Annotated in this window: 54 protein-coding genes (2 of these 54 running past the window's edge); 24 read left to right on the top strand and 30 right to left on the bottom strand. The window is 62.3% G+C overall.

All coding sequences use genetic code 11. The features are described 5' to 3' along the window. Positions 1-749, bottom strand: partial view of a class 1 fructose-bisphosphatase gene (gene fbp, locus LGH70_RS04055; protein ID WP_226182966.1) — the 5' portion only. Its footprint begins 274 nt before the window's first position; the window shows 749 of its 1,023 coding nt (coding positions 1-749); the start codon lies at positions 747-749; its stop codon lies beyond the left edge, outside the window. Positions 750-832: 83 nt separating this feature from the next. Here fbp and LGH70_RS04050 point away from each other — a divergent pair, with 83 nt between their 5' ends. From LGH70_RS04050 to rsgA, 5 genes are all read left to right on the top strand, one after another. Further along, positions 833-2,143, top strand: coding sequence for an aspartate kinase (locus LGH70_RS04050; protein WP_226182964.1), 1,311 nt, complete (start codon positions 833-835; stop codon positions 2,141-2,143). Between the two features lie 107 nt (positions 2,144-2,250). Further along, on the top strand, positions 2,251-2,712 hold the full coding sequence (locus tag LGH70_RS04045; RefSeq protein ID WP_226182962.1) for a Fur family transcriptional regulator: 462 nt from the start codon (positions 2,251-2,253) through the stop codon (positions 2,710-2,712). A 134-nt stretch (positions 2,713-2,846) separates the two neighbouring features. Next, a complete protein-coding gene (locus tag LGH70_RS04040; protein ID WP_226182960.1) occupies positions 2,847-3,485 on the top strand; it encodes a peroxiredoxin in 639 nt (212 codons plus the stop codon). Between the two features lie 147 nt (positions 3,486-3,632). Beyond that, positions 3,633-4,886, top strand: coding sequence for a 3-deoxy-D-manno-octulosonic acid transferase (locus LGH70_RS04035; RefSeq protein ID WP_226182958.1), 1,254 nt, complete (start codon positions 3,633-3,635; stop codon positions 4,884-4,886). A 65-nt stretch (positions 4,887-4,951) separates the two neighbouring features. Continuing rightward, positions 4,952-5,878: a ribosome small subunit-dependent GTPase A gene (gene rsgA / locus LGH70_RS04030; RefSeq protein ID WP_226182956.1), complete on the top strand. Its 927-nt coding sequence runs from the start codon at positions 4,952-4,954 to the stop codon at positions 5,876-5,878. Between the two features lie 197 nt (positions 5,879-6,075). Here the strand turns inward: rsgA and LGH70_RS04025 are convergent, their stop codons facing one another. Further along, positions 6,076-6,711, bottom strand: a complete 636-nt coding sequence (locus LGH70_RS04025; protein ID WP_226182954.1) for a fasciclin domain-containing protein — start codon at positions 6,709-6,711, stop codon at positions 6,076-6,078. Positions 6,712-6,915: 204 nt separating this feature from the next. Here LGH70_RS04025 and LGH70_RS04020 point away from each other — a divergent pair, with 204 nt between their 5' ends. Further along, the gene (locus tag LGH70_RS04020) at positions 6,916-7,377 is read left to right on the top strand and encodes a peptidylprolyl isomerase (protein ID WP_226182952.1); all 462 of its coding nucleotides are present in this window, start codon (positions 6,916-6,918) and stop codon (positions 7,375-7,377) included. 123 nt (positions 7,378-7,500) lie between these two features. Here LGH70_RS04020 and LGH70_RS04015 read toward each other — a convergent pair whose 3' ends face one another. From LGH70_RS04015 to LGH70_RS04000, 4 genes are all read right to left on the bottom strand, one after another. Then, the gene (locus tag LGH70_RS04015; RefSeq protein ID WP_226182950.1) at positions 7,501-7,695 is read right to left on the bottom strand and encodes a hypothetical protein; all 195 of its coding nucleotides are present in this window, start codon (positions 7,693-7,695) and stop codon (positions 7,501-7,503) included. A gap of 293 nt (positions 7,696-7,988) precedes the next feature. Then, positions 7,989-8,459: a radical SAM protein gene (locus LGH70_RS04010; protein ID WP_262905225.1), complete on the bottom strand. Its 471-nt coding sequence runs from the start codon at positions 8,457-8,459 to the stop codon at positions 7,989-7,991. 392 nt (positions 8,460-8,851) lie between these two features. After that, complete coding sequence (locus LGH70_RS04005) at positions 8,852-10,372, bottom strand: sigma 54-interacting transcriptional regulator (protein ID WP_226182948.1); 1,521 nt, start codon at positions 10,370-10,372, stop codon at positions 8,852-8,854. A gap of 261 nt (positions 10,373-10,633) precedes the next feature. Continuing rightward, positions 10,634-11,737, bottom strand: a complete 1,104-nt coding sequence (locus tag LGH70_RS04000; RefSeq protein WP_226182945.1) for a vWA domain-containing protein — start codon at positions 11,735-11,737, stop codon at positions 10,634-10,636. A gap of 95 nt (positions 11,738-11,832) precedes the next feature. Here LGH70_RS04000 and LGH70_RS03995 point away from each other — a divergent pair, with 95 nt between their 5' ends. The 3 genes from LGH70_RS03995 to LGH70_RS03985 all read left to right on the top strand — a co-directional run bounded on the left by LGH70_RS03995 (position 11,833) and on the right by LGH70_RS03985 (position 13,810). After that, positions 11,833-12,114 carry a DUF427 domain-containing protein gene (locus LGH70_RS03995; RefSeq protein WP_226182943.1) on the top strand — a complete coding sequence of 94 codons (282 nt, stop codon included), beginning with the start codon at positions 11,833-11,835 and terminating at the stop codon, positions 12,112-12,114. A gap of 67 nt (positions 12,115-12,181) precedes the next feature. After that, on the top strand, positions 12,182-12,820 hold the full coding sequence (locus LGH70_RS03990; RefSeq protein ID WP_226182941.1) for a hypothetical protein: 639 nt from the start codon (positions 12,182-12,184) through the stop codon (positions 12,818-12,820). Between the two features lie 138 nt (positions 12,821-12,958). Next, a complete protein-coding gene (locus tag LGH70_RS03985) occupies positions 12,959-13,810 on the top strand; it encodes a bifunctional transcriptional activator/DNA repair enzyme AdaA (RefSeq protein ID WP_226182939.1) in 852 nt (283 codons plus the stop codon). A 223-nt stretch (positions 13,811-14,033) separates the two neighbouring features. Here LGH70_RS03985 and LGH70_RS03980 read toward each other — a convergent pair whose 3' ends face one another. Next, positions 14,034-15,011 carry an acyl-ACP desaturase gene (locus LGH70_RS03980; protein WP_226182937.1) on the bottom strand — a complete coding sequence of 326 codons (978 nt, stop codon included), beginning with the start codon at positions 15,009-15,011 and terminating at the stop codon, positions 14,034-14,036. A gap of 106 nt (positions 15,012-15,117) precedes the next feature. Continuing rightward, on the bottom strand, positions 15,118-16,740 hold the full coding sequence (locus LGH70_RS03975; RefSeq protein WP_226182935.1) for a hypothetical protein: 1,623 nt from the start codon (positions 16,738-16,740) through the stop codon (positions 15,118-15,120). 138 nt (positions 16,741-16,878) lie between these two features. On the opposite strand from LGH70_RS03975, the gene LGH70_RS03970 reads away from it, so the two are divergent. Beyond that, complete coding sequence (locus LGH70_RS03970) at positions 16,879-18,516, top strand: ArnT family glycosyltransferase (RefSeq protein WP_226182933.1); 1,638 nt, start codon at positions 16,879-16,881, stop codon at positions 18,514-18,516. Between the two features lie 21 nt (positions 18,517-18,537). Here the strand turns inward: LGH70_RS03970 and LGH70_RS03965 are convergent, their stop codons facing one another. The 3 genes from LGH70_RS03965 to LGH70_RS03955 form a co-directional block, all read right to left on the bottom strand. Then, positions 18,538-19,494, bottom strand: coding sequence for a glycosyltransferase family 2 protein (locus LGH70_RS03965; protein ID WP_226182931.1), 957 nt, complete (start codon positions 19,492-19,494; stop codon positions 18,538-18,540). Positions 19,495-19,499: 5 nt separating this feature from the next. Next, complete coding sequence (locus tag LGH70_RS03960; RefSeq protein ID WP_226182929.1) at positions 19,500-20,801, bottom strand: MATE family efflux transporter; 1,302 nt, start codon at positions 20,799-20,801, stop codon at positions 19,500-19,502. Between the two features lie 106 nt (positions 20,802-20,907). Further along, on the bottom strand, positions 20,908-21,912 hold the full coding sequence (locus LGH70_RS03955) for a hypothetical protein (protein ID WP_226182927.1): 1,005 nt from the start codon (positions 21,910-21,912) through the stop codon (positions 20,908-20,910). A 143-nt stretch (positions 21,913-22,055) separates the two neighbouring features. Here LGH70_RS03955 and LGH70_RS03950 point away from each other — a divergent pair, with 143 nt between their 5' ends. Further along, positions 22,056-22,967 carry a hypothetical protein gene (locus LGH70_RS03950; RefSeq protein ID WP_226182925.1) on the top strand — a complete coding sequence of 304 codons (912 nt, stop codon included), beginning with the start codon at positions 22,056-22,058 and terminating at the stop codon, positions 22,965-22,967. A gap of 344 nt (positions 22,968-23,311) precedes the next feature. Continuing rightward, positions 23,312-24,517: a magnesium/cobalt transporter CorA gene (gene corA, locus LGH70_RS03945; protein ID WP_226182923.1), complete on the top strand. Its 1,206-nt coding sequence runs from the start codon at positions 23,312-23,314 to the stop codon at positions 24,515-24,517. A 92-nt stretch (positions 24,518-24,609) separates the two neighbouring features. On the opposite strand, the gene LGH70_RS03940 is transcribed toward corA, so the two are convergent. Both LGH70_RS03940 and LGH70_RS03935 read right to left on the bottom strand, forming a co-directional pair. Continuing rightward, positions 24,610-24,927, bottom strand: coding sequence for a hypothetical protein (locus tag LGH70_RS03940; protein ID WP_226182921.1), 318 nt, complete (start codon positions 24,925-24,927; stop codon positions 24,610-24,612). A 32-nt stretch (positions 24,928-24,959) separates the two neighbouring features. Further along, on the bottom strand, positions 24,960-27,695 hold the full coding sequence (locus tag LGH70_RS03935; protein WP_226182919.1) for a hypothetical protein: 2,736 nt from the start codon (positions 27,693-27,695) through the stop codon (positions 24,960-24,962). A 241-nt stretch (positions 27,696-27,936) separates the two neighbouring features. On the opposite strand from LGH70_RS03935, the gene LGH70_RS03930 reads away from it, so the two are divergent. Next, positions 27,937-28,512 carry a hypothetical protein gene (locus LGH70_RS03930; protein WP_226182917.1) on the top strand — a complete coding sequence of 192 codons (576 nt, stop codon included), beginning with the start codon at positions 27,937-27,939 and terminating at the stop codon, positions 28,510-28,512. A 54-nt stretch (positions 28,513-28,566) separates the two neighbouring features. Beyond that, entirely contained in the window at positions 28,567-29,121 is a 555-nt protein-coding gene (locus LGH70_RS03925) for a hypothetical protein (protein WP_226182914.1), read from the top strand. Positions 29,122-29,227: 106 nt separating this feature from the next. Here LGH70_RS03925 and LGH70_RS03920 read toward each other — a convergent pair whose 3' ends face one another. Beyond that, the gene (locus LGH70_RS03920; protein WP_226182912.1) at positions 29,228-30,082 is read right to left on the bottom strand and encodes a hypothetical protein; all 855 of its coding nucleotides are present in this window, start codon (positions 30,080-30,082) and stop codon (positions 29,228-29,230) included. A 367-nt stretch (positions 30,083-30,449) separates the two neighbouring features. Here LGH70_RS03920 and LGH70_RS03915 point away from each other — a divergent pair, with 367 nt between their 5' ends. Next, positions 30,450-31,937: an APC family permease gene (locus LGH70_RS03915; protein WP_226182910.1), complete on the top strand. Its 1,488-nt coding sequence runs from the start codon at positions 30,450-30,452 to the stop codon at positions 31,935-31,937. A gap of 73 nt (positions 31,938-32,010) precedes the next feature. Here LGH70_RS03915 and LGH70_RS03910 read toward each other — a convergent pair whose 3' ends face one another. Both LGH70_RS03910 and LGH70_RS03905 read right to left on the bottom strand, forming a co-directional pair. After that, a complete protein-coding gene (locus LGH70_RS03910; protein WP_226182908.1) occupies positions 32,011-32,703 on the bottom strand; it encodes a carboxypeptidase-like regulatory domain-containing protein in 693 nt (230 codons plus the stop codon). Between the two features lie 326 nt (positions 32,704-33,029). Further along, the gene (locus tag LGH70_RS03905) at positions 33,030-33,407 is read right to left on the bottom strand and encodes a hypothetical protein (RefSeq protein ID WP_226182906.1); all 378 of its coding nucleotides are present in this window, start codon (positions 33,405-33,407) and stop codon (positions 33,030-33,032) included. Positions 33,408-33,603: 196 nt separating this feature from the next. Here LGH70_RS03905 and LGH70_RS03900 point away from each other — a divergent pair, with 196 nt between their 5' ends. From LGH70_RS03900 to LGH70_RS03885, 4 genes are all read left to right on the top strand, one after another. Then, positions 33,604-34,932, top strand: coding sequence for an NAD(P)/FAD-dependent oxidoreductase (locus LGH70_RS03900; protein WP_226182905.1), 1,329 nt, complete (start codon positions 33,604-33,606; stop codon positions 34,930-34,932). Positions 34,933-35,042: 110 nt separating this feature from the next. Beyond that, entirely contained in the window at positions 35,043-35,270 is a 228-nt protein-coding gene (locus LGH70_RS03895; protein ID WP_226182904.1) for a hypothetical protein, read from the top strand. 115 nt (positions 35,271-35,385) lie between these two features. Continuing rightward, positions 35,386-36,774 carry a 4Fe-4S binding protein gene (locus LGH70_RS03890; protein ID WP_226182902.1) on the top strand — a complete coding sequence of 463 codons (1,389 nt, stop codon included), beginning with the start codon at positions 35,386-35,388 and terminating at the stop codon, positions 36,772-36,774. 5 nt (positions 36,775-36,779) lie between these two features. Then, positions 36,780-37,982, top strand: coding sequence for a formylglycine-generating enzyme family protein (locus LGH70_RS03885; RefSeq protein WP_226182900.1), 1,203 nt, complete (start codon positions 36,780-36,782; stop codon positions 37,980-37,982). Between the two features lie 14 nt (positions 37,983-37,996). Here LGH70_RS03885 and LGH70_RS03880 read toward each other — a convergent pair whose 3' ends face one another. Then, complete coding sequence (locus LGH70_RS03880; protein WP_226182898.1) at positions 37,997-38,986, bottom strand: alpha/beta fold hydrolase; 990 nt, start codon at positions 38,984-38,986, stop codon at positions 37,997-37,999. Between the two features lie 296 nt (positions 38,987-39,282). Here LGH70_RS03880 and LGH70_RS03875 point away from each other — a divergent pair, with 296 nt between their 5' ends. Continuing rightward, complete coding sequence (locus LGH70_RS03875) at positions 39,283-39,606, top strand: TfoX/Sxy family protein (protein ID WP_226182896.1); 324 nt, start codon at positions 39,283-39,285, stop codon at positions 39,604-39,606. 71 nt (positions 39,607-39,677) lie between these two features. Here LGH70_RS03875 and LGH70_RS03870 read toward each other — a convergent pair whose 3' ends face one another. Continuing rightward, complete coding sequence (locus LGH70_RS03870; RefSeq protein WP_226182894.1) at positions 39,678-40,247, bottom strand: hypothetical protein; 570 nt, start codon at positions 40,245-40,247, stop codon at positions 39,678-39,680. A 36-nt stretch (positions 40,248-40,283) separates the two neighbouring features. Beyond that, entirely contained in the window at positions 40,284-40,751 is a 468-nt protein-coding gene (locus LGH70_RS03865; protein ID WP_226182892.1) for a peroxiredoxin, read from the bottom strand. 196 nt (positions 40,752-40,947) lie between these two features. Here LGH70_RS03865 and LGH70_RS03860 point away from each other — a divergent pair, with 196 nt between their 5' ends. Genes LGH70_RS03860 through LGH70_RS03850 form a run of 3 tightly spaced genes read left to right on the top strand, consistent with a single transcriptional unit; the run spans position 40,948 to position 44,512 of the window. Further along, positions 40,948-41,658, top strand: coding sequence for a glycosyltransferase family 2 protein (locus LGH70_RS03860; protein WP_226182890.1), 711 nt, complete (start codon positions 40,948-40,950; stop codon positions 41,656-41,658). Positions 41,659-41,708: 50 nt separating this feature from the next. Next, the gene (locus LGH70_RS03855) at positions 41,709-43,178 is read left to right on the top strand and encodes a cellulose synthase family protein (RefSeq protein WP_226182888.1); all 1,470 of its coding nucleotides are present in this window, start codon (positions 41,709-41,711) and stop codon (positions 43,176-43,178) included. Further along, positions 43,175-44,512, top strand: a complete 1,338-nt coding sequence (locus tag LGH70_RS03850) for an MptA/MptB family glycosyltransferase (protein WP_226182886.1) — start codon at positions 43,175-43,177, stop codon at positions 44,510-44,512. Before LGH70_RS03855 ends, LGH70_RS03850 begins: the two co-directional genes overlap by 4 nt. Here the strand turns inward: LGH70_RS03850 and LGH70_RS03845 are convergent. The 7 genes from LGH70_RS03845 to LGH70_RS03815 form a co-directional block, all read right to left on the bottom strand. Further along, entirely contained in the window at positions 44,509-45,414 is a 906-nt protein-coding gene (locus LGH70_RS03845) for a hypothetical protein (RefSeq protein WP_226182884.1), read from the bottom strand. The two genes, LGH70_RS03850 and LGH70_RS03845, sit on opposite strands and share 4 nt — an antisense overlap. Before the next feature lie 67 nt (positions 45,415-45,481). Further along, positions 45,482-46,075, bottom strand: coding sequence for a TIGR04282 family arsenosugar biosynthesis glycosyltransferase (locus LGH70_RS03840; RefSeq protein ID WP_226182882.1), 594 nt, complete (start codon positions 46,073-46,075; stop codon positions 45,482-45,484). A 39-nt stretch (positions 46,076-46,114) separates the two neighbouring features. Further along, positions 46,115-46,642: a rhodanese-like domain-containing protein gene (locus LGH70_RS03835; RefSeq protein ID WP_226182880.1), complete on the bottom strand. Its 528-nt coding sequence runs from the start codon at positions 46,640-46,642 to the stop codon at positions 46,115-46,117. A 102-nt stretch (positions 46,643-46,744) separates the two neighbouring features. Further along, positions 46,745-47,083 carry an arsenosugar biosynthesis-associated peroxidase-like protein gene (locus LGH70_RS03830; RefSeq protein WP_226182878.1) on the bottom strand — a complete coding sequence of 113 codons (339 nt, stop codon included), beginning with the start codon at positions 47,081-47,083 and terminating at the stop codon, positions 46,745-46,747. Between the two features lie 86 nt (positions 47,084-47,169). After that, positions 47,170-47,709 (bottom strand): heme NO-binding domain-containing protein, encoded by a 540-nt coding sequence (locus tag LGH70_RS03825; RefSeq protein WP_226182876.1) that lies wholly within the window; start codon positions 47,707-47,709, stop codon positions 47,170-47,172. Positions 47,710-47,857: 148 nt separating this feature from the next. Further along, positions 47,858-48,724 carry an anti-sigma factor gene (locus tag LGH70_RS03820; RefSeq protein ID WP_226182874.1) on the bottom strand — a complete coding sequence of 289 codons (867 nt, stop codon included), beginning with the start codon at positions 48,722-48,724 and terminating at the stop codon, positions 47,858-47,860. Positions 48,725-48,726: 2 nt separating this feature from the next. After that, on the bottom strand, positions 48,727-49,284 hold the full coding sequence (locus tag LGH70_RS03815) for an RNA polymerase sigma factor (protein WP_226182872.1): 558 nt from the start codon (positions 49,282-49,284) through the stop codon (positions 48,727-48,729). Between the two features lie 236 nt (positions 49,285-49,520). Here LGH70_RS03815 and LGH70_RS03810 point away from each other — a divergent pair, with 236 nt between their 5' ends. Continuing rightward, entirely contained in the window at positions 49,521-50,918 is a 1,398-nt protein-coding gene (locus LGH70_RS03810) for an NAD-dependent succinate-semialdehyde dehydrogenase (protein WP_226182869.1), read from the top strand. 263 nt (positions 50,919-51,181) lie between these two features. On the opposite strand, the gene LGH70_RS03805 is transcribed toward LGH70_RS03810, so the two are convergent. The 4 genes from LGH70_RS03805 to LGH70_RS03790 form a co-directional block, all read right to left on the bottom strand. Then, positions 51,182-51,946, bottom strand: coding sequence for a YdcF family protein (locus LGH70_RS03805; protein WP_226182868.1), 765 nt, complete (start codon positions 51,944-51,946; stop codon positions 51,182-51,184). Between the two features lie 110 nt (positions 51,947-52,056). Then, positions 52,057-52,413, bottom strand: coding sequence for a thioredoxin domain-containing protein (locus tag LGH70_RS03800; RefSeq protein ID WP_226182866.1), 357 nt, complete (start codon positions 52,411-52,413; stop codon positions 52,057-52,059). A 118-nt stretch (positions 52,414-52,531) separates the two neighbouring features. After that, entirely contained in the window at positions 52,532-54,316 is a 1,785-nt protein-coding gene (locus LGH70_RS03795; protein WP_226182863.1) for a DUF885 domain-containing protein, read from the bottom strand. 107 nt (positions 54,317-54,423) lie between these two features. Continuing rightward, a protein-coding gene (locus LGH70_RS03790) for a 3-oxoacyl-ACP synthase III family protein (RefSeq protein ID WP_226182861.1) crosses the window boundary here: on the bottom strand, positions 54,424-55,464 show its 3' portion. The gene runs 30 nt beyond the window's last position; the window shows 1,041 of its 1,071 coding nt (coding positions 31-1,071); its start codon lies beyond the right edge, outside the window; its stop codon occupies positions 54,424-54,426.

Raw genomic sequence — 55,464 nt, 5'->3', positions numbered from 1 at the left:
AAATCGGCCACCAGGGAGCCGATGTAGCGGGCCGAGAAGTTCTGCTGCTTGCAATACGCCACATACGCGGCCATGGCCTCGGAGAAATACTCCGAGCTGCCTTCGTTCACGGAATAGATGGCCCCGGTTTTGGGCGTGCTGATGTTGGGGTGCGAGAGGAAAAACTCGCCCAGGGAATGCTCGTAGGTGAAGCCGTTCACGCCGTTGCCGGTGGTATACACCAGCATGGTGCTGGAGCCGTAAATCACGTAGCCGGCCGCTACCTGGTGGGTGCCGGTTTGCAGGCAGTCCTGCTCGGTGCCCTCGGTGCCGGTCGGCGACACGCGGCGGTAGATGCTGAAGATGGTGCCGATGCTTACGTTCACATCGATGTTGCTGGAGCCGTCGAGCGGGTCGATGGCCACCACGTACTTGCCCTGGTTGTTGCCGGTCTGAATCATGTCCTCGTCTTCCTCGGAAATGATGGTGCAGACCTCGCCCCCATTGCGCAGGGCCCGGATAAAGCGAATGTTAGCAATAACGTCGAGCTTCTGCTGGTCTTCACCCTGCACGTTCTGGCTGCCGTAGGCGCCGGCAATGTCGATCAGGCCGGAGCGGTTGATTTCGCGGTTGACAATCTTGGCGGCCAGGGCAATATCGCGCAGCAGCTGCGACAGTTCCCCGGTGGCATAGGGGAAGTCTTCCTGCTTGCGCATGATAAATCGGTCGAGGGTGGTACCGACGGGGAGAGCCAGTTTATTATGGTCCATAGGGTGGGTGGGTGAGCTGTTGGTCTGGCTTACAAAACTAAGGTTTTTCGCCATATATGCGGCTGGCTGCCTACTTTTGGCCCATGCAGAAGCCCTATTCCTTACAGGTTTATAAGTTCGGCGGCGCCTCCGTGAAAGACGCGGCCGGTATTACCAACGTTGTCCGAATCGTGCGGGAGCATGGCGCCCCCGGCCAGGTGTTGATAGTGGTGTCGGCCATGGGCAAGACCACCAATGCCCTGGAGGAAATCTATCATCTGGCCTTCAACGGGCAGGAATACGCCCCCAAGCTGGCGCCCCTACGCGAGTATCACGCCCGGGTTATCACTGAATTATTTGCCGATGACAGTGCTGAGCAGCAAGAGGTACAGGCCGAAGTAGACCAGCTTTTCAGCCAGCTGGACCAGCAGCTAGCGAGCCTGCGGCAGCAGCAGCTGCACACCGACCACTACGACCAGTACTACGACCAGACGGTGAGCGTCGGGGAGTTGCTGTCCACGCGCATCGTGGCCCGGGCCCTGGGCGCGCATTGGCTCGACTGCCGGCCCCTGCTGCGCACCGACCACACCTGGCGCGAGGGGCGCATCGACTGGCCAACCACCGAGCACAACGTGCGCGAGCATGTGCCGGCCCTGCTCCAGCGCGGCCCGGTCGTGACGCAGGGCTTTCTGGGTGCCACGCCAAACGGGCAGACCACCACGCTGGGCCGGGAAGGGTCCGACTACACGGCCGCCATTTTTGCCTACTGCCTGCAGGCCCAGGCCGTGACGATCTGGAAAGACGTGGCGGGCCTGCTCAATGCCGACCCCAAGTTCTTCGCCGACACGGTGCGCTACCCGGAAATCAGCTACCAGGAAACCATCGAAATGGCGTACTACGGCGCCTCCGTTATTCACCCCAAAACCATCAAGCCGCTGGCCTTGCGCGGTATTCCGCTCTTTGTTAAGTCGTTTCTGAACCCCACGGCCGAGGGCACCCGCATTGGCGACTGTCGGCACGGGCTGCTGGCCCCGGCCTTTATCCGCAAGGACGGACAGTGCCTGATTTCTTTCGAGTCGAAGGACCTGACTTTCATTTCGGAGGAAAACCTGGAGGTGATTTTCGGGGCGTTGTCGCAGGCCCGCCTGAAAATCAACATGATGCAGAACTCGGCCATTTCCTTTTCCGTCTGTACCGACTTCTCGCCCTACCGCCTGGAAAAGCTGCTGGATTTGCTGCGCAGCCAGTTTACGATTCGCTACAACGCCAATCTGGAGCTGTATAACATCAAAAATTACGACGGCAACAGCATCCGGCAGCTCACCGACGGGCGGGAGCTGCTGCTGGAGCAGCGCACCCGCCAGACGTTCCAGTTTGTGTGCCGGGCCACGCCTGCTCCGGCGCCGGTGGCATAGCAAAAGGGCCCCAGCAGAGGGGCCGGAACCAATTTCTGACCTGTTTTTAAACCTTTTTGCCTGGCAACGGCTTCTCTAACTACCTTTGTGGAGAATCATTCTTACCTGTGACGCTTTTATCTGACCATTCTCATTCCTTGCCCTGCCAGCCCGACCAGGCTGCGCTCCGGCAGCGTTTGGCTACGGCCGGCCTGCGGGCTACCACGCAGCGCATCCTGATTCTGGAAAGCCTGCTGCTGCTGCCGGGCCACCCCACCGCCGAGCAGGTGCACCGCCAGGTGGTGCTGACCGAGCCCACGGTATCGTTGGGGACGGTGTACAAAACCCTGGACAGCTTCGTGGCCGCGGGCCTGACCAAGCGCGTGGCCTCGACCGAGGGTGCCTGCCGCCGCTACGACTCCGACTGCACGGCCCACCACCACCTGTACTGCACGGATACCAAGGAAATCATCGACTACAGCAACCCCGAGCTGGATGCGCTGATCCGGACGTTTTTCGCTACCCACGGGCTCGAAAACTTCCAGCCCCACTCCTTTTCCCTGCACATTGCCGGGTCCCGGATTTCCTGATTCGTTTTTGGTAATTGGTTTTTGGTTGTTCGTTTTTGAAGGCATGCCCTTAAGAACCCAACAACCAAAAAACCACTAACTAAAAACCACCTCTCCCTTTTCATTTCTCATTTTCACTTTTCATTACAATCACAATGGCAGTTCTCGTTGGCAAGCGTGCTCCTTCTTTCAAGGCTACGGCCGTAATCGACAGCGAATTCGAAGAGGATTTCTCTTTGGACCGCTACCTGGGCAAGAAGCACGTTATCTTCTATTTTTACCCCGCCGACTTCACGTTCGTTTGTCCTACCGAAATCATTGCATTCCAGGACCGTCTGGCCGATTTCGAAGCTAAGGGGGTAGCCATTGTCGGCTGCTCGACCGATACGCACTTCTCGCACTTTGCCTGGCTGCAGACGCCCCGTGACAACGGCGGCATTGAGGGCGTAACCTACCCGCTGGTGGCTGACGCGACCAAAACCATTGCCTCGAACTACGACGTACTGGGCGGCCACTACGATTACAACGAAGCCGGCGAAATGACCTTCGTTGGTTCGCCCCTCGCCTACCGCGGCCTGTTCCTGATCGACAAAGACGGCATCGTGCGCCACCAGGTAGTAAACGACGGTCCGCTGGGCCGCAGCATCGACGAAGCCATGCGCATGGTAGATGCCTTGCAGTACTTCGAAGCCAAAGGCGAGGTGTGCCCCGCCAACTGGGAAGAAGGCAAAGAAGGTATGGAAGCTACCCGCGAAGGTGTGGCCAGCTACCTGGGCAAGCAGACCTCCCACTAGTCCCTGTTTGGGAACCGTAGTTTCCCAATTTGAAAAGCCCCAGCCCACCGGTTGGGGCTTTTTTCGTTTAACGGCTGGTAAAAACCTATTTTTGCCGAATAATCAGGCTTTTCCAGGTCTGCTTTCTCCGCCTCACGCCTTCCTGCCTTGCTTTTTTTCTATACCCTTGGCCTTCACCTCTACGCGCTGCTGCTGCGGCTGGTAGCGCCCTTCGTGCCCAAAGCCGAGCAGTGGGTGAACGGGCGCCGGGGCCTGCTGGAGCACATCCGCCAGACGCTGCACGGCGACACGGCGCCCCGGGTGTGGTTTCACTGCGCCTCATTGGGCGAGTTTGAGCAGGGCCGCCCTCTGATGGAAGCCTACGCCCAGCGCCACCCCGACCACAAAATCGTGCTGACGTTCTTCTCGCCCTCGGGCTACGCCGTGCGCCACAACTGGCCCGGGGCGGCCTATGTCTTCTACCTGCCCCTCGATACGCACGCCAACGCCCAGGCCTTTCTGGACGCGGTGCAGCCCCGACTGGCGGTGTTCGTGAAATACGAATTCTGGCATTACCTGCTTCGGGGCCTGCACCAGCGGAATATTCCGGCCATCTGCGTGTCGGCTATCTTCCGGCCGGGCCAGGTGTTTTTCAAGCCCTGGGGCGGCTTTTACCGCCGCATGCTGCAGTGCTTCACCCACATTTTCACCCAGAATGAGGCCTCCGTGCAGCTGCTACGGCAGGCGGGCATCACGCAGGCCAGCGTGGCCGGCGACACGCGCTTCGATACGGTGGTGCGCACGGCCCTGGCCCAGCCCCGGGAGCTGCCGCTGGTCGATGCCTTCACCGACGACTGGCTGCCGGTCTGCATTGTGGGCAGCAGCTGGCCCGAGGATATGCCCGTGCTGACGCCCCTGATGCAGCAGTACCAGCAGGAGCTGCGCTTTATCGTGGCCCCCCACGAAATCAGTGAGGCCAACCTGCGCATCGTGGAGGAAGCCCTGCCGGGCAAGGTGGTGCGCTACTCCCAGGCCCAGCCCGCCACCGTGGGCCAGGCCACCGTGCTGCTCATCGACAACGTGGGCCTGCTCAGTCAGCTCTACCGGTTCGGGCATTTTGCCTACGTGGGCGGGGCTTTCGGCAAGGGTCTGCACAACACGCTGGAGGCGGCCGCCTTTGGCCTGCCCCTGTTCTTTGGCCCCACCTACACCAAGTTTCAGGAAGCTATTGACCTGGTCGAGCTGGGCTGCGCCTTTCCGGTGCGCACGGCTCAGGAGCTGAAAGAGGCCTTCGCCCCGCTCTTCCACCATGAAGCCAACCGCCTCGTGGTGCAGGACCTCAGCCTGGAATACGTTCACCAGAAAGCCGGCGCCACCGCCCGCATCATGCAGTGGCTCGATGGTGAGTTAGTGAATCAGTAAGTTCTTCATTCTGAAAACTTCCTCCCGCTTCTATTTATAAACTCACTGATTCACTAACTCACCTTATGACCGGTATTGTAGTTAAATCGACGGGCTCGTGGTATCTGGTGCGCGAAACCGCCACGGGTAAGCTGCACCGGTGCCGGCTGCGGGGCAAGTTCAAGAACAAGAACCTGAAGGTGAGCAACCCGCTGGCCGTGGGCGACCAGGTGGATTTTACCGTGGAGGAACAAACCGAGGGCGCGGGCGTGATTCACCACATCGAGCCGCGGCGCAACTACATCATCCGCCGCTCGGTGCACAAGGCCGAGCACGCGCACATCGTGGGCGCCAACCTCGACCAGGCCCTGCTGGTCGTTACGCTCGTGTCGCCGGCCACTTCGTTTGGCTTCATCGACCGGTTTCTGGTGACGGCTGAGGCCTACGGCATTCCGGTCACGCTCATTTTCAACAAGACCGACCTCTACGACGCCGATCTGGCCGATTACCAGGACCAGATTCTGAAGATGTATAAGCGCACCGGCTACCCCGGCCTGCGCTGCTCGGCCCACTCGGGCGAGGGTCTGGCCGAAGTCGATGCCTTACTCGATGGTAAGGTGACGCTGCTCTCGGGCCACTCGGGGGTGGGCAAAAGCACGCTTATCAACGCCCTAGTGCCCGATCTGGACATCAAGACGGCCGAAATCAGCGAGTTCTCCGACAAGGGCGTGCACACCACTACCTTCGCCGAAATGCTGGAAGTGCGGCCCGGCACCTATCTCATTGACACGCCCGGCATCAAGGAGCTGGGGCTGGTGGATATTCCGCCCGGGCAGCTGGCCCACTTTTTCCCCGAGATGCGCGCCCTGCTCAACCAGTGCCGCTACCACAACTGCCAGCACGTGCACGAGCCGGGCTGCGCCGTGCGCGAAGCCGTGGAAAAAGGCAAAATTGCCCTGCCTCGGTACGACAGCTACGTGAGCATGCTCACCAACGAGGACAACCGCCACTAGGCTCACGGCCTCACCCCAACCCTCTCCCGAGGAGAGGGAGCCAGCCGCGAGGTTCCGCGCAGCCACGTTGGCTCACGCCTCCGCAACTGCTATCATTAACATCGAACTCCGTAGAAGCACGCAAGCCGCAGCTTCTCAGCTGCGGCTTGCGTGCTTCTACGGTAGGCTCCCTCTTCTCAGGAGGGCCGGGGTGAGGCTTAGATGTTCGGGGCGGGGGGCAGCAGCACCTGGTCGATGACGTGGGTGACGCCGTTGCTGGAAACCACGTCGGGAATCTGGATGGTGGCGTTATTGATCATGATTTTACCGCCTTTCACGGACACTTTCACTTTCTCGCCATTCACGGTGGTCAGTTCCTGCCCGTCTTTCAGGTCTGAGGCCACGAGGCGGCCGGCAATGACGTGGTAGGTGAGCACGCCTTTGAGCTTTTCCTTGCTTTCGGGTTTCATCAGGCCGGCCATAGCGCCCTGGGGCAGCTGAATAAAGGCCGAGTTGGTGGGCGCGAATACCGTGAACGGACCGGGGCCGCTGAGCGTGCCACCCAAATCGGCGGCCGACACGGCCCGTACCAGCGTGCTGACGCTGGTGGCCTGCACCGCATTCTGGATGATGTTCTTGTCGGGGGTCATGGCCACGCCGTCCACCATCACGCCCTCGGGCTTGCCCATGCGGGCCGAGTCGGTCAGCATGGCGGCCGAGTCGACGGTGGCAATGGCTTCGGTTTCGGTGGTGGCTTTTTCGGTGGTCTTGTTGTCGGAGCAGCTGCTCAGGCTAGTGGTAGCCAGCAGGGCCGCACTAAGGGCAAATGAGGCGTTTTTCAGGGTCTTTTTCATCGGTGGTCGAACAGGGTTAGGGTTGGCGAAAGAAAGCACGGCGGCAATATCGAAATATTCATCTTCCGGCATAGTTGCAGTGTGTACGAAACTCGGCGCTGGCCAGGATGTTTTGCCCCGGCCCGATTTGGCTACCTTTGCCCGGCGCGAAACCTTTTTCCGGTCCTAGCGCTTGTACGCATCCACCTATTTCCTTTTCCACGCATGAAAACTGCCGAAATCCACACCACGCACGGCGTGATGAAAGTCGAGTTCTTTGAGCAGGACGCTCCCAACACGGTGAAGAACTTCACCGACCTGGCCCAGAAAGGCTTCTACGACGGCCTGAAATTCCACCGCGTTATCCCCAACTTCGTGGTGCAGGGCGGCTGCCCCAACTCCCGCGACGGCGCCAAGGGCGCTCCCGGCACCGGCGGCCCCGGCTACAAAATCGACTGCGAGCTGAAAGGCGGCAACCAGTATCACGACCGCGGCGTGCTGAGCATGGCCCATGCCGGCCGCAACACCGGTGGCAGCCAGTTCTTTATCGTGCACAGCCGCGACAACACGGCCCACCTCGACCGCAACCACACCGTATTCGGCAAAGTGGTGGAGGGCCTGGACATCATCGACCAGATCAAAGCCAACGACGAGATTAAGAAGATTGTCGTGAGCGAGCAGGCCTAAGCCGCCGGCCAGAACGTCCTTTTTAACAACAAGAAAGCCGCCTGAGTACTCAGGCGGCTTTCTTGTTGTTGTGCAGATCGGGTGTGTAAAAAAACCAGTCGGTATTCTTTTGAACGCAGCGGCCTACCAGCGCTGGAAAAACCAACGCGTGCTGTTGGCATTGTATTGCTTATAGTTGGGGCGATGCACCGCGGGCCGGCCCTTGCTCACGCTGCGGGTGTACGGCGTCCGGCCAGCAGCCTGGGCCGGGGCACCGGGCACCAGCAGGGCCAGAACGAAGAGCAGCGAGGCGAGGCGGACAAGCAGGGAAGCGGACATGGCAAAAAAGCTGGGAGGTGGAGTTGTCGTTGTGGGGGCTCCAGCAGCCCGTTTGGCCGTTGGAATGATACAAAGCAACGCTACGGGTTCCCGCCTTTGGGAAAGTTTCGCCCAAGGACTGGCTTTCTTGGCTGAACAAACGAATTTCCTCTCCGGGCGGATTTAAGTCAGCTGATATTCAAGCACAAAAGACCCGCGGCACCCTATGCCACGAGGTAGTCCACGATGGCGGCGAAGTGAATGGGAGTCGTATCGAACATGGGCACCGCGAAATTGGCCGGGCGGATGAGCCGCTACGGTTTCAGTCTTACGTAGCGCTCGATATTCACCCTGTCTACGCCGGCACTTGCTACCTTCTCCACGCCACTTTGCGTGAGGGTATCGTTTTGTAGCGTGAGGGTGAATACAAAATCATTATCCTCCCAGTTTCGGGCGCTGCAATACTCCAAGTGCTCACTGTAGAGGCTGTCTTTGAGTGAATACCGGCCGCCTCCGGCCACGAACACCGCAGCTGAATCTTTGCCTTTTTTCAAGTCGTGCTGTAAAAAGGCGAAGTGGCTGTCATTAATGACTTTGATAAAAGATTCGTTTTTGTCGCTGGCAATGGTCACTGTGTCTCCCTTCTCAATAACCGTTCGGTTGACAAGCTGCCAAGTACCTGTTATAGGCATTTTACTGGCGTTGGGGAGGGTCTCCGTTCCGGATGTGCAGGACAGAAAGCTGCTAACTACAGCGGTGAGGGCGACTACAGTTGCTATTCTCATTGTATTGATTTTTCACAAACCCAGAAACGTTACTATTGCATTAGCTATGGGCACCGGGCTTTTCTACCACCAGCGCAACCAGCCGCGACTAAAGTAGCAGTATCGTATATATAGTGTTTTGCATAAGTACTTATGGCACATAAAACATTGTTTCGCTTTTCCGCATTTGGGCGTACGCATGGCACAAGGCTCTCTGACTGACTCTTAATTTTCTCCTGCAAGACTTTCTCAGCAAGTAGAAAACCGTCGAAACCAAAACGCCCTGCGCATCTTTCGGTGCACAGGGCGTTTTTTGCAGGTAGAGACGTATACTTGCGTCTCAATCGTTGAACGATAGCCACCTGGGCGGTGCGGACGACGAGACAGACGCAAATATGCGTCTCTACATTGTGCTACCGGCGGCGGCGGGGCTTTTCTTCCTCGTCCTCGTCATCCTCGCCGCCGAAGCTGGGCATGGTGAACATGGACGACAAGAGGTCCTTGAACTGGGTACCGGCCTGCACGCGGTTGCGCGAAATCAGGCTGTGCTCGGCCAAGCCGTGCAGACAGAACTCCATCAGAAACCAGGTCGTGTCAGCATCCTCGTTGGGGTGCAGGAAGGTCACGATACCGCGCAGGCCGGGCACCTGCTCCAGGGCCTTGTGGTAATCCTTGTCGGATGAGTCGTTGAGTACGTCCACGGTGTTGCCGGCCCCGAACCAGTCCTGCACCTCCTTGTAGGGGTTGGGGCGGGACTTCACCTTTTTCTGCTTGTCGGGGTCGGGGAAGTACTGCAGGAAGAGCGTACGGATGGCTTTGCCCATCAGCTTCTCGGCCACGATGCCGGCTCCCTCCTGCTCACCCTCATACACCAGCTCCACCTTGCCGGTAAGGGCGGGCACGGCGGCCAGGAAGTCGGCGATGCGCACGTAGGTTTTCTTCTCCCCATTGATCAGGGCGCGCCGCTCGGCGGCACTGATCAGGCTCTCGTAGGCGGCAATGGTCAGGCGGGCCGACACGCCGCTCTTGGCATCCACGAACTCCGAGGCGCGGGCCTCTACGGCCACCTGCTCCACCAGGTCGTGAATGATTTCGTTGCTGACCACCATGCCCTTCTGTTCGGGCTTGATGCGGGCCTCCTGCTTGGTGATGCGCTTCCCGATTTCGATGCTCTTGGGGTAGTGCGTGATGATCTGGGAGTCAATCCGGTCCTTGAGCGGCGTTACGATAGAGCCGCGGTTGGTGTAGTCCTCGGGGTTAGCCGTAAACACGAACTGGATATCCAGCGGCAGGCGCACCTTGAAGCCCCGGATCTGAATGTCGCCTTCCTGCAGGATGTTGAACAGCGACACCTGGATGCGGGCCTGCAGGTCGGGCAGCTCGTTAATCACGAAAATGCCGCGGTGCGAGCGGGGAATCAAACCGAAGTGAATCACCCGCTCGTCAGAGTAAGGCAGCTTCAGCGTGGCGGCCTTGATGGGGTCGGCGTCGCCGATGAGGTCGGCCACCGATACGTCGGGCGTCGCCAGCTTCTCGGTGTAGCGGTCCGAGCGGTGCAGCCACGCAACGGGCGTGGCGTCGCCTTTCTCGGCAATGAGGTTTTTGGCGTAGATGCTCAGGGGCTCCAGCGGGTCGTCGTTGAGCTCGGAGCCTTCCACCACGGGAATGTACTCGTCGAGCAACTCCACCATGAGGCGGGCAATGCGGGTTTTGGCCTGCCCACGAAGCCCAAGCAGGTTGATGTGGTGCATGCTCAGAATAGCGCGCTGCAAGTCGGGAATTACGGTTTCCTCGTAGCCGTAGATGCCGGGAAACACGTCTTCTTTGGCTTGCAGCTTGGCAATCAGATTGTCGCGCAGCTCCTGCTTCACGGAACGGGGCTGGTAGCCAGACTTCTTCAAGTCACCGAGGGTACGGATGTCAGTTGATTTCATATCGGAGGTAGGGAGTGTGCCCGGACGTACGCAAAACCGGAGCGGTTGGCGCGGGGTCGGGCAGTCAAATAGTACAACTAGCCAAAGGGGCCGTTGGTTCGGAGGGAGTGTGGCCTAGTTAAAATGTGTCATCCTTCATCTGGCGTACGCCCCGCCAAGGACCTTATAGGATACGAACGATTATCGTTGTTACGACTATGTTCTATCGTGATAAGGTCCTTCGCGGGGCGTACGCCAGATGAAGGATGGCAGACAAAATACCTACAGCGTTTTGCGGCGGTTTTTCTTGTAGTCCTCGAAGATGAGGTGGCCCAGGCCCTTCAGGCCGCTGTAGTAAGCCTTGCCCTGATTTACCTGGGTGAATTCCTCCACGAACTGCTGCAGGTACGGGTCGGAGGCAATCATGAAGGTGGTAATCGGGATTTTGAGGCGGCGGGCAGCGGCGGCCAGGTTCAGCGTCTTGTTCACGACTTTGCGGTCAAGCCCAAAGCTGTTTTTGTAGTAGCCGTTGCCTTCCTTCAGGCAGGTGGGCTTGCCGTCGGTTATCATGAAAATCTGCTTGTTGGCGGTTTTGCGCTTGCGCAATAAGTCCATAGCCAGCTCCAGGCCCGCCACCGTGTTGGTGTGGTAGGGCCCGACTTCCAGATACGGCAGGTCCTTCACCTTGATTTCCCAGGCGTCGTTGCCGAACACAATAACGTCGAGGAAATCTTTGGGGTACTTCTGCTTCACCAGCTCGGCCAGGGCCATAGCCACCTTTTTGGCGGGCGTGATACGGTCCTCGCCGTAGAGAATCATCGAGTGCGAGATGTCAATCATCAAGACCGTGCTGGTCTGGGTTTTGTGCTCGGTTTCGCGCACTTCCAGGTCGCCCTCGGCCAGCATAAACTCGTCGGAGAGGCCGTGGTTGAGCTGGGCGTTGCGGATGCTTTCGGTCATCGAAATCTGCTCCAGGGAGTCGCCGAAGCGGAAGTCGCGGATGTCGGTGCTTAGCTCGTCGCCCTGCCCGGTCTGGGGCGTGCGGTGGTTGCCGCTGTTGCCCTTCTTGAGCTTGCCGAAGATTTCCTCCAGGGCGCTTTTACGAATACCCTGCTCGGTTTTGGGCGTAATCTTGAAGGCGCCCCGCTCCTGCTCGTTCTCATCGATGTAGCCCTTTTTCTTCAGGTCCTCGATGAAGTTGCCCATCCCGTAGTCGTTGTCGGTCAGGCCGTACTGCTTGTCCAGCTCGTTGAGCCACGACAAAGCCTCCCCCACGTCGCCGGAGGTGATGGTAACCAGTTGCATAAATAGCTTAAACAGTGTCTCGAAGCCTTTCTCGGACGACTCTTCGGGCACGAAATCCCGGAAACGAAAACCTGCGGACATATTCTAAGGGATTAAGGTCTGATAACAAACCGGCGGGTGGCAATGTTCAGTAGGGAGGTTTTAGTGCCATTTGTCATCACACCACCACACTTACCATGAAAGCCATCTGGAACGACACCGTTATTGCCGAAAGCAACGACACGGTGGTAGTCGAAAATAACCATTATTTCCCCGCCGATGCCATCAAGCGCGAGTATTTCGAGGATAGCATTGCTCAAACCACCTGCCCCTGGAAAGGCCGGGCCAGCTACTATTCTCTGCGCGTAAACGGGGAGCTGAACAAGGATGCCGCCTGGTACTACCCCACGCCCAAGGACGCGGCCAAGGAAATCCAGGGCCGGGTAGCCTTCTGGAAGGGCGTAAAAGTGGTAGACTAGCATCCTGGGCCTATCTTTGAGGCCACTCCTGCCGTACGAGTAGGCAAATTTCATTTCTGCTTTTTTCATGCCTACCTCTTCCCGCCTGCTGCTGGCGGCCCTGCTGCTGGCTGGTGTTGCCAGCTGCGACAGTGCCCGCGAAACCACTACCGGCCAGCCCAACCCGACGGCCTCATCAGCCCCCGAAGTCACTCCGCCCCCACCACCGGGCTTCACTAAAACCCTCACGGCTGCGCCCTACACCTTCGTGGTCAGCTCGGCCGGGCGGCTGGGGCAGCGGCAGCTGCGGGTGAGTGCCCTGCAGGATGGGCAGGAGCTTACCACGGCCCAGGACTCCATTCTGGGAGAAGTAACCGACGCGCGGCTGGTGAAGCTCACCGCGGGCCCTGGCTCCGAGCTGCTGGTATTTGTGGAAGGCGCGGGCAGCGGCTCCTACGGCGAGGTGCGTGGCTACTGGTTTGGCGGCAAAGACTGGGAGCGGATGAGCATGCCCAAGCTGACCGGCACGGCCGCCCGCGGCTACCAGGGCCAGGACAAGTTTCGGGTGCAGGGCAAAGAGGTAGTGCGCTCCTTCCCGATTTATCAGGAAACCGACCCCAACTGCTGCCCCAGCGGCGGCACCCGCACCATCCGCTACGTACTGCCTGACAAGAGCCTCACGTTCCGGCAGGCCAGCGTGGTGAACGAGCCGCCCGCCGTGCAGTAAGCAGTAGCCGTTTCGATTCTTAGCAAAGCCGTTGCCCACATGGGCAGCGGCTGTTTGCCTTTCTGCGGCAACTGCGCAAGAATCGGGTGGCGGCGGGGCGGCCCGGGTCGTAGTTTTGGGTACTAATCCGCCTGTGCCATGACCGACTACCAACGCATTGCCGCCGCTATTGGCTACATCCGGGAGCATTTTCGGGAGCAGCCCACCCTGGAGCAAATTGCCGCCCAGGCCCATTGGAGCCCGTTTCACTTCCAGCGCAAGTTTCAGGAGTGGGCCGGGGTCAGCCCTAAGAAGTTTTTGCAGTACCTGAGCGTGGAGCACGCCAAAAGCCTGCTGCAGCAGCAGCTTTCCGTGGCTGATGCCAGCTACGAAACCGGCCTCTCCGGCCCGGGCCGCCTCCACGACCTTTTCGTGACCCTGGAAGCCATGACGCCGGGCGAGTACCGTCAGGGCGGCGCGGCATTGCGCATCAGCTACAGCTTCGCCGAAAGCCGGTTCGGGCCGTATCTGGTGGCCTCCACGGCTAAGGGCATCTGCCGCCTGCACTTCGCCGACGATGCCGCTCTGGCCCTGGCGGAGCTGCGGCAGGAATGGCCCCAGGCTACGCTAGTGGAACAGCTCACTGCCGAGCACGCCCAGGTAGGCCGCTTCTTTGCCCGCGAATTCGGGCCCGCCGACCGGCTTCACCTGCACTTGAAAGGCACCGACTTCCAGCTCAAAGTGTGGGAGTCGCTGCTGCGGATTCCGGAAGGGCAACTCACTACCTACGCGGGCCTGGCCACCCAGGCGGGCCACGCGCCGGCTGTGCGGGCCGCAGGTACGGCCATCGGGGCCAACCCGGTAGGTTACCTGATTCCCTGCCACCGCGTCATTCGTCAGGGCGGCGAGCTGGGCCAGTACCGCTGGGGCACGACGCGCAAAGCCGCGCTGCTGGGGTGGGAAGCGGCCCGGTCGGAAGTCCCGGCCGCGAGCATGGCCGAAGCCGGGTGAGAAGGCGGCGCTAGCCAGGCCGCTCAGGTACTAACACTGAGAATTCACCCGACCGTCATGCCGACCAGCGGCATACATTTCGCCTGCTGATGGCCGATTAGTAATCAAACGAAACCACGCGAGATGCTTCGCTCCCGCTCGGCATAACGCTCACTGTATCAAACAAAAAGACCCTTACTCATTACGAGCAAGGGCCTTTTGTTTATTCGGCCGTCCGGACTAACTACTCAATCCACTTGAACTTGTATTCCAGCTTGGGTACCGGCATACGGTCGGCCACGCGGCGCAGGCGGTTGGGCAGGGCCATGACGTAGTCGCGGGCTTTTTCGGCGGCGCCGTTCAGACCCGTAATCTGATCTACCTTCCAGGTCGTGATGAGGCCTTCCAGAATGTCGGTGTAGTCCTGGCTGGTATACACGCCCAGGCGCTGGGCGGCGTCGGTGAAGTGGCCAAAGGTTTTACCCATCTCCACGCCCAGTTCGCGCATGTAGTGGGCCGGCATCACGATTTTCTTGCGCATCATGTCCTCAAAAGCCAGCATCATTTCGGATGGGTCAACCTCGAAGATCTTGTCGACAAAGGTCTGGTAGACGCGGGCATGGCGGGTTTCGTCGCCGGCAATCATACCGCAGATTTTGGACAGCTGCGCGTCGCCGGCCTTGCGGGCCAGGGTGCCCACGCGGCGGTGCGAGAGGTTGGTAGCCGCTTCCTGGTAGCTGGTGTAGATGAAAGCGCGGTACGGGTCGTGGGCGGTTCCCAGGTCGAAGCCGTCGGCAATGAGGTACTGCGTGCTGGTTTCGAACTCGCGCATGTTCACGCGGCCCGAGAGGTAGAGGTAGCGGTTGAGCAGGTCGCCGTGGCGGTTTTCCTCGGCCGTCCAGCCCCGAATCCACTGGGCCCAACCGTTGTTAGGGTCGCGGTTCAGGTCGTCGAGCTGGTGAAACCAGGCTTCGTAGTTAGGCAGGGCTTCTTCCGTGATAGTGTCGCCGATGAGCACTGCTAACAGGTCGTAGCTCAGCCCTTTGGCACGTTCGCGCAACTCACGCACTTCGTCGAAGAACGTTTCCGAGCGGGAATCGGGCAGAAAATCGGCGGGTTGCCAGCTGTCCTCGACCTTTCTAAGAAAGCCGTCAAGATTTTCTTTTAAAAAGGATTCGAGATGCTGAAGCACCTCCCCGCGGGAGGCCACAGTTGCAATCATAGGAAGAAGAAAAGATGGTATTTCGGGGTCAAATGTAGGCATTCACCTCTCAGGGATACGTAAGAACGAGCTGCGCGGCTGCCTATAAAATTTTGGCATTTTACCTTTATTTCCGCCGCTCTATCCGCACTCGGTACGGATGAGGTAAATGATAGTCAGCGGCGGAGCCAGGATTGACGGGCAGAATCGTGGCCCGCCACTGGCGCGAGTTCAGATAGGCCGTCAGCCAGGGCACTATTTCCGGCGTCAGCCACCACTGGGTGCGCGGCCGGGCCGCCAGCCGGGCCAGGCCCCCGGCCAGCGCGGAGGTGCCGGTCAGCTGCCGGCGAAACCTGGGCTGTGAGGGGTCGAGGGTGGGCCAGCCGGTGAGGGCCAGCACCGACCGGGGCGCGAAATGCAGTCCGGCAAACGGCGACTGTGATTTGTAGGCGCCTTCCAGCCCGGCGGCCACCACCAGCTGACCTTGCCGGGTGGCGGGCTCCAAAACCCGCAGCACGGCCAGCCCCCGGGCCCGCTCCTGCCGCAGCACCTGCACGCGGTGCGCCGTCTTGAACGCGTAGGCCACCAGCAGCAAACTCACCACCGCCAGCAGCAGCGGCGACAACCGGGGCAAGGGCCGGCGGGAATCGCGCAGCACGTAGGCCAGATTACTCAGCAGCCACAGTCCCACCAGCGGCATGCCGAGGCGAGGTGGCAGCTTGAGCACCAGGCCCAGACCCAGCAGCAGGCCCACGAAAAAGAGCTGCCCCAGCCAAAAGCTGCGGCGCTGCGCAAACCGCTGACTCCGGGCTACCAGCAGCCAGCTGGCGCCCAGCAAGGTCAGCAGGGCAAAATAGTCGCGCGCCAGCAGGCCAGCCCAGGTGCCGAGCTTCTGCGGGGCGGTGTGCAGCAGAAAGTAGGTAGGCTCGAAGCGGGCCGCGCGCCCAAACAGCGCCGCATTGACCAGGGCCGAATCGGCAAAAACCCAGTGGCCAACGGCCTGCATGCCGAGCTGGTCGGCGGGAGTTTGCGGGCGGGGCTGGTAGAGTTGGTAATCGTTGAGGTTGGACTTGAGCACGTCCAGGGTGCGGTAGGTGGCCGTGGCCGGGCTGCCGCTGAGCAGCAAGGCCAGGCTGGCTAGTCCGAGCAGGCCGGCGGCCGCGCCCACCAGTGAGGCGCCCCGGCGGCCCGCCAGCCAGAGGGCACCGGGGCCGGCGGCCAGCACCCCGAGCATGGCGGCGCTGGGCCGAATCAGCCAGGCCAGGACCAACGCCAGTACGGCCAGCGCCAGGTAGCGGCGGCGCCCTGCCCGTTGCGCCGCCAGCAGCACGGCCCCCGCCGCCAGCAGCACCGGCACCCGCACGTAGTTGAACCATAGGCCGTGCTCCAGCCAGGCCAGGGCGTAGAACCCGGTGAGCAGCAGCGCGGTTTGCCAGCCCGTGAGGCGGTTGCTCAGCAGCTTGTCGAGCACGGCAAATACCAGTACGGTGGCCGCGTACAGCAGCCCGTAGAGCAGCAGCCCATACCAGGGTACCGCCGGAAACTGCTGATACAACCCGGCCAGCACCCCGGCCAGGCCGTGAAAGTACAGGTGCAGATCGGTGACCGGGGCGGCGGCCGTGCTGCCCTGCAGGAGCAGCGTAATGCTCAGGTCGTCGTTGGTTTCGTAGTAGCACCCCAGCCCGGCACTGGCTGCCAGCAGCAGCAGAGCGGGCAACACGACAACGCGCAGAAAGCGGGAAAGCAGCATGGGGGCGGGCAACGGGCCGACGCAAATAAGCGCCGGGGGGTAAAGATGAGAAACGAAAAACGGTTTTTCCGCATCCCGCTTCTTCTCGGCGGCTCCGGTGGCGTGGGCAATTAGCGCCAAATAGGTTGCTTTGCACCCGTGAAGCCGCTCTCCTCCCGTTTGCCCGACCTGACACTCCTGTTCGTAGGGCTAGTCACCGTTGCCTACTTCTTCCTGACCCACGAGGGGCTCTATGACCTGGACGACTACTTCTACGCCCGCTACGCCCACCAGCTGGCCAGCGGCACCTTCCGGGTGGTGCCTGACCCGCAGGGCCTGCTCCACGACCCGCTGAAGGAACGGTGGCTGATTTTTGGGCCCGTGGCTGCGCTCTACCGGGCTTTCGGCATCAACATTATTACCACCACGGTCTGGCCGCTGCTCTGCACGCTGGGATGCTCGGTGATTATCTGGTCAGCCTACCGCCGCCGGGAGCCGGTGGTGGCTGCGGCGGCCATGCTGCTGCTGGGTCTGCACTACTTCACGCTTAATTTAACCAATTACCTCTACCCCGACAACATTCTGATGTTCTGGTGCTTGTGCTGCGGTTTTACACTACTGTTAGGCCGCCGGAGCACAAGTTGGCAGCTGCTCTGGGGTGCCGGTTTTGCTGCTCTCAACTTTGCCGCCCTGCTCAGCAAGGAAACCATCGTTTACTACCTGCCCTTCTATGTGGGCGTGCTGGCTCTGGATAGTTTCCGGCGCCGAAACCTGCGTTTCTGGGTTGCGGCCGGGGCTGTGGGGGCGGGGTTGCTGGTGCTGTATCTGGCGTTTTACCAAGTCTATACCCACGATGCGCTTTACCGCATTCACCTGATTGAGCACACCAATGAATTCCTGAAGGAAGGCAACTTTCTGGTCGGCAACCGGGCGGCGCTGCTGGCCCGTGTTACCTACCAACCCCTGCTGTTTCTGGTGGGCACAGGCCTGGGCGTGGCCCTGGTGCTGGCCGTAGCCGCGGCCCTGGGCCGGCGCCAAAACCGGGACTCCGACGCGAGCTTCTGGCTGGCCCTGGCCTTCTCGACGCTGGCCTTTTACTGGCTGGGCAGCACGTCGCTCAGCCAATACAACCCCATTACGCTGCTGCCGCGCATGAGCACGCCCCTGCTCCCGCCCCTGTGCCTGGCGGCCGGGTTTGGCGTCCGCAACTTCGGGCGCAACGGGCGAGGCGGCTACTGGCTGGCCCTGGTGCTGCTGGCGTGTGCGGCGTGGCTGCACAACAGCTTGGCGGTGCTCTACGCCCTGCCCGCCCTGTATTTCGTGGGGGTCACCTGGCTGGGGGCTTCGCCCGCGGGCACGCGCTGGCAGCCCGGCACCGTGCGCCTGGCGGCCTCGGCCTTGCTGGTATTGGCCGCTGCCCTGAGCATCCGACCCATTTACTTTATGCTGAAGCCCGGCGTTTCGTCCCACTTCGAGCAGCAGCAGGTGATTCGGCAACAGCTCCAGGCACCGGCCCGGGGCGTAGTCTTTGTCGATGACTTCCTGATTGGCAACTACGACTTCTACTACGGCTTCCGGGTGCCGCCGGGCCTGCGGTTCCGCCGCTACTCGGCCGCCGACTCGGTGCGGCTGGGGCCGGGCGAGCAGGGCTGGCTGCTGCTCAACGGCAGCACGCTCACCAACCCCGAGCTGACCCGCAAGCTGATTCGCTATTCTGAAGCCGAGGTGCTGGCCCGGTTTCCGCAGCGGCAGCTGCTGCAGCGGGCCGGCAAGGTGCAGCTCTACCGGGTGCCGTAAGGTTCAGCCCAAAGGCGGCCGTTACTGCTGGCGCAGCCGCGCATACTGGCCCAAAGCCCAATCCAGGGGGCGTACGGCCCGGGTTTGCTGGAGCAGGGCGTACAGCTCCCGGGCTTCGCGCAGGTTGCCCCAGCGCACGGCCTGGCGCAGCTCCCAGCGCAGACGCACGGCTAATGCTGCCCGCTCGGCCGAGGTGCGGCTCAAGCTCAGCGCCTTGCGGCACACCTCGATGGTGGAAGCCAGAAACGGGTCGTTGGGTTGGTAGCCGCGCCGCGACATGGACGACGGGTGCAGCCGCTTTTTGGTCGTTACCTCGTCGAGAAAGTAAAAGCGGCAGCGGCGGGCGGCCCGCACCCAGAAGTCGAAATCCTCGTAGGCCAGCGCCTCGTCGTAGCCGCCGAGCTGGGCCAGCACCGTGCGGCGCATCATCATGGTGGGCGTGCTGATGAAGTAGCGGCTGAGCACGTCGGCAAACACCTCGCCCGAGGCGGGCCGGGGGTGCAGCCGGCCCCGGGCGTCGCGGCGGTAGTGGTAGCGCACGTGGGCCGAGGCTTCGTCGATCAGCTCGGCATCAGAATACACCACGCCGTAGTCGGGCGCCAGCTGCTGGAAACAGGCCACCTGCCGGGCCACCCGCTCGGGCAGCAGCACGTCGTCGGTGGCGAAGTCGATGACAAACTCGCCTTCGGTTTGCCGGAAAGCCTGGTTGAAGGCCCGGCAGTTGCCCTGGTTTTCTGGGAGAAAAATCGTTTTCCAGGTGGGGTTGCCAGCCGCGTAGCGTTCCAGAATGTCCCGACTGGCATCAGTGCTGGCATCATCCACCAATATCACTTCCAGGTTGGGGTAGGTCTGGGCCAGGATGGAGTCCAGGGCCTCGACCAGGAAGGGCGCGTGGTTGTAGCACAACGCCACAATGGTCACCCGCGGCAGGGGTTGGCGGGTGGTATCGGGAGCGGGAATCAGCGGTTCTTTCCTCATAATGCTCAGCGCCAGTACGACCGAAAATAGACCAGGCAGCCCAGCAGCAGCACGCCAAACCGCACGGCGTGGGCCAGCGGTGCCCCCAGCAGCCCGTAGCGGGGCAGCAGCAGGGCCAGCAGCACGGCGTACAGGGCCGCCGAGCCGGCCTGCACCGCCACGTAGCGCCCCACCCGGGCCTGGGCCATCAGCAGAAACAGCAGTGTCCAGGTCAGGAACTTGGCCCAGTCGCCAAGAAACTGCGGGGCCAGCAGGTCGCGGGCGGCGGCAAACTGCGCATCGAAGAGCAGCGGCAACAGCCAGTCGCGCAGCAGGTAGAGCACGCCCAGACCCAGCGCTATGGTGGGCGCCAGCACCAGCAGCACGGTGCGCACGTAGCCGCGCAGCGCGCCCGGCTGCCCCGTCAGGGCCGCCAGGCGCGGGTAGTACACGCTGCCCATTACGGCCGAAAACACCATGGTGTAGTTGTCGGAGAGCTTGGCTACGGCCTGCCACAAGCCGGTCTGGGCCAGGGTAAAATAGCGGATCAGCACGTCGCGCAGCACGAAGTCCACGGCCTTGCTGAACAGCAGCACGCTGGCGGCCATGAGCAGAAACCGGCCCAGGTCGCGCAGGGCGGCCTGGCTTACCCGGCCCCGCAGCGGCGGCAGCAGGCCGTGGCGGGCACAGAGCCAGAGCGTGGGCGCCAGCGTGCCGCCCTGGGCCAGCAGATAGGCCAGCAGCACGTTTTCCACCCGCAGCCCCCGGTACAAAGCCACCGCCACGCCCGCCACCCCGATGCCGCTGAGAATGGTAGTCAGCCAGACGTAGGCCCGCAGCCGCCCGGCCGCCAACAGTACCGCCACCCAGAACGAGTTGGCGGTGAGCAGCACGAGGCCCGCCGCAAACAGCGCCACCCACGCGGCCGAGGGCTGGAACACGCCTACCAACGACTGCCGGGCCAGCAGTAGTGCCCCGGTGCCGAGCAGCAAGGCCAGCGCGTTGAGCAGCAGCCCCGCCCCCAGCCACACCCGGTAACGGGCCGAGCCGGGCCGTAGTGGCGCCAAGTACTTCACGATGCCCACGTGCACACCGTCGTTGGGCAGGGTGGTAAACAGGGCCATCAGGTTCTGAAAGTGAGCCAGCAGCGTGAGGCCCCCGGGGCCGCCGTACACGGCCAGCAGCTTGTTGAGCAGCAGCGCCCCGGCCATGCGGGCCCCCACGGCCAGCCCCGAGCTGAAGGCCCCGCGCAGAAAACGCCCCGCGCCGCCCACCACGGGCTCGGGAACGGAAGCGGAAGGCGTATCGGGCGAGTCGGTGGGCTGCATGCCGGGCAAAAGTAGCGGATGTTCAGGCGCGGGCCGCGCCGGGAGTATGGGCACCAGCACTTTATAGGCTCTGCACCGGTGCAGAGTGGCTGACGGCAGACCAATTCTACTTCTCGAACGTAAGCTTGAGGCTGGGCACGCCGCCGAGGTGGCGCTTGAACTGCAGCAACGACTGGTTCAGGCCCTCGGGCAAAGTAGACGTGCCCAGGTCGAGCAGCTGCTGGCCGTTGGCCCGCCCGAAGGCGTGCAGGCCTTCATTGAGCATCACCACCGGGCTGAAGGTGTTAAAGGCCAAGGGGCTGGCCGGGTAGAAGTTATACAGCACCCGGCTGCTGACCCGGATGGCAATGGTCAGGGCGGCCCACTCCCCCGCCGGGGTGCGCACCGAGAACAGGAAATGGTCGTGCGGGAACAGGCGAAACAGCTCCTGCAGCCGCTCCAGACTCAGGGACAGCGCCTGGCCCTTCTCCTGCCGGCACCGGCTCAGAAACTCGTAGGCCAGGGGCAGGTAAAGTGGCGTTTCCTGCTCGAACACGAAGCCCTGCTGCTGGCATTTGCGCAGGCGCCGCCGCTCCGAGGGGTGCAGCCGGGCCCGGAAGTCCTCGGTCAGCGGCAGGTGGTTGTTGATTTCGGCCAACGCAACGGCGTAGCCCCGCTGCTGCAGGGCGTGGGTCAGCAGGGCATTGCCGGCCGGGTCGTAGGCAAAGGGGTAGCTGCGCAGGCGCAGGTGGGACCAGCCCCGGGCCGCGAGCTGCTCTTCCACTACCTGCAGCAAGGCCAGCAGCACGGCCGCCGGCAGGTTATCTACCAGCTGCACGGCCCCAAACGGCGCCTGCCACGGGCTGTAAGCCAGGTCGCTGCCAGCCTCCCCGAACACATGCAGCTGAGCCACGGTGAGGCGGCGGCGCGCATCCTCCAGGTAAAATGAGAGCACCTTGCCCGGCAGCCGCTGCAGACTCAGGTGGGCAGGCGTTAGGTACAGAAACGGCTCGAAGCCCAGAGGCAGCGTAGGGGCCGCTACGGCGCCGGCCGGCTCGGTGTGCAGTCGCACCACGTACTGGCTGCCGTCCGGGAGGGGCAAAGGCAGCAGACGGGAGGAGGCAGCAGGCATGCGGAAAATAAAAAGGCGGAAAGCAGGGCCGAAAGGGCGAAAGTACAAGTAAAATCGGGGTGCCGGCGGCAAACGACGGGGCGCTGTCGTATTTTTGCGGCCCTTTTGCCGTTTCCCACCCCCTTCATTTCGTCGCGTACCGCATGCTGGCTCTGTTGCTCTCCGTACTGTTTTCGGTTACTATCGTTTTCATTTTCAAATACTTTTCCCGCTTCGGCGTCGACACATTTCAGGCCCTGATTGTGAATTACGTCACCTGCGTGGTGGTGGGCTGGCTGGCCTCGGGTATGCCGTCGTTGGAGCCGCTGCGGGCCGGCGGGGCCTGGCTGGCGGCGGCCGTGGCACTGGGCGGCTTGTTTATCGGCACGTTTTATTTAGTGGCCCTCACGGCCCAGCGCGTGGGCGTCAGCGCGGCCTCGGTGGCCAATAAAATGTCCTTGATTCTGCCCGTGCTGTTCAATCTGCTGGTGCTGCGCCTCTCCCAGCGGCCCTACACCTTCATCAACTACGCCGGCATGGCCCTGGCACTGCTGGCTATTCTGCTCACGGCCCTGCCCCGCCGCTCGAAGGCCGCAACCACTGAAAACGCCGCCCCGGCTGCGGCTTGGTGGCTGCCCCTGCTGCTGTTCGTGTCCAGCGGCGCCGGCGACTCCCTGCTCAACTTTGCCAGCTCTACCCTGCTGCCCGACGCGGCCACCCGCACGCTGTTTCCGCTGGTCACCTTCGCCACGGCCGGGGCCATTGGCCTGCTGATTCTGCTGAGCCGGGTGGCGAAGGGAGGGCAGCAGTTTGCCGCCAAAAACGTCGTGGCCGGCATTATCCTGGGCATTCCCAACTACTTCTCGATTTACTTCCTGATTCTGGCCCTGGGCAACTTCGGCAACGACGGCGCCTTTGTGTACCCGGTCGCCAACGTGGCCACGATTCTGCTGGGCGCTATCGGGGCGGCCTTCCTCTTCCGCGAGCAGCTCGGCACCCGCGGCCGCGTGGGTCTGGCCACGGCCGTAGTAGCGCTCCTGCTGATTTCCTACCAGGAAATTGCGGCTATTTTCTAGGGGTTGTAGCTATTAGCAATAGAAAATGCCAAGTTGAGCATTCTGCGCATCAAGCAGAGACGATACATCTTGCGGGCTGATGTTGGAATACTAAGCCAACGACTTCACGCGAGATGCTTTAGTTGCGCCTCTGCCTGACGTTCCATAGGATCGAAACGGTCTGCAGTAGCCAGCTGCCGCGCCCGTCTGAAGCCGCCTGCTGGGGCGGGGCGTGGTCGTATAGGTTGGGCTGAGGCGCCGCCTCTTCTGCAGCCAAAGCCTGGATATATGCGTTAGTTTGCCAGCCCTGTTTCGCTGCCAATACTACTGCCCCGTATACTGCTCCCGCGCCCTATTCTCCACACATGACCACTGCCTCTTCCGCTGCCCTTCCCGACCCAGCCGCTGCACCGCCGGAACAGGCGCCGCCGGCCGAAACCGCCCGCGCGGGCGTCTCCGACCGCGCCGCCACCCAGCAGGCCCGCGACCAGCAGGTAGGCCAGCGCCCCGGCACGCTCACCATCCGGGCCGGCTCGCTGGCGCCCCGTCTGTTCCTGATATCCTACAGCGACTCATTTTTTCAGGAGCAGGAATACCACAGCTACGATGATCTGCTGGCTTATTTTAAGGCCAACCCCGACCTGAAGCACTGGCTCGACGTGCGCGGCTACAACGACCTGGGCCTGATTCAGCGCCTGATGCAGGACTTCGGGATTCACCCCCTGCACATGGAAGACGTGCTCGGCGACTACCAGCGGGCCAAAGTGGATTTGTTCGACGACAACCGCCTGTTTCTGGTCTCGCGCATGACCGATTTCACGTCCCTGCTGGAAATCGACGACGACCAGCTCTCCCTGGTGACGGGCCCCAACTACGTCGTTTCCTTTCAGGACGACTACGAGGACTGCCTCGACTCGGTCCGCAACCGCCTGCGCTCGGGCTTCAGCATGATTCGGCACAAGCCGCCGATGTACCTGGCCTACGCCCTCACCGACGTGGTGCTCGACCATTACTACCCCACCATGGCCGCCATCGGCGACTATATTGAGGTGCTGGAAGACCGGATTTTCAACGGCCGCCCCAACCGCCACCTGCTCAGCCGCATCCTGCAGATGAAGAAGGATATCGTGCGCTTCCGCCGCCTGGTGTATCCCGAGCGGGAAAAGATTGCCGAAATCCTGCGCATGCCCGAGAATGTGGTGCCCGAGGACATCAAAGTGTTTTTCAAGGACTGCTACGACCACGCCATTCAGGCCATGGACCTGGCCGAGAGCTACCGCGAATCCATCAGCAGCCTGATGGACCTGTTTCTCTCCGACCAGAGTAACCGCATGAACGAGGTGATGAAAGTGCTGACCATCATCAGCAGCATTTTCATTCCCCTGAGCTTCGTGGTGGGCCTATACGGCATGAATTTCCAGCGCGAAAACCCCGACGGCACCATCAACCACCTCAACATGCCCGAGCTCTACGAGCCCTGGGGCTACCCGGTCCTGCTGGGGCTGCTGGCCCTCATCGTCACCGGCCAGCTCATTTACTTCTACCGCAAAGGCTGGCTGACGAACCGGTGAGTCACCGGCCTACTGGCAGGTGATGGGCGGCCCAATGGGTAGTCGAAAATTGATTTCAACTGAGTCGCCCAGCCGGACTTTCAACTGACGGGTTACGCGTGGCCATAACTGATTTGGTATGCCCGAAATACAGACCGGCCCGGTACGAGCTGCGCATGGTAGCTTCCGGAAGTATCCGCCATGATATTGCGCTTATCGATTTTTATAAAGCTGCCCACCAATGGCCTGGCTTGGTCAAAACCATATATTTTTCCAGACACGAACGGGGCCGCAGCAGGGTCTTTGCGCTGTAACACCCGCACCTGGTAGTTTTCCACGGTGGCCGCAGGCCGGATAGCGGGTCTGGAAACAGCCAGCCACTGGCTGAGGCTGCCAAGCAAGCCTATTGCTAAGAGGGAACAGCGGGTCATACGTGTATCCTGATTGGATTCTGTGATTATAGCTAATTCATCTTCAGATCCGTGCGGCGCAGCTCGTTGCCGATGACGCGGTAGAGATGATAGGTGTTGGTCGTGGCATCGTACTCCAGACCCACGGTAGTGGTGCTGCTGTCGAAGGGCTGCCCACCGACCAGGCGGCCCCGGGCGTCGTAGATATAGGCTTTGTGCGGGCCGGGCTCGGTGAGCACGTAGGCGCTGCGGGCCGGGCCGAAGCTCAGGTATTGCACCGGCTTGGGACCCGAGGTAATAAAGCTCTGGCTCAGCAGCTGCCGGCCCGTGGGCTCGAACACGCTCAGCCGGCCGCCGTCTTCGCGCGCCACCACGTAGCTGCGCTGGTTTTGGTCCGGAATCAGCTGGAAGATGGAGTTGCGGCTCCAGGTAGCCACCCGCGCCCGCGCCACGATGTCGCCGCTCAGGTTGAAGCTCACCCGCTCGCCGTGCTGGGTAACTACCGTGAGGCGGGACCGCCGCAGCGTAGAGCCACTTTCCACGAAAGCCCCCGAGTGCAGCCGTGCCCCCACGCTGATGGGAAAGCCCGGATACACGCTACCCTGCTCGTCGTAGGCATAGATATAGCCGTTTTCCAGGAGCACCACCAGCACGTCGCGCCCTCCCACCACCAGGTAGTGGGGCGGGGCAGCCAAGCCAAATTCCATGCGCTTGGGCTGCCAGCCGGGAAAAGCACGGCCGTTGGTATCGAACAGAAACAGGTCGCTGCCCCCGCCGCCCACCAGCAGCCGCGGCGCCTGCCGCCCACTCACCGGCGACGCGGTCAGGGAAGTGGCCTGCACGCTGTCGGGCAGGTGCAGGGGGAAGTTGGGCGCCTCGCGGCCGCCCTCATCCAGCAGGTGCACCAGCGTGGGCGTGGCAAAGAGGTAGCCCGTGCTGCTACCCACCGGAATCCGGCGAATCGGGCTCACCAGGGGCCCCGGTAGCGAGTCGGACCAGGCTACCACGTTGTCGGGCGTGACGTAGTGCAGGGCCTGCCGGGCATCCTGCACCAGCACGCCCGGCAGGCGCGCCCCCGTGACGGGTACCAGGGTCGGGGCACTGGTCAGCTGCGACTTAAACGCCAGCGCCCCGCCCGTGCCGTTGGCCGACTGGGGCTTGGCCACGGCCGGCCCGATGGCGGGGTGGCGCAGCACGAGCTGAGTGAAGTACTGGGCCCCGGGCTCGGCTTCGTTGACGGCGGGCACAAACTGCAGGGCAATCTGAGGAAAGCGCTGAAACAGGGTTTCGTTGCGCAGCAGCCCCGCCCGGCGGTCTTCCACCAGGGCCCGCAGCAGCACGTTCCAGATGTTGCGCGTGTCGATGACTACCCTCATGCGGGCCAGGGGCTGGGTTTCCTGCAAAAAGGCAACCTGCGTGGGCGAGCGGCTCCAGACGTTATCGGCCACCACGTCGGTCAGCCAGAGCCGCAGGGCCGCCGCGTCTTCGCCAAACACCACGTAGTTGCCGACCTGGGTCACGGCCGGTGCCGCAAAGCCCGAAAACATGGTACCGAGCAACCGGGCGGGCAGCTCCGGCACGCCGGTCTGGTAAATCTGGTAGGGCCCCACCCGCTCGAAGGCCGGACTCACCCCGTTGAGGCGCCGCAGCTGGCCCAGCAGCGTAGCTACCCGGACGGGCGCCGGGCAATAGGCCAACGCCAGCTTGGCCGGGCGAATCCGGGCCGAGGGCGTGGCCAGGTAGCACAACGCCGCTTCCTCGCTGAGGCCGGCCGCCAGACTATCAAGCAGCGGCGCGGCCTGCTGGTCCAGCGAATCGGTAGCGGCCGGGCGCGCCGGGCGCAGCACCCGGGCCTGGCTGAGCCCCAGATGCACCAGAATGGCCGTGCGCATCGACAGTACCTCGGCCATGCGCAGGCGCTGGGTGGGCTGCCCCTTCAGGCGCTGGTGCAGGGTATTGCGGGCCGTTTCGGGGTTGGCAAAGCCGTTGAACACCACTTTGTTGCCCGCCAGCTTCATTTCAAACTGCCCGTTGCGGGCCAGGCTTGTTACGGTAGCAAAGCCGGGCTGGGCCTCAGCCCGGAAAAATACGTTCAGAAACTGCGGAATGCGCCGGTAGTTGATCAGCAGCGTGGCGTCCACATCCTTGAGCTGCAGGAAGTCGGTGCTCTGAAAATCGGCGGCGACAGAAGGCAGCTTCGGGTGCAGCAGGCGCTGCACTACGGCTTCGACCAAGCCGGCATTGGCGCTCAGAATAAGGTGGTTACGATAATTGAAGTAGGTAATACCCTCGCCCGTAGCCCGCTCCCGGATATCAATCAGCTGCTCGCCCTGGTAGTCGCGGGAGCTGACCTGGTAGCGCGGGTCGCGGCCCAGGCCATCGGCCAGGGTGCGCACCTGCCGGTATTCGCGCACGCTCCCGATAGGCACCTGAAACAGCACATCGAAGGTGCGCGGGCCCGTGACGTGCACCGACGTGAGCACCTTCTTAGTGCCCAGAAACCGCAGCAGCGTGTTGCGCGCCCCGGTAATGCTGTCGACCAGGGCTACGTGCTCTTCCACCTGCTGGAAGTAGCGCACGGCCGTCAGGTTGTCCCAGATCTGGGTTTCCTTGAGGTGGCGCACCAGCGTGGCATGGTCGCGGGTGGCGGCCACAAACACGGCATCGTCGGGCACCAGCGCCCAGGGGTCGACGGGCACGCTGGCCACGGCCCGGCGGTAGTATACATAGGAGCCGAGGGCCGAAACCAGCAGCAAGCCTATCAGAAACACCAGTAGCTTTTGCGACATTACGCGGGTGGCGGTGGGAGAATGCGGGCGGCAAAAATAGCTATTCGCCGCCCAACTGCGCCGATTGGCTCCGGCTCGTCAGCAGTTATAGCTATTGCGCCTTAAGGGGCGGCTAAAAACAATCTGAACGGTACTCAGATAAAAAGTTGGGAAAGCCGCAGAGAAAGAATGCGTGACCCCAGGCGAAGAAGAGCGTCCGGTTTAGGGTACGAAGTGTATCTTGGAGAAGATATTTTCGCTCATGCGCTTACTTTATTCTCGTTCGCCCTGGCTTCTGCTGTCTTCCGTGCTGTGCGCGGCCTGCTTCCAGATTCGGGAACCCGAGCCCGCCGATGCCGCCAGCGACTGGCTTGCGCCCACCCAGATTGATATTCTGCTGGCCAATTTCACGACGGCCGTGCAGCGCCTCAACGTGCCCAACTACGAGCGGTGCTTCAGCGGCCCGGGCTACCGCTTCGTGCCCGACCCCACGGCCGCGGGCACGGCCGCGGCCCTGTTTGCCAACTGGAGCGTGAGCGAGGAGCGCGACTATTTCAATAGCCTGCGCCGGCGCACGGCCGCCTCGGCTACCCACCAGCTGGTGCTCACCGACCGGCGTGACCAGTTTTTCACGGCCGACTCGGCGGAGGTATCGGCTTTGTACCAGCTGCGCGTGGTGCAGCAGGATACCGCCTTTCGGCCGGCGTTGCTGGAGGGCAACATCCGGCTGCTGGTGCGGCGGCGCAACAACGAGTGGAAGATTGCCGGCTGGCGCGACCAGCGCACCTCCGGGCAGGCCACCTGGACCGATTTGAAAAAGTATTTCATTACCCGTTAACTTCCGGGAAACTAGCTGGTTCTTTACGGCGCCACTTCCTTCCTCTCCCGCGCTATGCTGCCTTGGCTGTCGTCTGCCGTTGCTTCGCCCACTGCCCGCGCCGGGGCGGCGGTGGCCACGTTGGGCGCGCTGCTGCTGACGGCCTGCAACCCCTTCGCGCCCGGCCTCGACGACGCGCCCACCGACCCGAACCAGCTGCTGGGCAACCCCGTGACGGTGCGCGGTTTTTTCGAGCGGTTCCGGGCCAGCTACCAATTGCGCGACTCCACTCTGTACGGGCAGCTGCTGGACCGCCGCTTCACCTTCACCTTCCGCGACTTTGCCAACAACGTGGACCGCTCCTGGAACCGCGACGTGGAAGTAAACACCACCTACCGCCTGTTTCGGGCCGCGCGCACCGCCAACCTGCAGTGGACCCAGTACCTGCCCACCTCCGACACGGCCTTTTCCGACACGCTGGCCTACGTGGAGCGCGCCTTCAGCCTCACCATCGAGCAGCGCGACAACCAAACCTTTGCCGGGGCGGGCAGCGCCCGAATAGTCCTGGTGCGCAAAAACCGCAACGACCCGTGGCGCATGCGCAGCTGGTACGACCGGAGTGAGTTTTAGCCCTTCCATGGCCGCCCACGAAAAGGCCGAAGCAGAAAAAATCTGCTTCGGCCTATCTTTTTGCCTGAGGAGCTTAGTACCCGTTACTTGTCCTGCTTCTGAAATTTTAGCGCTTGACGCACACGTAGATGTAGTCGCCGCCGGCCCCTTTGTTTAGGTCGACGCCTACTTTTTCCCAGCCGGCCGGGGGCTGCTGCGAAGCATTGCGGCTGGAGAGCACGCCCACTTCCCGGATTGGTGCTCCGTAGCCCGAGTAGGCTGATATATACGAGTAAATATAGTCGCCGCCCGCGCCGTCGTTCAGGTCCAGCTCCTGTACCGAGGGCACATCGTCGCCGGTATTCCGGCCGTACCACAGCTGCCCATGGCCCGCGGGCACGTTGGGACGCCCCAGGTTGCGCGCCAGAATGCTAATCAGCGTCAGGGGATAGGCCTCCGAATACCGCGCGGCACTGGCGTCGCGGGTGAAGGTGAAGTAAATATATTCGCCGCCCGCCCCTTTATTGAGGTCGGAGTTCAGGCGGATATAGCCCGGAAACTGCCAGCTCGACCAGTTGTCCGTCACGAGCTTCATATCCAGAATGTAGCCATTGGGATTGGCGACACTGGCCCCCTGATTTTCGCTGCTGACGAAGGTATAGGGCACCACGTAGACACCGCCCCCGCCGCCGCAACCGTCGCAGGGCTCTTCAGGCTGCACATACTTCGCGCCCACGGTAGCACCGCTCGGGCTGGCTTTGCGCAGGGGCTCACGCTTGGGGCGCACGGGGCGCGGGCTGCCGTCACTGGCCACCCAGGTGGTTTTGCTGACATACTGACCGAAGTCGTCGAGGCGCTTGCCGGCGGCCACATCGGCCTTGAACTCGTCCCAGCTGATAGCCTGGGCCGCCTCGCGGGCACTGCGGGCCGCGGGCGCAATTTGCTGGCTATCTTCTTTGCCGCAGCCATACAGGCCAGCCAAAGCTCCCACAACCAAGACCGAAATACTGAAACGGGTTTTCCTGAATTGAATAAACATCTGTAATACAGTTAAATGAATAAAGAATACGCACACTTAAATTGAACAGCTGGCCGCGGAGCGGAGGCCAGCTCAGGCAACGTAACTTCTCAGGCCGTCAAAAGTAGACCTGCTCGGGCGGCACGCAAGAACTAGTACACCAACAAGGGTTTTGGCAGGATTAACACGCTGTTGCGCTACGCTTCTGCTTCCGGGCTGGCTTGAGGCCCCGCACGACACCCGCGCCCGGTGGCAGCGGGCCTACTGCCCAGTTGCACGAAGCGGGCTTTTCTTTTCTATCTTCCGGCCCCCAAATTCTGATTTCAGCTTTATGCCCGAACAACAAGGCCACTTTCAGCGCGCCATTACCCTTTTCGACGCCGTCATGATTGTGACCGGCAGCATGATTGGCTCCGGTATCTTCATCGTCTCCGCCGACATCTCGCGCCAGGTGGGCTCCAGCGGCTGGCTGCTGGTGGTGTGGCTGCTCACGGGCGTCATTACCCTGGCCGGGGCCGTGAGCTATGGGGAGCTGGCCTCCATGTTTCCCAAAGTGGGCGGGCAGTATGTGTACCTGCGCGAAGCCTACAACAAGCTGGTGGCGTTTCTCTACGGCTGGACGCTGTTTTTGGTGATTCAAACCGGCGTTATTGCCGCCGTGGGCGTGGCCTTCGCCAAGTTCACCGGCGTGCTCATTCCCTGGTTTAGCGTCAAGAACGTGCTGTTTAAAACCGGCCCCCTGATCGGCGACTACGTGTTTGAGTTCAGCAGTGTGCAGCTGCTGGCCATTCTGCTCATTATTGGCATTACGGCCATCAACGCCCGGGGCGTGCGGGCCGGCAAGCTGATTCAGAACGTGCTCAGCAGTACCAAGCTCGTGGCCCTGGCCCTGCTCATCCTCGGGGGCCTGGCCCTGGGCCTGAACGCGGAGGCCGTGCAGGCCAACTTTGCCGATATGTGGACGGCCGTGCGCTTTCCCGCGCCCGGCGTGTCGGCCAGCCCGCTGCCCCTGGGCCTGAGCGGGCTAGTGGTTGCCATCGGCATGGCCATGACCGGCTCCCTGTTTTCCTCCGATTCCTGGAACAACATTGGCTTCGCGGGCGAGGAAATCGTGAACCCCGAACGCACGCTGGTGCGCAGCATGGCCATCGGCACGGCCATCGTCACGGCCCTCTACATTCTGGTAAACGTGGTGTATTTGCTGGCCCTGCCCCTGGTAGGCTCGCCCGAGGCCACCACCATAGCTGGCCGCGGCATTCAGTACGCCACCGACGACCGGGTGGCAACGGCCGTAGCCGAACACGTGCTGGGTCCGGCCGGCGCCGTGGTTATGGCCGTGCTCATTATGCTCAGCACGTTCGGGGCCAACAACGGCATCATTCTGTCGGGTGCTCGGGCCTACTACGCCATGGCCAAGGACGGCCTGTTCTTCTCGGGTCTGGCCCGTTTGAATGCGGCGGGGGTGCCAAGCCGGGCACTGTGGGCCCAGTGCCTGTGGGCCTGCCTGCTGTGCCTCAGCGGCTCCTACGGACAGCTGCTCAACTACGTCATGTTCTCCGTGATTCTGTTTTACGTCATCACCATCATCGGCATTTTCGTGCTGCGCCGCACCCGCCCCGATGCCCCCCGCCCCTACCGGGCCTGGGGCTACCCCGTGCTGCCGATTATCTACGTAGTGCTGGCGTCGGTTTTCTGCCTGATCCTGCTGGTGGCCGAAGACACGGCCCTGTTCTCGCGCCGCGGCCTGATGCTGGTGGCCCTGGGCATTCCGGTGTACTTCCTCTTCGGCAAGCGCTTCGCCAACACCCTGAAGGAGTAGTGCCCGGCATAAGCTGCACAAAAAAAGGCCACCCGAAACCGGGTGGCCTTTTTTGATGAGGGTATTTGAACTCTTACCGGCGGCGGCGACGGGCACCTTCGGCCGGCGTCAGGGTCACGTTGAGGGGCTGCCCACCTTTAGCGCGCATTTCCTGGTCGTCGTAGCCGCCGTAGCCATACACCAGCGTGTTGTCGCCGGCGGGTACTTCGAGGCTGTAGTTGCCGTTGGCATCGGTGCCGGTGCCCTTGCGCGAGCCTTTCACCAGCACGGTAGCCCCAGCCAGCGGCCGGCCGTTCTCGTCCAGAATCCGGCCGGAGAGCGTTACCGTGGCAGGTTCGGCGGGAGCGGCGGGGGCCGCTGCTACTTCCGGCTCGGGCGCCGCCTCGGGCAGCACCGTGGCTGCTACGGGGGCGGGCTGGGCGGCCGCGGCCGCGGCAGTTGTCGGGCGCGCAACGGGCCGGGCGGCTACCGTAGCGGTAGTCGTGGGGGTAGCGGCCACAGCGGCGGCTTCATCGGCGGGCTTCTCCTCCGCGGGGCGGCTGCCCGTCACGGTGGCGTCGCCGAGCAGAATGGAGGGCATCACGCTGGAAATAGCGGATTTGGCAGTTTTAGCCGGCACAAAAGCGTAGCCTAAGCCGGCAAACAACACGATAGCGCCCACGATTATTGCCAGCCGGCCATTGCCCGACGAGAGTTCGTCCTCCTCACTGGCCAGCAGCGTGGCTTCGTCGTTTTCTGGTTCAGTAACTGGGGTAGAAGTGCTCATAGATGTGAAAAGTGGTGGGTTTAAAACAAGAAGTTCGGGCAAACCGCTCTAAAGCAGCCAAGCAACTCCTTCAACGAGGACTTTTCCTGGTGGCTTTAATTCGGGTTTCTAAAGATATATAAATAGTCATACAACTGCCTAACATTTTGGCAACCTGCCGCTGCATTTCTCCGTAGCGCCGGCAGCACCCTGACCAGAAGGCATTTACCCAGCTGAATCGGGCAGCCTGTTCACCAGTCCGGAATGGTAAGCTCAACCGCGCCCCGGACAAGCACGAAAAAGCCCCGCTCGAATCCGGGCGGGGCTTTTTAGTTGCCAGAGGCAGGCTAGTCGCGGGGGGTGCGGGGAGGGCCGCTGGGCTCCTTCTCGCCGAATTTCTGCTCCCGGGTCCGGATGTCCATGTCCTTCTCGTAGCTGCCTTCGTTCTCAAAACCGGGGCCCTGGGCCTGCTCGCCGGCGCCATGGTGGTCGTTGGCGCCGTGGGGCGTCAGGTCGTCGCCGCCGATGTGCAGGTTTTCGAGCTGGTCTTTCTGGTTGCTGCGCTGGGTGTAACCGTTGGCGCCCATGTTGCGGTGGGCCGAGGGGTCGTCGGAAGCCTTGCCGTTGCTTTCGCCTTCCTTGTACTCGCGCTCTTTTTCGAGGCCTTCGTTTTTGCTGATACCGGCCTCGCCGGTGATTTTCTCGTTTTCGTTATCGATAGCCATGATGGTGGGTGCTTAGGTTGAAACCGTGGGGTGTTCTATCTGCTTACGCACCAGCGGCGGCGAGGTTGGCCGCCGCTAAGCCCAGCGAGCAGGATATTGGGTGCCGGAAGCGGCCCGCGCCCAACCGGATTGTGGAGCTTCCGGGCTACCTTTGTTTTCGGCTCCTCTCCCATCGTTTTCGCGCTTTTCCCTTCGCATGCGCCTTCTCATTATTGGTAATGGCATTACGGGCGTTACGGCGGCCCTGACCGTGCGGCGCCTGCGGCCCGAGGCCCAGATCACCCTGGTTTCCGAGGAGAGCGAGCATCACTACTCCCGCACGGCCCTGATGTACGTGTACATGGGCCACATGCGCTACCAGAATATCAAGCCCTACGAAGACTGGTTCTGGCGCGAAAACCGCCTGACGCTGGTGCACGCCACCGCTACCCACCTCGATGCCGCCCGCCAGCACGTAACGCTGCACGACGGCCAGCAGCTAGGCTACGACAAGCTGCTGCTGGCCACCGGCTCGGTGAGCCGCGCCGCCGACTGGCCCGGGCAGCACCTGCGGGGCGTGCAGGGCCTCTACGGCCTCCCCGATTTGGCCCGTATGGAGCAAAGCACGCGCGGCATCGAACACGGCGTGGTGGTGGGCGGTGGCCTGATTGGGGTGGAGCTGGCCGAAATGCTGCACTCGCGCGGCATCGGGGCCACGGTGCTGGTGCGCGACGCGCACTACTGGGGCTCGGTGCTGCCGCCTGCCGAGGCCCGCCTGGTCGATCAGCAGTTCGAGGAAAACCACGTGGCCGTGCGCTACCAGACCGAGCTGGCCGAAATTCTGGGCGACGCGGCGGGCCAGGTGCGGGCCGTGCGCACCACCGCCGGCGACGAAATTGCCTGCCAGTGGGTGGGGCTGGCCACGGGCGTAACGCCCAACCTGACCCTGGCCAACACCTCGGCGGTAGAAACCGACCGGGGCATTCTGGTGGATGAGCTGCTGCAAACCAGCGTGCCCCTCGTGTACGCGGCCGGCGACTGTGCCCAGCACCGCCAGCCGGCCCACGGCGAAGTGCCCATCGAGCAGCTCTGGTACACGGGCCGCATGCAGGGTGAAACCGTGGCCCACACCATCTGCGGTACGCCCACGCCCTACCGGCGCGGCGTGTGGTTCAACTCGGCCAAGTTTTTCAACCTCGAATACCAGACCTACGGCCGCGTGCCCGCCCGGCCCGAAGCTGGCATCGACACGTTTTACTGGGAACACGCCAGCGGCCGGCAGGGCCTGCGCATCAACTTTCGTAGCGCGCCAGGGTTTGCCGTTACGGGCTTCAACGCTCTGGGGCTGCGGCTGCGCCAGGCCGTGTGCGAAACCTGGATTACGGCCCAAACGCCAATTCAGGAAGTAATGTCCCACCTGGGCGCGGCCAACTTCGACCCCGAGTTTTACCGTCAGCACGAAGCGGATATGGTGGCGCAGTTCAACCGGCAGTTTCCGCAGCATGCTACCGTGCTGCGGCACCGCAAAGGCCTTTTCTTTCGTTAAAGCGGCATTGGGATATGCTCCCGGCCTCGAACTTCTTCGTCCGCTTGCTGAATCATTCCGGCGGCTGACAACTTTTAGTACTTCTGCCTTTTCTTCTTTCCCGTTTCCCGATGGATTTCACTAAGCTCTACCGTCCCAGCGCCCTGAACAGCTACCAGTTTATTGCCGTCACGGGCCTGATTATGAGCGGGGCGGCCCACCTGATTCTGCACTATTTCGTGCACCGCACGCCCGAGGGCTTCCGCTGGCTGTATTTGTGCTGGGCGGCCCTTTACGTGGTAGGCTCCCTGCTGAACCTGTTTGGCAAGCCGAGCGAAGAACACCATCACCACCACTAACAGATAGTGCTATATTAATAGTAAGGAGCAGCCATAGGTGACCACGAATGGAAACCTTATATTTCTGCTCTGCTTCTGCCCTGCTCCCGCTCGCCCAACCCGCCTTCTTTCGCTCATGTCTTTCTCTTCCGCGGCTGCGCCCAGCCTGGCTTTGGCACAGCCGCCCCTTGCCGATATTTCACCCGCCGAGAAGGCCACGCTGGCGGCCGTCGGGCTGGGGCTGCTGGCCTTGCTGGTGGCTGCTTTCGATGCCGATGCCTGGCGGGCCCGCCTTAGCCTGTACGCGGCCCTTGCCCTGATCAGCGGGGGCACACTGGCCTGGAGTTGGCTGAAGTTTGGCCGCCGGCCGGCCGGCGTGCAGCAAAATAACCTGTGGTGGCGCAGCAGCACCAGCCGCGGGGCCGTAGCCTGGGTAACGGCCGTGGTGCTGACCGGCTTTTACGTGCTGCTCTACTGGTACAGCTCCCCCGACGAGCAGGGCAACTTCGGTCTGCTCAACGGCCTAGTGCACGCTCTCGACCCGTTCAGCCAGGCGCTGCGGGCCCGCCCCGCCGACCAGTGGTTTTTGTACGGCACCTTCTACACGCTGGCCATTCTGCTGATGGGCGGCCGGGCCCTGTGGAAATACCGCCACTCGCGCTACCAGCTTATCCGGACCTTCTCGGTGATGTTCTTCCAGCTGGGCTTTGCTTTTCTGCTGCCCGGCATCCTGCAGTTTTTCCAGCAGCCCGAGTTCTATTTCACCTATTTCTGGCCCCTGAAATACGACTACCTCTTGCCCGGCACCGTGGACTACCTGGTGCAGAACGGACAGGCGCTGGGCGTGTTCATGGTGTTCTGGGGCGCGGTAATGTCGTTGCTGGCCACGCCGGTGCTCACCTATTTCTACGGCAAGCGCTGGTACTGCTCCTGGGTGTGCGGCTGCGGCGGCCTGGCCGAAACCGCCGGTGACCCTTACCGCCAGCTTTCCGACAAAAGCCGCGCGGCCTGGCGCTGGGAAGTACGCCTGATTTACCCGATTTTGGGCCTGATTATCCTCGTAACGGTGGTCATGTGGCTGAACTACGTGCTGCAGGGCGCCATTCTGGGCAGCCTGGCCGATGGGCTCTACCGCTTCTACGGCTTCGTAATTGGAGCCGTGTTTTCGGGGGTTGTCGGGGTGGGGTTCTACCCGCTGATGGGCAGCCGGGTGTGGTGCCGTTTTGGGTGCCCGATGGCGGCCTACCTGGGGCTGCTGCAGAAGCACTTTTCCCGCTTCCGCATCACCACCAACGGTGGGCAGTGCATCAGCTGCGGCAATTGCTCGAACGTCTGCGAAATGGGCATCGACGTGAAGCAGTACGCCCAGCGTGGCGAGCCAATTATCCGGGCCTCGTGCGTGGGCTGCGGCCTGTGCAGCACGGCCTGCCCGCGCGGGGTGCTCAACCTGGAAAACGGCCCGCGCGAGGGCCGCTACCAGGCTTCTTCGCTTATTCACGCAGATAGTCTGCGCATACTATCGTAGCTGCTATGCGCCTCGCCGGTTGTTGTCGGTTTCTGGTTGTGCTGGTCGTGAGCGGGCTTTCGGCCTGCCAGACGGCCTTCGTCCGCTATGAGTTTCCGGTGCGTAGCGGCACGCCAACCAGTGCGCGGCCGGGCACCCACAGCGCCCAGACCGGCGTACCCATCCGCCCCTGGAGCCCCAGGCCGGATTTTTTGGCAGCGGAGCCGGACGACGAGCCAGCGCCAGGCCAAGCCGCAGCGGCTTGGCCACCTCCCGCCCCGTTTCGGGGGTTTTCCGATGCCCGCGTGGTAGGCCTGCGCTTTGCCGCCGATACGGCCACCGTGGCCCTGGCCCGCTTGCGCGCCCTGCCCCAGCCCAGCCCCAAGATTCAGCGGGCCGAGGACGAAGGCGTGCTACCGCCCGGCGTGGTCTGGATTGGGGACCGGTTTCAGATGGACGAGGTGGAAGTGCCCAACGTGGAGTGGCAGACGTTTCTGCATAGCCTGGACAAAACCAAGTCGGCTGCGGAAATCAAGCTGTATTTGCCTGATTCGACGGTGCAGCCTGTGCGCGGCTACTTCACCAATCCGTTTTACCGGCTCTACCCCGTAGTGGGCATTAGCTACGAGCAGGTGCTGGAATACTGCCGCTGGCGCAGCCGCACCGTAACCAGGCTACTGAACGAAACCCGCGGCATCCGGAGCCCCCGCGACCCAAACTACGTGCGCGTGACCTACCGCCTGCCCACCGAGGCCGAGTGGGAGTTTGCGGCCCATTACGGCACCAAGCTGCCCTACGCCTACGAGGTATCGGTGGCCGAGGTGAATGTGAATCCCAAAGCGGCCGACTACCTGCGCCACCGCTCGGGCAGCCCCAACTCCCCGGCCCAGATCCGGCGCGACATTCAGGCCTTCAACCGCCAACGCCCGGAAATTGTGATGTTCAACTGCCGCCGCGAAGCACCCTATTTTCTGGCGGCTTCCACGCCCAGCTACGTCTACGATTTGCCGGTCAACGGCCTGGGCCTCTACCACATGACGGGCAACGTAGCCGAGCTGGTGCAGGAACAGGGCGTTACGAAGGGCGGCAGCTACCAGGACCGGCTGACCGAGTGTGCCATCCGGGAGTGCGGCTCCTACCAGGGCCCGGCGGCCCATATCGGCTTCCGCGCCGTCTGCGACATCGAGTTTCCCAACCAGGCCCCGCTGGCCACGTCGCGCAAACCCTAGGAACCGCTGCTGCTTTACTTCAGAAACGCCAGTAGCGCCTCCCGGAACCGGGCAAACGCCTCCAGGTGCGGAATGTGGCCCACTTTATCCAGCGCCACGAGCTTGGCCCCTTTGATCTGGGTGGCCGTGCGCCGGCCCAGTTCGGGGTATTGGCCCATGCGGCCCAGCACGCCAGGGTCTTTTATCAGGCCCTTGCCCACCACCGTACGGTCGTCCTGGCCGATGATGAGCAGCGTGGGCGCCTGCACCCGGCTGAATTCGTAGCTGACCGGCTGCTGGTAAATCATGTCGAACGTCAGGGCGTTGGCACGGGCTACCGTGGCGAAGTCCGGGCTTTTGGTTTGGGCGGCCAGGGGCAGCAGCCACTGGTCGTGGGCCTTGGGGTAGCCGCCGGGGTAATAGGTAGCGTGGTATTTCCGGATGCTTTCTTCGGTGCTTTTGCGCTCGGTGGCTTCGGCTTGGTCGACGGTCTGAAATGGGACGCCCACGCGGTAGTCTTCCAGCCCAATCGGGTTTTCGAGCACCAGCTTTTCCGTGGCTTCCGGGTACATCAGGGCAAAGCGCGTGGCCAGCATTCCGCCCATGCTGTGGCCCACTACCACCGCCTTTTTCACCTGCAGCGTATCGAGCAGGTACTTGGTATTGCGGGCCAGCTGGTGAAACGAGTAGTGAATATCCGGCTTATCCGACTTGCCGAACCCAATCTGGTCGGGCACGACCACGCGGAAGCCAGCAGCCGTCAGGGCATGGACCGTTTCGCGCCAGTAGGCCCCGAAGAAGTTTTTGCCGTGGAGCAGTACCACGGTGCGGCCGTTGGCTTTGGCCGCGGCGGGCACGTCCATATACGCCATGCGCATGGCCTGGCCCTCCAGCTTCAGGGGCAGATACCGGACCGGAAATGGGTATTCGTAGCCGTCGAGCGTGGCGTTGAGGACGGTGTTTTGGGCGGGGCTGAGGCGTGGGAGCAGCACGGCCAGCAGCAGAATAGACAGGAGACGGAACATTGAAAAGCAGTTGAATAAAGTGCCTGTGGTTACGCAGAAACGCCCCCAATGGCTACCTTACCTGGCCCAATCCACGCAGCTTACGCTAGGCGCTGCCGCACCTCCGCCTGGTAATCATGCATCAAATCGGTGTCCGGAGCCAGCCCGCCGGCCCGGTTGAAGTGCTGCCGGTGGTAGCCGGTGCAAACGGAGGAGGCAGCCCGTTACCGTTCTAAAAACGACCTTTGCCACGAAGGCTATTGGGTATCTAGTGGCCTTCCGTACAACCTAGCGCGTAATGTAAATTGCTTTGTCTAATGGCCTCAGATCAAAAATTTGTCGACTTTATACTGGATCAGCTGGATGCAGCAGGACAGGTCAGCTCCAAAAAAATGTTTGGAGAATACGGTCTGTATTGGGAGCAGAAGTTATTTGCGCTTGTGTGCGACAACAAACTATACCTCAAGCCCACCGTATTGGGGCGGGCCTATTTGCATGAGGCTGTGGAAGCGGCGCCCTACCCAGGAGCAAAACCGAGCTTTTTAATCGAGGAGGGGCTGGAAGACCGTGAATGGCTGCAAAAGCTAGTCAGTCTCACGGTTGAAGAATTGCCCCAACCCAGGCCAAAAAAACAGAAGTAGCCGCCAGCGTAGGGGTACTATCCGGTCCGGGACATGCTCTGGCAGCCTATCTACTTGCAGGCCGGCATTTATCAACCCGCTGGCGGTTGGCTCAGCGCCCCCGGCTGCCGCAGCAGCAGCTCGATGGTGCGCGTGTCCTCATTGCTCCACATCACGCTGCGGATGCTGTCGACGTCCATTACGCTGTGGCCATCGGCTTCCCCAAACTGGGTGTACACTTCCAGCAGCAGTTCCTCTTCGGTGAGGCGGGCCACATAGCCGTAAAAGCTGGTTTCGGAGTGGGTTTCCAGCTGCAGCAGCTGGCGCGCCTGCCGGGCCCGCTCCAGCAGGGCCGGAATGGTCAGGTACGCATCGGCCAGACCGTCGGGCGCGGCCGGCAGGGCATACACCACTTCCGGATTATGCTCCTTAAACTCAATCAGGCGCACGTAGCGGTCATCGAAATGCACCTGGGTCACGGCCGCCATGCTGATAGTTTGCACGCTGGTCGGCAGGCCCTGGCGCGTAAGGGTGCGCAACACCAGCAGCTCGGGGTTGTGGCTGAGCACGTAGCCCAGAAACATGGGCCCGCCGGTCTGGATGGCCACCACGCGGCGGCTGCGCTGGGCCCGCTCCAGCATATCGGTCAATAAAGCTCCCATTCAGTCGTATTTCGTGTTTTTCTACTCTAATTGCGGCTACCTGGGTTGTTGCGCCAAATCGGCCAGTACTTCCTTGGCGGTGCTGACGTGGTCGGTGGCCCGGTTCATGGAGTTGAAGATATACTGGATAACCCCGTTTTTGTCGATGACGAAGGTAACGCGGCCGGGCAAGATGCCGAGCAGGGCGCGGGGTACGGCATAGAGCCGGCGCACCCGGGCGCCCACGTCGGCCAGCAGCGGAAACGGCAGGCGGTGCTTCTGGGTAAAGCGCTGGTGCGACAGTTCCGTGTCGGAGCTGATGCCTACCACCTCGGCGCCCAGGTCCTGAAAATCCTCGTACTGGTCGCGGAACGAGCAGGCCTCGGCCGTGCAGCCGGGCGTGTCGTCCTTGGGGTAGAAATAGAGCACAATGCTGCGCTTGCTGCGCTGCTCGGAAAGGCGGAACGTGTCGCCGGTAGTGGTTTTAAGGGTAAAATCGGGGGCTTGGTCACCTACTTGCAGCATATACTACGCGGTATGAGCGGGGAAGAAAACGGGGCTGAGAACTATTCGGCCGGCTTCAGGTTAGCACCTGAGCTGAACCGTTAAACGGATAACGGCGCCGATGGTGCATCTTTGCCGACGCATTGGGGCCTTTATGTACCCCGGATGCTGCCTCTTTTTTTGCTGGCGGGGTTTCTGCCGGCTTCTTTTTGCTTCCATGCCCGATTTGCCCCGCGCGCCGCGTATTCACGTCATCATCCCGGCCTACAACGAAGAAAAGTCCATCGGTCTGGTGCTGGCCGAAATTCCGGCGGGCTTGGTGCACGAGGTGATTGTGGTCGACAACAACTCCCGTGACAATACCGGCGCGGTAGCCCAGGCGGCCGGGGCCACGGTGCTGCGCGAAAACCGGCCCGGCTACGGCTCGGCCTGCCTCTGCGGCATGGCCTACAGCTACGGTCGGTCCGCCGCCGAGCAGCCCGACATTATCGTATTCCTGGACGGCGACCATTCCGACTACCCCGCCGATATGCCCGCCGTGCTGGCCCCGATTCTGCGCGGCGAGGCCGATATGGTCATTGGCTCCCGCGCTTTGGGCGAGCGGGAAAGCGGCTCGATGCTGCCCCAGCAAATCTTCGGCAACTGGCTGGCTACTACCCTGCTACGCCGCCTCTACAAGGTCCGCTACACCGACCTGGGTCCGTTCCGGGCCATTGGGGCCGAGGCCCTGCGCAATCTGGGCATGCAGGATACCACGTATGGCTGGACCGTGGAAATGCAGCTCAAGGCCGCCAAGCAGCGCCTGCGCACCCAGGAAGTACCCGTGCGCTACCGCCGCCGCATCGGCATTTCCAAGGTGTCGGGCACGGTGAAAGGCACGCTCGGGGCCGGCTACAAGATTTTGTGGACGATTTTTAAGTATTTGTAGCTCACCCCGGCCCCTGCTGTGTTGATTTGTTTGTTGCCCTGCTTCTGCCGATGAAAGAGCTGGAAATTCTGCTGCTGGTTCTCTACGGACTGTGCCTGCTCTTTATCCTGGGCTTTAGCCTCACCCAGTTTCACCTCACGCGCCTGGCCCGCCGCGCGTTTCGCCAGCCGGCCCCGGCCCTGCCGCCCGCCCCGGCGCAGTGGCCGCGCGTCACGGTGCAGCTGCCGCTCTACAACGAGGTGTTCGTAGTGGAGCGTATCATCACGGCCGCCGCCGGGCTCGACTACCCGCTCGACCGGCTTCACATTCAGGTGCTCGACGACTCCACCGACGAAACCGTGGCCCTGGCTGCTGCCGCCGTGGCGCGCTTCCGGGCCCGGGGCCTGGGCATCGACCACGTGCGGCGGCCCGGCCGGGAGGGCTACAAAGCCGGGGCCCTGGCCTACGGCCTGACGCAGACCCAAGGCGAGTTTATTGCCATTTTCGACGCCGACTTCGTGCCCGAACCCGACTTTCTGCGCCGCACCGTGCCGCACTTTACCCGGCCCGAAATCGGGGTGGTGCAAACCCGCTGGACCCACCTCAACGAAAACGACTCCTTGCTCACCCAGCTGCAGGCTTTCGGGCTGAACGCCCACTTTCTCATCGAGCAGGTGGGCCGCAACCTGGGCGGGCACTTCATCAACTTCAACGGAACCGGGGGCGTATGGCGGCGGCAGTGCATTGAGGACGCCGGCGGCTGGCACGCCGATACGCTCACCGAAGACCTCGACCTGAGCTACCGGGCCCAGCTGCGCCACTGGCAGTTTGTGTACTTGCCCCGCGTGCAGGCCCCGGCCGAGCTGCCCGCCGCCCTCGACGCGCTGAAGTCGCAGCAGTACCGCTGGACCAAGGGCGCCGCCGAAACGGCCCGCAAGCACCTGGCAGCCGTGCTGCGCTCGGGCCACAAGCCGAGCACCAAGCTGCACGCCGCGTTTCATCTGCTCAACAGCACCGTGTTTGTGGCAATTCTGCTCATGGCCCTGCTGAGCGTGCCGCTGGTGCTGATCCGGGAGTTTGTGCCCGAGTTCAAGCCGGTGTTCCGGCTGGCGTCGGTGTGCATTCTGGGGTTTGTGCCGCTTATCTACTACTTCTACACCGCCTGGCGCCTCGATCATCCAGATACGGCCTGGTGGCGGTTCGGGCCCCGGTTCGGGCTGTTCCTGGCCGTGTCGATGGGCCTTTCCCTGCACAACAGCCGGGCCGTGCTGGCCGGCCTGGGCCGGCAGCCCACGGCCTTCATCCGGACTCCCAAAAGCGGCTCGGGGCCGCAGCAAGGAGGCCCATCCGGGCGCTACCGCACCCGCAGCTTCAGCGCCCTGACCGTGCTGGAAGGCATGCTCACGCTGTATTTTGTGCTGGGACTGGGGCTGGGAATATACTTTGGCAATTACGGGCTGCTGCCCTTCCACACCCTGCTGGCACTGGGCTTCGGCCTGGTGTTCTACTACTCGGTGCGGCACAACCGCGCGGCGCTATGAAACCGGGGCGCGGCACGGCGGGGCAGCTGGTGGCTATTCTGGGCACTTTGAGTGCCTACGCGGCCCTCGCCTACGCCACGCCCCGGCCCTATTTTGGGCAGCTGCTGGCTTGCTACCTGCTGGCTTTTGCGGGCTACGCCTGGCTGCTGTGGCGGCCCCTGCCCCTGCGCTACGGCCTGCTGCTGGCCCTGGCCGGCCGCCTGCTGTGGTTGCCGGCCCTGCCCGCCCTCTCCGACGACTACCACCGCTTCCGCTGGGATGGGCAGCTGGTAGCCGAGGGACAAAACCCCTACCGGTACCGCCCCGCAGAAGTAAGGCAACAAATCGACCCTTCGACAGCGCCCGAGCATCGGGCCCTGCTTGCGCTGTATCCGCGGCTCAACTCGCCGCAGTACTACTCCGTGTACCCGCCCATCAGCCAGGCGGTTTTCGCGGTGGCCAGCCGGCTTTTTCCAACCAGTGAGCGGGGCTTTGTGCTGGTGCTGCGGCTGTGCATTATCCTGGCCGAAACGGCTACGGCCGGCCTGTTGCTGGTCCTGCTGCGGCGCTTCGAGCTGCCCCGGCAACGGGCTATGCTGTACTTGCTGAATCCGCTGATTATCGTGGAGCTTACCGGCAACCTGCACTTCGAGGCCCTGATGATCTGCGGCCTGCTGGCGGCGCTGTGGGCCTTTACCCACGGCCGCTGGGTGCTTTCGGCCCTGGCGCTGGCCGGGGCGGTGGCCACTAAGCTGCTGCCCCTGCTGCTGCTGCCGTTGCTGCTGCGCCGGCTGGGCGGGGCGCGTTTTCTGGGGTATTCGGCCGTTACAGGACTGGGCCTGCTGCTGCTGTTCGCGCCATTTCTGTCGGCAGAATTAGTGCAGAATCTAAGCCGTAGTCTGGATTTGTACTTCCACAAATTCGAGTTCAACGCCAGTATTTACTACCTGCTGCGCGCCCTGGGGTACTGGCAGACGGGCTACAACCAGATTGCCCGCCTGGGCACCCTGCTGGCCGTGGCCACCGGCAGCATCGTGGTGCTGCTGGCCCTCACCGAAAAGCGCCCAACCTGGGCCTCGCTGCCGCAGGCGCTACTCTTCACCCTCACCGGGTATTTTGCCCTGGCTACCACCGTGCACCCCTGGTACCTGACCACGCTGGTAGCCCTGAGTGTGTTCAGTTGCTACCGCTACGCCCTGGTGTGGTCGGCCGTGGTGCCGCTGTCCTACGCGGCCTACCAGACGGCGGCGTACGCGGAAAACCTCTGGCTCGTGGGGCTGGAATACGGTGTGGTGAGCGGCGTACTGCTCTGGGAACTCAGGAACAGGAACCCCAGGGCGGCCGAATTGGCTTAGTGCGTCCAGTAGGCGTAGCGCCGCACGCTTTTGAGCTGCAGGGTGCGCCCGTCCCAGGTAGTCTGGCGCAGCAGCACGTTCGGGTATTTACGGGCAAACCAGTACACGTTTTCTTTCTCCTCATCCAGCTGCACGCGCACTTGCCAGGCGGGTTCGGGCGTATCGGCGGCCGGCGCTGCCGTTACCTGCAGGCGCGCCCGGTAACTTACCGGGGCCGTGGCCTTGCTGGTTTGCTGCAGCTCCAGAATGGTGGCGGCTAAGGCGGGCGTCTTCTCGAAGCGTAGGGCGCGCAGGGTGTAGGGCAGGGCATCTTCCAACAGCACGTCGCGGCGCAGCTGGCGCTGCCCGGCTCCCTGAGTGTCCCAGTACGAGTTGTAGGTTTCCGTGTACTGGTCGCCCTCGTCGGTAATGGCTTTGAAAGTAGTGCCGCACCATTCCTGCGACGAACTGGTGAGCTTGTGCAGGCTGATGGGCTGGTCGCGGCGGAAAAAAAGGGACGTCAGGAAGTGATACGGGTACTGGTCGGTCGGAATGCGGCAAAACTGGTTGACCTTGAGCACCGGGAACATGTCGGCACGCTGGTAGGTGTCGGTCTTGACGTTGAACTCCTGGTTGAATTCTTCCTTAACCGTTATCTGGGTGTACTCGAATTGCCGTGGCTTATTATAAATCACCCGCTCGGCCTCATACACCGCTACTTCGGCCAGCCCATCCTCCCAGAGCTTGTCCATGGCCCACTGGGTATTGAAGTACACATCCAGACTGCTCAGAGCGTTGGCCGACGAGGCCGACACGCGCCCGTCAGGTCGTTTTTCACCATCCTCGGCCGTGCAGGCAGTCAGGCCAAGCCCCAGGGCCAGCAGCGGCACAACTGCCAAAACACAACGAGAGGAAGCAGACATAGGGGCGGGTGAAGCTGAACAGGCGCTAAAGTACGAGCAAATAGCCGCCGTGTTTTCAACGCCCCCTTTATTCTACCGCCCGCCAAGCCTGCAGGTCCTCTTCCGTGTCTACGTCGCGCAGCACGGGCAGCTGGTGCACCCGCAGGTTCAGTTGCCGGGCATCGGCCAGCAGCTCGGCCAGCACCGAGTCGGTGCTCCAGGTTTTATTCTGAAAAAACGCGGGCTGCAGCCGCTGCATCCCCAGCAGATAATAGCCCCCATCAGCGGCCGGCCCCACCACCACCTCGTGGGTGCGCAGCGCGGCAAACGCCTCCCGCACGTGCCCCGCCGACAAGGTGGGGCAGTCGGTGCCGATGATAACGGCGGCCGTGGCGCCCTGCCCGAAGCTGTAGGCAAACGCGGCCTGCATGCGGGCCCCCAGGTCGAGGCCCGATTGAATGTGCTCCTCGTAGCCGGGCCAGAACGGGGCCGCACCACCCGGTTTTTCCTCCGCCAGCCACACCAGCCGGCGCACGGGCAGCTCGGCCGTTACGGCGTGGGTATGGGCCAGCAACTCTTCGTAGACGGCCAGGGCGGCCCCGTCGCCAATGGTGCGGGCCAGGCGGGTTTTTACCCGGCCCAGCTCGGGCTGGCGCGCAAAAACAAGTAAGTGCTGATTCAAGTGGCTAAAAAGAATTTGAAACCGGCCGGGCCCGGCTGTTTACTGGTACACTTTATTGCCGCGGCTCAGCCACGGTCCCCACAGCGCCGAATACGGATGGATATTTTGGGTCGGCCCCTGGGCATTGTAGACGGGCAGCCCCTGGTTGACCCACTGAAAGATACCGCCGTACAGGTTTTGTACCCGCGTGAAGCCCAAGGCCTTGAGCCGCTCACCCACCTTTTCGCTGCGGTAGCCCACCGAGCAGTAAACCACTACCCTGCGCGTGCGGGGCACGCTGGCAAAGGTGGCTTTCTCATAGTGGTCGAAGTCGACGAACCGGGCGCCGCGCAGGTGGCTGACGGCGTATTCGGCCGGCGTGCGGGTGTCGAGCAGCAGCACCGAGTCGGGGTTGACGCGCAGCTGCTGGGCCAGCGCGGCCGGCCAGATAACCGGCACCGTGTTGCGGTAGAGGGTGCGCAGCAGCTGGTCGTAGGCCGGGTTGTCGCCCGACTGCGCGTTGGAGCCGCAGGCCGACAAGAGCAGCGCCCACACAGCACCGGCAAATCGTTTGATGGAGGCTTTCATTACAGGCGTTGCCGGGCGCAAAAAAGAGGTAAATGCACTGGAAAAGGCGGGAAATACACCTACGGGAACAAGCCCCGCACCGGACTTTCCCGCCCCTCCGGCTTACATGGATAGTTCTTTGGCCTTGTTCATCATCTGGACCCCGTGCACCAGGGCCGCCCCACCCTTGATGGCGGCGGCCACGTGCACGGCTTCCATCATCTGGGCCTCGTCGGCACCTTTCTGCAGTGAGTCGGTGGTGTAGGCATCGATGCAGTAGGGGCACTGCACGGCGTGGGCCACGGCCAGGGCAATCAGCGCCTTTTCCCGCTCGGTGAGGGCCCCATCCTTGAATACTTCACCGTAGTAGTCGAAAAACTTGCGGCCCAGTTCCGGCTGCCATTCCGAGATATTGCCAAATTTGGCCAGGTCGGCCGGGTTGTAGTAGGTTGACTTTTCCATGGTGGGGAAATTAGAGGAAGTGAAAGCTCAAGGTGGGAAAAAACCGGCTGTGATTGTACAACGCAGTTGCCCTACCGCCGCGGCGCTTACCGCTGCCGCACCCGAATAACGACGCGCTCCTCGTTTTCACTGGTCAGCGGCGTCACCTCAATGTCATCGGCTTCGTCGAAGTAAGCCGCCAGCCCGCGGATAATACCTACGGCCAGGGCCCCCATCCGGCGCTCCGACTCGTACTCCACCCGCAGCTCCTTTTCCGATAGGCGCGTGACGTGCAGAATGGGCGGACGCGTGCCCGGGGCATCGCGCCGAACGGCTCCGTGCATGGCTTCCTCGGTGTTTTCAATCATTTCCAGGGTGCCCCAGCCCGGCTGTACGTAGCGTTTGTAGACCAGCATCAGGTCGGGCACCAGAAACTCGCCGAACTTCTCCTGCAGCTGCACGGCCGGAATACCGGTCATGATGGCGGCCTGCCCGACCAGCGCAAAAATGTGCTCGTCGGGGTACACGGTCATCATGTCGAAGTCGGCGCTGGGCAGCCCCGACAGCTCGACCAGCTTCAGCCAGGTGCTGTGGTCGTACTGGGTTTGCACAAAGCGCTTGAGCAGATTAATAATGGAGCCGTGCACGAAAAAGGGGAAAGGATGAAGGTACAAAGCTACGCAACCCGCCCCAACTACGGCCTAACTTGGCGGACTACCGGGGCCTGGGAAAATGCAGCAGCCCCGGAAAAAGCCAAAAGCAGGCTTCCTCCGGGGCTGCTAGGTGTGCCTACGGCTAGAACTTGCCGATAACCGTCAGGGTCGAAAGCGTCGGGTTTTCGCTACCGCCCTCGGGCTCTACCGTCATGGCAAACGCCTCAGCATTGGTCACGTCCTTCATCTGCTGGATACTGTCGCCGGCGGTGGTAGCCGCCGCCAGTACGCCTGCATCCACGGGCGTGCCTTTGTCCATGGCCCAGAGCTGATACTGCTTGCCCTGGGGCAGCGTGGGTAGGTTGCGCACGTCCACGTATACCGCTTTCGTGGCTTTGTTATAAAGCACGCGGGCCTTAGCTTCGGGCGCCGTAGGCGTACCGGCCAGGTCCACGGCCCGGAACTGCTCATTGCGCAACACGGCCAGTTCCTGCGTCCGGGTGTCGAGGCGCTTTTCTACGGCCTGCATAGTCGAAGCCACGCGCGTCTGATCGGCTTGCAGGGCCACGAGCTGGGTTTCACTGTCCTGCCACCGATTGTACAAAATCAGGTTGGCCGCCGCGCTCAGCACCAGCAAGGCTACCGAGGCCGCCATCATCCAATTAAACCCGGATGCTGCAACTTCTTCCGCCGGCTGGACCGAGGCAATGGGCCGCACTACCGTTTCCGGGGCAGCCGCTGCGACGGGAGCCGCCGGGGGCGTCGTAGTGTCGGCGCCGTGAATAGCGGCCTGAAAGCCTGCCAGCACCCGTTCGCGCATCCCGGCGGGCGGGGTTTGCGTATGCGCCTGAGCATAGCTTTCCAGGCCCTGCTGAATAAGGGTGAGTTCCTGCCTGACTTCCGGGTAGTCGGCAGCGTAGCGCTCCACTTCGGCGCGCTGCGCCGGGTCGAGTACGCCCAAGACGTATTCCTCTAGAATACCGGATTCGATGTAGTCCTGAATGTTCACGATTATCGAATCAGTTTTGCAAGTACTTTGATGGCCGCCCGGGCCCGGGTTTTCACCGTTCCCAGCGGCAGGTTGAGTTCGTCAGCCACTTCGCTTTGTGTAAATCCGCCAAAATAAAGCAGGTCAATGATTTGCTTTTGCTCCGGAGCAAGCTTGTTGGTCATTTCCTGCAAACCAATGTGCTCAGGCCGGAACGTAGGAGTGGCGGCCTGGCGCAGCGCTGCACTCTCTTCGATAGGCTGCATACGACTACCTACGCGGTATTGTCGGGAGCGGATTTTGTCGATTGCCAAATTGCGCGAAACATTCAGCACCCAGGTAAACAGCCGTCCTTTGGACGGGTCGTAGGACTGAAACGAGTTCCAGATCTTGACCAGGCTTTCCTGCAGGACGTCTTCGGCTATTTCCTCTTTTTTGACAATGCGCAGGATGACGCCATATAAAGCCGATGCATACTTATCGTAAAACAACGTCATGGCCGATTCATCCCGGTCGCGTAACCGCTGCACGAGCAGGTCCTCGGAGGTAGATGTCGGTGATTCGGGAGTGGTGGGAGACACAGGGGAACAGCTATGAAGGGCGAACAGCACGTAGGCTACATGCCACTGATGAGACGAAAGTACACTTTAAAGATTATTTGGCGGCACATTGGCGGTTTGAAAGCGTAGCAAAGGAAGTGGCAACCCTTCTACGGCTGTGCTTGCCCAAAGCTACATCGGCGCAAACCTATGTTGTGCCTAACAGTACCATCTTCCAGTTGTTTTTAATCCTTTGACTCTGCTTTTCCCCTTTTGCCATGGCGATAGAATCATTCAATCCTTATACCGGCAAGGTGCTGCGGCGCTTCCGGGCCTTCTCCTGGGTTAAAACCGAGCGGATTCTGGGCCAGGCCCACCGGGCCGCCGCCACCTGGCGCGAGTCGTCGTTTGTGGAGCGCCGCCGCCTGATGCACCGCGCCGCCGAGCTGCTGCGCGCGCGGCAAGACGAGCTGGCCCGGCTCATGGCCCTGGAAATGGGCAAGCCCGTCGCCGATGGCCGGGCCGAAATCCAGAAGTGCGCCCTGACCTGCGACTACTACGCCGACCACGCCGAGGAATTCCTGCGCGACGAGGACATCAAAACCGAGGCCCGGCGCAGCTTCATTGCCTACGAGCCCCTGGGCGTGGTGCTGGCCATCATGCCCTGGAACTTCCCGTTCTGGCAGGTCATCCGGTTTGCCGCCCCGGCCCTGATGGCCGGCAACGTAGGCCTGCTCAAGCACGCTTCCAACGTGCCCCAGTGCGCCCTGGCCCTGGAAAGCATCTTCCACGACGCAGGCTTCCCTCCCGCTACCTTCCGCACCCTGCTCATCGGCTCCGATCTGGTGGAAAAGCTGCTGCAGGACGACCGGGTGAAGGCGGCCACGCTCACGGGCAGTGAGGAGGCCGGCTCGAAAGTGGCCGCCACAGCCGGAGCCCAGATCAAGAAAACGGTGCTGGAACTGGGCGGCTCCGATGCCTTCGTGGTGCTGGCCGATGCCGACCTGGAGCTGGCGGCCAAAACCGCCGCCCAGGCCCGCATGGTCAACTCGGGGCAGAGCTGCATTGCGGCCAAGCGCTTCATCGTCGACAAATCCATCGTGAAGCCGTTTATCAGTCAGCTCAAAACTCACCTGCTGGCCCTACGCACCGGCGACCCGCTCGACGAAGCCACCCAGTACGGCCCCCTGGCCCGCCCCGACCTGGCCGACGAGCTAACCAAGCAGGTGCAGGACTCGGTGCAGGCCGGGGCCCGCGTGGAGCTGTTCGGCGGGCAGGCCAAGCCCGGCACGGCCCTGTTCCGCCCCATGATACTGGCCAACGTGAAGCCCGGGCAGCCGGCCTACTACGAGGAGCTGTTCGGACCGGTGGCCATTATCATGGAAGCCCGCGACGAAGCCGATGCTGTGCGCCTGGCCAACGACTCGCGCTTCGGCCTGGGCGGCTCGGTCTGGACCCGCGACGCCAAGCGTGGCGAAGCCGTGGCGCGGCGCATCGAGTCGGGGGCCGTGTTCGTGAATGCTATGGTAAAGTCGTCGCCGGAAATGCCGTTCGGGGGCGTTAAAAAATCGGGCTACGGCCGGGAGCTGTCCTACCTCGGCATCCGGGAGTTCGTCAACCAGAAAAGCATCTGGGTGGCCGGCGAGGCCCCGGTGGCAAAGAAAAAAGTGGAGTAAGACTAAGGTACTAATGTGGGGAATGTGGTTTGAATGTGAGAAATGTGAGTGAATGTGTCCTTGCGAGGCTTAAGCCGTGGCAAGGCATCCTCTGGCAATGACAAACTCCTTTGCACCAGAAAGCCCTTTATTCCAGTCGGAGTAAAGGGCTTTTCACATTAGAAGGCTCCACCCATTTCAGCGGACCGATTGCTTCGCTCTGCTCGCTATGACACGGGTTAGCACAGTCCCCACATTTAGCACCTTCAAATTACATTCCCACATTAGCAATACCCGAGCAGCTTGTAGGTCAGGTAGCCGGTTATTTCGTGCAGTAGGTGGCTCCAGCGGCCAAAGGCGCTGGCATCGGGGAGCCAGTAGCTGGGCGTCCGGATGGGGTCACTGGTGCGGTAGTCGGCCGGAAATGGGGTGGGCTGCAGGCCAACTTTCCGAAAGCAGGCCAGGGCGCGCCGCTGGTGAAAGGCGGAGGTAATCAGCATGATGCTCTTGATTTCCGGATGCTGGGCCAGCAGCTTTTTGGTGTTCAGAGCATTTTCGCGGGTGTTGCGGCTAGCCTCCTCCACCAGAATATTCCGGGCCGGCACGCCCGCCAGGCGCAGCAGCGTCGCTAGGTCGTGGGCCTCGGTATGTACTACTTTGCGGATCGAGCCCGAGCCGCCACTGACGATAATATACTTGATGCGGCCGGCCCGGTAGAGCCACAGCGTGTGGGTCAGCCGGTCGGCGCCCTCCCCCAGATACACCCGGTCGTGGGGCGACTTCAGGGGGCGCGTCACGCCAGTGAGCAGCACGCCCGCGTCGTGGGGGGCCAGGGTGCGCAGGCCCACCGGGGGCATTTCCCAGGCCAGGTACGCCTCGTTGATCAGGCCGCTGTTAGTACCGATAAAGGTGAGAGTCAGGGCCGAAATAAGAAAGCCGCGCTGCCACCGCGGATGACGGCGGCTGAGCAACGCGGCGGCCAGCAGAGCCAGCAGCCACACGGCGGGCTCCAGCACAAACGGCAGAAATTTGGAGAGGAGAAAAAACACGGCCGCGAAGCTAGGGTAAATTAGCCGCCCCTGGGCCTAAAGCAGCAAAAATGCAACAGAAACGTTGCCAGCTCCGGCCAGCAGAGCCCAGGCGTCTTTGTGCCGGCGCATCAGTTGCTCTGGGGCAGAAACGCGCGCAGGCGCTCCAGCATGCCCTGCACTTCGGCCTCGGTCGTCAGCGTGTCGCATTCCAGGATGCGGCCCTGGCAGTAGCTCACAAAAAACGGTGCTACTTTCTGCTGCATCAGTTTCTTGGCTACCGGGCTTTCCTCGGAGGCCAGCCTTAGGAACAGGATGGTCTGGTAAGGCTCATCGTCGGCAAACTGGGCGAAAGGCGGGGCCAGCAGCTCGCACGTGGCGCAGTTATCCGACGTGAACTTGGCAAACACCTTCAGGTGCTCGTGGGTGTAGCGGCGCAGGCCTTCGTCGTTGGTTTCGTAGATGCGCTGGCGGTCTGTTTCTTTCATAAGCGGGCAATGCGTACGGGGCTCGGAACCGGAATTTCGGGTGATAGGCAGACAACCAAGCCGCCCCGGAAATTCCCATCCGGGGCGGCTTGGTCCGCGTTTTCAGGCAAGAATGTGCCTACGCTTTCTTCAGCATCATGGTGCGGATGTAGCGCACTGGGGCGCTGCCGTAGCTGAGAAACTGCTCGTTGAAGGCCTTCAGGTCGAACTTGCTGCCCTGCTCCTTTTTCAGCTCCTGGCGCAAATCGTAGATTTCGGTGTAGCCGGTGAAGTAGCTGCTCAGCTGCACCTGGCTCAGCGTCGCGCGCAGCCACTTGTTGGTAGCCTCCGACTTCTCCTGGAACCCGTCGCGCATGAGCTGATTCACGATGCTGGCCTCGGAGGCGTTGTTCACCTGGATTTCGTGGTCGATGATGGCGTTGATGGTCACGCGCATATTCCACTTGTCCCACATCAGCCACATTTCGTCGGTGTTGCCGCCGTAGCCGCTTTCCAGCATCATGCGCTCGGCGTACACGGCCCAGCCCTCAATCATAGCCCCGTTGCCGAAGATGGATTTGATGAGCGAGGGGGAGCGGTTGGCATACACCAGCTGGGTGTAGTGACCCGGAATAGCCTCGTGGATGTTCAGAATCTGGAGCGTGTACTCGTTGTATTCGCGCAGGTAGCTCTCCGCATCGGCCGCCGACTGCCCGTCGAGGGGCTCCACGTTGTAATAGGTGTTGGCGGCCTTATCGTAGGGGCCTGGGGCCGACACCGAAGCTCCGGCTCCGCTGCCGCGCATGTAGAGCGGGGTTTCGCGCACCACCAACGGCTTGGTGGGGTCCTGGGTCAGCAGCTTTTTATCGTTCACGAACTGCACCAGGGCCGGAATCTGGGCCTTCACCGCATCCACGAAGCCGGCCTGGGTGGCGTGCTTTTCCGAGAGCTTGCCAATTACCAGCTTCACGGCCGCCAGCGAGTCGGTGGGCAGGGGCTGGCCGGCAAAATACTTGGGCCAGAGGCGCGCGGCCCGCTTTTTCATGTCGCGCAGCAGCTCGGCTTTGTGCGTCAGGGCCTTCTGATACACCTGGTCGGCGGAGTAGCTGCTCTGAATGTCGTAGTAGAACTTCCGGTCGTAGAGCGCCTTACCCAGGCGGAAGCTGCGGAACTTGCCGGCCGGCAGCACCTCGTTCTGCAAAAAGGCAATGTAGTTCTGCACCACCAGCCTAGTGGTAGCTACCCGGTCACGGAAGTCCTTTTTCTCCCGCTCCGAGAGCTTCGAGCGGTTGAGCGAGTCAAGCAAAGCCGGCCCGAACACGTCCAGGGCGCCCTTGTTCTGCTTAATGGCCAGATCGGTATGCTCCCGGGTGGGGTTCTGAATGTTGTCTTCGGCGGCGGCGTAATAATCGGCGGCGCGGGATATTTTCAGCGAAATGCTGCGCAGACGGCGGTCCAGGGGCTGGTAGCGGCCGTTCAGAATCTCGGCCACCGACGAGCCCAGGTTGTAGGCAGCCGGGTTCCATTGCCAGTCGCGCAGCGTGTCGGCGTACCAGCGCGAGCTGTTCAGGTAGTTCTCAATCAGCCGGAAGTCGGTCTGGTTATTCACCGACAGCTCCCCGACCGGAAAGGCTGCCAGCTGCTGGCGCACCCGGGCCTGCACGGCGGCTTCGGTCTGGCGGCGGCCGGCGTTGGGCACCACCAGCAGCGAGTCGTAGCGGTGGTAGCCCTGGCTGCTGGCCCACTCGGGGTTGTAGTACCAGAGCGAATCGATGAACTGGGCCTTGAACCGGTCGAAGTTGGCGTCGGGGGTGGGCACTTCGGCTGAGCCGGCGTGCTGGTCGGAGCCGCAGCTGCTCAGCCACAGGGCCGTAGCGCAGCCGGCGGCCACCAAAAGAAGCTTGGGCGTAAAGGGTTTGGTCATGAAGGAGGAGAAGTGAGAAAAAGCGAAAGCAAGGTAGCCCACAATGCCCCGATTTCCGCCATGCCGGGCCCCGGCTTCTTGGCTCCCAACCCCGCCGCTGGGGCCGCCTAGTACTGGTACACCACGGCGTTGATGTTCATGCCCGCCCCCACCGAGGCAAAAACGACGGTGTCGCCGGGGGCAATGTGCTGGTTGGGCAGCTGGCCTTTCTGCAGCAAGTCCAGCAGCGTGGGGATGGTAGCCACCGAGCTATTGCCCAGCCAGCCGATGGTCATCGGCATCATCTCCAGGTTGGGGCTGCCCGCGTCGTAGAGCTTGAAAAGGCGCTCCAGAATGGCAATATCCATCTTCTCGTTGGCCTGATGAATCAGGACCTTACGCACCTGCGAAAGGGGCACGTTGGCTTTGTCCAGCGCGGTTTTAACCACCAGGGGCACCTGCTGCAGGGCAAACTCGTAGAGGCGGCGGCCGTTCATCTTCATGTAGCGGTTGGGGCTTTCGGCCTCGTCCGGCGCATACGACTGCCCCATGCTCAGCAGCTCGGCGTAGTCCACGGCGTGGGTCTGGGTGTGGTGGGCCAGAATGCCGCGCGGGCCGCTCGTACTGGCTTCCAGCACGGCCGCGCCGCTGCCGTCGCTGTAGAGCATCGTGTCCCGGTCGTGGGCATCCACCACGCGCGAGAGGGTTTCGGTGCCGATAATCAGGCAGCGCCGCGCATCGCCCGAGCGGATATAGTAGTTGGCCTGAATAACGGCCTCCAGCCAGCCGGGGCAGCCAAAGGCCATGTCGTAGGCCACGCAGTTGGGGTTGCGGATGCCCAGTCCGGCCTTGATGCGCGAGGCCAGGGAAGGCACCAGATCCACGCGGTTGCTGCCGGCCGTCACGTCGCCGAAGTTGTGGGCCACGATGAGGTAGTCCAGGGTTTCGGGGTCGAGGCCGGAGCTGGCCAGGGCATCGGCGGCGGCCCGCAGCCCCAGGTCCGATGCGCGCTGCTCGGGCGGGGCATAGCGCCGCTCCTGAATGCCGGTAATTGCCTGAAAACGTTCCAGAACCGACGCCGGCTCCTGGGTAATAAGGGCGCCTTCCTTGGTGAAAAAGCGGGCGGAGAGGAAATCTTCGTTCCGAACAACGATGCCGGGAATGTAGCT

The organism is Hymenobacter nitidus (assembly GCF_020447315.1).
GTDB lineage: Bacteria > Bacteroidota > Bacteroidia > Cytophagales > Hymenobacteraceae > Hymenobacter > Hymenobacter nitidus.
This window is presented reverse-complemented; position numbering and strand designations above follow the sequence as displayed.

Coding starts and splice junctions, on each gene's coding strand:
- LGH70_RS03905 (WP_226182906.1), bottom strand. CDS start 33,407: ATGGCTATCGATAACGAAAACGAGAAAATCACCGGCGAGGCCGGTATC.
- LGH70_RS03830 (WP_226182878.1), bottom strand. CDS start 47,083: ATGGAAAAGTCAACCTACTACAACCCGGCCGACCTGGCCAAATTTGGC.
- LGH70_RS03855 (WP_226182888.1), top strand. CDS start 41,709: ATGAAAGAGCTGGAAATTCTGCTGCTGGTTCTCTACGGACTGTGCCTG.
- LGH70_RS03870 (WP_226182894.1), bottom strand. CDS start 40,247: ATGGGAGCTTTATTGACCGATATGCTGGAGCGGGCCCAGCGCAGCCGC.
- LGH70_RS03930 (WP_226182917.1), top strand. CDS start 27,937: ATGCGCTTACTTTATTCTCGTTCGCCCTGGCTTCTGCTGTCTTCCGTG.
- LGH70_RS04050 (WP_226182964.1), top strand. CDS start 833: ATGCAGAAGCCCTATTCCTTACAGGTTTATAAGTTCGGCGGCGCCTCC.
- LGH70_RS03865 (WP_226182892.1), bottom strand. CDS start 40,751: ATGCTGCAAGTAGGTGACCAAGCCCCCGATTTTACCCTTAAAACCACT.
- LGH70_RS03960 (WP_226182929.1), bottom strand. CDS start 20,801: ATGCAGCCCACCGACTCGCCCGATACGCCTTCCGCTTCCGTTCCCGAG.
- LGH70_RS03810 (WP_226182869.1), top strand. CDS start 49,521: ATGGCGATAGAATCATTCAATCCTTATACCGGCAAGGTGCTGCGGCGC.
- LGH70_RS04020 (WP_226182952.1), top strand. CDS start 6,916: ATGAAAACTGCCGAAATCCACACCACGCACGGCGTGATGAAAGTCGAG.
- LGH70_RS03950 (WP_226182925.1), top strand. CDS start 22,056: ATGCTGGCTCTGTTGCTCTCCGTACTGTTTTCGGTTACTATCGTTTTC.
- LGH70_RS04010 (WP_262905225.1), bottom strand. CDS start 8,459: ATGAGAATAGCAACTGTAGTCGCCCTCACCGCTGTAGTTAGCAGCTTT.
- LGH70_RS03995 (WP_226182943.1), top strand. CDS start 11,833: ATGAAAGCCATCTGGAACGACACCGTTATTGCCGAAAGCAACGACACG.
- LGH70_RS04005 (WP_226182948.1), bottom strand. CDS start 10,372: ATGAAATCAACTGACATCCGTACCCTCGGTGACTTGAAGAAGTCTGGC.
- LGH70_RS03935 (WP_226182919.1), bottom strand. CDS start 27,695: ATGTCGCAAAAGCTACTGGTGTTTCTGATAGGCTTGCTGCTGGTTTCG.
- LGH70_RS03940 (WP_226182921.1), bottom strand. CDS start 24,927: ATGACCCGCTGTTCCCTCTTAGCAATAGGCTTGCTTGGCAGCCTCAGC.
- LGH70_RS03985 (WP_226182939.1), top strand. CDS start 12,959: ATGACCGACTACCAACGCATTGCCGCCGCTATTGGCTACATCCGGGAG.
- LGH70_RS03955 (WP_226182927.1), bottom strand. CDS start 21,912: ATGCCTGCTGCCTCCTCCCGTCTGCTGCCTTTGCCCCTCCCGGACGGC.
- LGH70_RS04000 (WP_226182945.1), bottom strand. CDS start 11,737: ATGTCCGCAGGTTTTCGTTTCCGGGATTTCGTGCCCGAAGAGTCGTCC.
- LGH70_RS03965 (WP_226182931.1), bottom strand. CDS start 19,494: ATGAGGAAAGAACCGCTGATTCCCGCTCCCGATACCACCCGCCAACCC.
- LGH70_RS03875 (WP_226182896.1), top strand. CDS start 39,283: ATGGCCTCAGATCAAAAATTTGTCGACTTTATACTGGATCAGCTGGAT.
- LGH70_RS03915 (WP_226182910.1), top strand. CDS start 30,450: ATGCCCGAACAACAAGGCCACTTTCAGCGCGCCATTACCCTTTTCGAC.
- LGH70_RS03885 (WP_226182900.1), top strand. CDS start 36,780: ATGCGCCTCGCCGGTTGTTGTCGGTTTCTGGTTGTGCTGGTCGTGAGC.
- LGH70_RS03850 (WP_226182886.1), top strand. CDS start 43,175: ATGAAACCGGGGCGCGGCACGGCGGGGCAGCTGGTGGCTATTCTGGGC.
- rsgA (WP_226182956.1), top strand. CDS start 4,952: ATGACCGGTATTGTAGTTAAATCGACGGGCTCGTGGTATCTGGTGCGC.
- LGH70_RS03880 (WP_226182898.1), bottom strand. CDS start 38,986: ATGTTCCGTCTCCTGTCTATTCTGCTGCTGGCCGTGCTGCTCCCACGC.
- LGH70_RS03980 (WP_226182937.1), bottom strand. CDS start 15,011: ATGATTGCAACTGTGGCCTCCCGCGGGGAGGTGCTTCAGCATCTCGAA.
- LGH70_RS03860 (WP_226182890.1), top strand. CDS start 40,948: ATGCCCGATTTGCCCCGCGCGCCGCGTATTCACGTCATCATCCCGGCC.
- LGH70_RS03900 (WP_226182905.1), top strand. CDS start 33,604: ATGCGCCTTCTCATTATTGGTAATGGCATTACGGGCGTTACGGCGGCC.
- LGH70_RS03975 (WP_226182935.1), bottom strand. CDS start 16,740: ATGCTGCTTTCCCGCTTTCTGCGCGTTGTCGTGTTGCCCGCTCTGCTG.
- corA (WP_226182923.1), top strand. CDS start 23,312: ATGACCACTGCCTCTTCCGCTGCCCTTCCCGACCCAGCCGCTGCACCG.
- LGH70_RS03925 (WP_226182914.1), top strand. CDS start 28,567: ATGCTGCCTTGGCTGTCGTCTGCCGTTGCTTCGCCCACTGCCCGCGCC.
- LGH70_RS03845 (WP_226182884.1), bottom strand. CDS start 45,414: ATGTCTGCTTCCTCTCGTTGTGTTTTGGCAGTTGTGCCGCTGCTGGCC.
- LGH70_RS04015 (WP_226182950.1), bottom strand. CDS start 7,695: ATGTCCGCTTCCCTGCTTGTCCGCCTCGCCTCGCTGCTCTTCGTTCTG.
- LGH70_RS03835 (WP_226182880.1), bottom strand. CDS start 46,642: ATGAAAGCCTCCATCAAACGATTTGCCGGTGCTGTGTGGGCGCTGCTC.
- LGH70_RS03895 (WP_226182904.1), top strand. CDS start 35,043: ATGGATTTCACTAAGCTCTACCGTCCCAGCGCCCTGAACAGCTACCAG.
- LGH70_RS03795 (WP_226182863.1), bottom strand. CDS start 54,316: ATGACCAAACCCTTTACGCCCAAGCTTCTTTTGGTGGCCGCCGGCTGC.
- LGH70_RS03910 (WP_226182908.1), bottom strand. CDS start 32,703: ATGAGCACTTCTACCCCAGTTACTGAACCAGAAAACGACGAAGCCACG.
- LGH70_RS03990 (WP_226182941.1), top strand. CDS start 12,182: ATGCCTACCTCTTCCCGCCTGCTGCTGGCGGCCCTGCTGCTGGCTGGT.
- LGH70_RS04025 (WP_226182954.1), bottom strand. CDS start 6,711: ATGAAAAAGACCCTGAAAAACGCCTCATTTGCCCTTAGTGCGGCCCTG.
- LGH70_RS04040 (WP_226182960.1), top strand. CDS start 2,847: ATGGCAGTTCTCGTTGGCAAGCGTGCTCCTTCTTTCAAGGCTACGGCC.
- LGH70_RS03890 (WP_226182902.1), top strand. CDS start 35,386: ATGTCTTTCTCTTCCGCGGCTGCGCCCAGCCTGGCTTTGGCACAGCCG.
- LGH70_RS03800 (WP_226182866.1), bottom strand. CDS start 52,413: ATGAAAGAAACAGACCGCCAGCGCATCTACGAAACCAACGACGAAGGC.